Annotated in this window: 45 protein-coding genes (1 of these 45 running past the window's edge); 12 read left to right on the top strand and 33 right to left on the bottom strand. The window is 54.7% G+C overall.

What is annotated here, in order from left to right; genetic code table 11:
* The first annotated feature begins 43 nt into the window (after positions 1-43).
* Positions 44-427 (top strand): cupin domain-containing protein, encoded by a 384-nt coding sequence (locus B5D61_RS09595; protein ID WP_078813123.1) that lies wholly within the window; start codon positions 44-46, stop codon positions 425-427.
* 200 nt (positions 428-627) lie between these two features.
* On the opposite strand, the gene B5D61_RS09590 is transcribed toward B5D61_RS09595, so the two are convergent.
* The 5 genes from B5D61_RS09590 to rpmJ all read right to left on the bottom strand — a co-directional run bounded on the left by B5D61_RS09590 (position 628) and on the right by rpmJ (position 2,777).
* Entirely contained in the window at positions 628-933 is a 306-nt protein-coding gene (locus tag B5D61_RS09590; RefSeq protein WP_078813122.1) for a gamma-butyrobetaine hydroxylase-like domain-containing protein, read from the bottom strand.
* A gap of 85 nt (positions 934-1,018) precedes the next feature.
* Positions 1,019-1,630, bottom strand: a complete 612-nt coding sequence (gene rpsD / locus B5D61_RS09585) for a 30S ribosomal protein S4 (protein ID WP_078813121.1) — start codon at positions 1,628-1,630, stop codon at positions 1,019-1,021.
* A 24-nt stretch (positions 1,631-1,654) separates the two neighbouring features.
* Positions 1,655-2,200 carry a 30S ribosomal protein S11 gene (gene rpsK / locus B5D61_RS09580; RefSeq protein ID WP_078813120.1) on the bottom strand — a complete coding sequence of 182 codons (546 nt, stop codon included), beginning with the start codon at positions 2,198-2,200 and terminating at the stop codon, positions 1,655-1,657.
* Positions 2,201-2,234: 34 nt separating this feature from the next.
* Entirely contained in the window at positions 2,235-2,630 is a 396-nt protein-coding gene (rpsM, locus tag B5D61_RS09575; RefSeq protein WP_078813119.1) for a 30S ribosomal protein S13, read from the bottom strand.
* A gap of 33 nt (positions 2,631-2,663) precedes the next feature.
* Positions 2,664-2,777 (bottom strand): 50S ribosomal protein L36, encoded by a 114-nt coding sequence (rpmJ, locus tag B5D61_RS09570; RefSeq protein WP_078813118.1) that lies wholly within the window; start codon positions 2,775-2,777, stop codon positions 2,664-2,666.
* A gap of 184 nt (positions 2,778-2,961) precedes the next feature.
* Between rpmJ and B5D61_RS09565 the strand changes: the two genes are divergently transcribed.
* Entirely contained in the window at positions 2,962-3,282 is a 321-nt protein-coding gene (locus B5D61_RS09565) for a glycine zipper domain-containing protein (protein ID WP_078813117.1), read from the top strand.
* 123 nt (positions 3,283-3,405) lie between these two features.
* Complete coding sequence (locus tag B5D61_RS09560) at positions 3,406-3,909, top strand: GtrA family protein (protein ID WP_078813116.1); 504 nt, start codon at positions 3,406-3,408, stop codon at positions 3,907-3,909.
* 19 nt (positions 3,910-3,928) lie between these two features.
* On the opposite strand, the gene B5D61_RS09555 is transcribed toward B5D61_RS09560, so the two are convergent.
* From B5D61_RS09555 to B5D61_RS09530, 6 genes are all read right to left on the bottom strand, one after another.
* Positions 3,929-5,695 (bottom strand): SLC13 family permease, encoded by a 1,767-nt coding sequence (locus B5D61_RS09555; protein ID WP_078813115.1) that lies wholly within the window; start codon positions 5,693-5,695, stop codon positions 3,929-3,931.
* Positions 5,696-5,801: 106 nt separating this feature from the next.
* Positions 5,802-6,230: a DUF5069 domain-containing protein gene (locus B5D61_RS09550; protein ID WP_078813308.1), complete on the bottom strand. Its 429-nt coding sequence runs from the start codon at positions 6,228-6,230 to the stop codon at positions 5,802-5,804.
* Positions 6,231-6,287: 57 nt separating this feature from the next.
* Positions 6,288-7,811, bottom strand: a complete 1,524-nt coding sequence (locus tag B5D61_RS09545) for a sulfatase family protein (RefSeq protein ID WP_078813307.1) — start codon at positions 7,809-7,811, stop codon at positions 6,288-6,290.
* Positions 7,812-7,967: 156 nt separating this feature from the next.
* Positions 7,968-8,693 (bottom strand): ABC transporter ATP-binding protein, encoded by a 726-nt coding sequence (locus tag B5D61_RS09540; protein ID WP_078813114.1) that lies wholly within the window; start codon positions 8,691-8,693, stop codon positions 7,968-7,970.
* A gap of 2 nt (positions 8,694-8,695) precedes the next feature.
* Positions 8,696-10,543, bottom strand: a complete 1,848-nt coding sequence (locus B5D61_RS09535) for an efflux RND transporter periplasmic adaptor subunit (protein ID WP_078813113.1) — start codon at positions 10,541-10,543, stop codon at positions 8,696-8,698.
* The gene (locus B5D61_RS09530; protein ID WP_176159327.1) at positions 10,540-12,228 is read right to left on the bottom strand and encodes a TolC family protein; all 1,689 of its coding nucleotides are present in this window, start codon (positions 12,226-12,228) and stop codon (positions 10,540-10,542) included. Before B5D61_RS09530 ends, B5D61_RS09535 begins: the two co-directional genes overlap by 4 nt.
* Positions 12,229-12,489: 261 nt before the next feature.
* Here B5D61_RS09530 and B5D61_RS09525 point away from each other — a divergent pair, with 261 nt between their 5' ends.
* Positions 12,490-13,164, top strand: a complete 675-nt coding sequence (locus tag B5D61_RS09525; protein ID WP_078813111.1) for a sigma-70 family RNA polymerase sigma factor — start codon at positions 12,490-12,492, stop codon at positions 13,162-13,164.
* A gap of 77 nt (positions 13,165-13,241) precedes the next feature.
* Here B5D61_RS09525 and B5D61_RS09520 read toward each other — a convergent pair whose 3' ends face one another.
* From B5D61_RS09520 to B5D61_RS09490, 7 genes are all read right to left on the bottom strand, one after another.
* Positions 13,242-13,691, bottom strand: a complete 450-nt coding sequence (locus B5D61_RS09520; protein WP_078813110.1) for a DUF305 domain-containing protein — start codon at positions 13,689-13,691, stop codon at positions 13,242-13,244.
* A 225-nt stretch (positions 13,692-13,916) separates the two neighbouring features.
* Positions 13,917-14,570, bottom strand: a complete 654-nt coding sequence (gene nth, locus B5D61_RS09515) for an endonuclease III (protein WP_078813109.1) — start codon at positions 14,568-14,570, stop codon at positions 13,917-13,919.
* A 36-nt stretch (positions 14,571-14,606) separates the two neighbouring features.
* Positions 14,607-15,101, bottom strand: coding sequence for a 3D domain-containing protein (locus tag B5D61_RS09510; protein ID WP_078813108.1), 495 nt, complete (start codon positions 15,099-15,101; stop codon positions 14,607-14,609).
* A gap of 109 nt (positions 15,102-15,210) precedes the next feature.
* On the bottom strand, positions 15,211-16,560 hold the full coding sequence (locus tag B5D61_RS09505; RefSeq protein WP_078813107.1) for an SBBP repeat-containing protein: 1,350 nt from the start codon (positions 16,558-16,560) through the stop codon (positions 15,211-15,213).
* An 87-nt stretch (positions 16,561-16,647) separates the two neighbouring features.
* Positions 16,648-17,454: a fumarylacetoacetate hydrolase family protein gene (locus B5D61_RS09500; protein ID WP_078813106.1), complete on the bottom strand. Its 807-nt coding sequence runs from the start codon at positions 17,452-17,454 to the stop codon at positions 16,648-16,650.
* Between the two features lie 42 nt (positions 17,455-17,496).
* Positions 17,497-18,261, bottom strand: coding sequence for a phosphoribosylformimino-5-aminoimidazole carboxamide ribotide isomerase (gene hisA / locus B5D61_RS09495; protein WP_078813105.1), 765 nt, complete (start codon positions 18,259-18,261; stop codon positions 17,497-17,499).
* Positions 18,262-18,333: 72 nt separating this feature from the next.
* The gene (locus tag B5D61_RS09490) at positions 18,334-20,478 is read right to left on the bottom strand and encodes a choice-of-anchor D domain-containing protein (RefSeq protein WP_139373161.1); all 2,145 of its coding nucleotides are present in this window, start codon (positions 20,476-20,478) and stop codon (positions 18,334-18,336) included.
* A gap of 98 nt (positions 20,479-20,576) precedes the next feature.
* Between B5D61_RS09490 and rsfS the strand changes: the two genes are divergently transcribed.
* Complete coding sequence (gene rsfS, locus B5D61_RS09485; RefSeq protein WP_078813103.1) at positions 20,577-21,053, top strand: ribosome silencing factor; 477 nt, start codon at positions 20,577-20,579, stop codon at positions 21,051-21,053.
* Positions 21,054-21,165: 112 nt separating this feature from the next.
* On the opposite strand, the gene B5D61_RS09480 is transcribed toward rsfS, so the two are convergent.
* The 4 genes from B5D61_RS09480 to ruvB all read right to left on the bottom strand — a co-directional run bounded on the left by B5D61_RS09480 (position 21,166) and on the right by ruvB (position 25,745).
* Entirely contained in the window at positions 21,166-21,837 is a 672-nt protein-coding gene (locus B5D61_RS09480) for a hypothetical protein (RefSeq protein ID WP_078813102.1), read from the bottom strand.
* Positions 21,834-22,721 carry a ParA family protein gene (locus B5D61_RS09475; RefSeq protein ID WP_078813101.1) on the bottom strand — a complete coding sequence of 296 codons (888 nt, stop codon included), beginning with the start codon at positions 22,719-22,721 and terminating at the stop codon, positions 21,834-21,836. Before B5D61_RS09475 ends, B5D61_RS09480 begins: the two co-directional genes overlap by 4 nt.
* A gap of 97 nt (positions 22,722-22,818) precedes the next feature.
* Positions 22,819-24,639 (bottom strand): glutaminase A, encoded by a 1,821-nt coding sequence (gene glsA / locus B5D61_RS09470; RefSeq protein ID WP_078813100.1) that lies wholly within the window; start codon positions 24,637-24,639, stop codon positions 22,819-22,821.
* A 101-nt stretch (positions 24,640-24,740) separates the two neighbouring features.
* Complete coding sequence (gene ruvB / locus B5D61_RS09465) at positions 24,741-25,745, bottom strand: Holliday junction branch migration DNA helicase RuvB (protein ID WP_078813099.1); 1,005 nt, start codon at positions 25,743-25,745, stop codon at positions 24,741-24,743.
* A 256-nt stretch (positions 25,746-26,001) separates the two neighbouring features.
* On the opposite strand from ruvB, the gene B5D61_RS09460 reads away from it, so the two are divergent.
* Positions 26,002-26,874, top strand: a complete 873-nt coding sequence (locus B5D61_RS09460) for a hypothetical protein (RefSeq protein ID WP_078813098.1) — start codon at positions 26,002-26,004, stop codon at positions 26,872-26,874.
* A 96-nt stretch (positions 26,875-26,970) separates the two neighbouring features.
* Here the strand turns inward: B5D61_RS09460 and B5D61_RS09455 are convergent, their stop codons facing one another.
* The 4 genes from B5D61_RS09455 to B5D61_RS09440 all read right to left on the bottom strand — a co-directional run bounded on the left by B5D61_RS09455 (position 26,971) and on the right by B5D61_RS09440 (position 31,735).
* The gene (locus tag B5D61_RS09455) at positions 26,971-27,759 is read right to left on the bottom strand and encodes a hypothetical protein (RefSeq protein WP_078813097.1); all 789 of its coding nucleotides are present in this window, start codon (positions 27,757-27,759) and stop codon (positions 26,971-26,973) included.
* A 39-nt stretch (positions 27,760-27,798) separates the two neighbouring features.
* Positions 27,799-29,214 carry a DUF1501 domain-containing protein gene (locus B5D61_RS09450; RefSeq protein WP_078813096.1) on the bottom strand — a complete coding sequence of 472 codons (1,416 nt, stop codon included), beginning with the start codon at positions 29,212-29,214 and terminating at the stop codon, positions 27,799-27,801.
* A gap of 54 nt (positions 29,215-29,268) precedes the next feature.
* Positions 29,269-30,747: a lipopolysaccharide biosynthesis protein gene (locus B5D61_RS09445; RefSeq protein ID WP_176159326.1), complete on the bottom strand. Its 1,479-nt coding sequence runs from the start codon at positions 30,745-30,747 to the stop codon at positions 29,269-29,271.
* 79 nt (positions 30,748-30,826) lie between these two features.
* Complete coding sequence (locus B5D61_RS09440; RefSeq protein ID WP_078813094.1) at positions 30,827-31,735, bottom strand: class I SAM-dependent methyltransferase; 909 nt, start codon at positions 31,733-31,735, stop codon at positions 30,827-30,829.
* A gap of 192 nt (positions 31,736-31,927) precedes the next feature.
* Between B5D61_RS09440 and B5D61_RS09435 the strand changes: the two genes are divergently transcribed.
* Both B5D61_RS09435 and B5D61_RS09430 read left to right on the top strand, forming a co-directional pair.
* The gene (locus tag B5D61_RS09435; RefSeq protein ID WP_078813093.1) at positions 31,928-32,923 is read left to right on the top strand and encodes an FkbM family methyltransferase; all 996 of its coding nucleotides are present in this window, start codon (positions 31,928-31,930) and stop codon (positions 32,921-32,923) included.
* Position 32,924: 1 nt separating this feature from the next.
* Positions 32,925-34,157: a glycosyltransferase family 4 protein gene (locus tag B5D61_RS09430; protein WP_078813092.1), complete on the top strand. Its 1,233-nt coding sequence runs from the start codon at positions 32,925-32,927 to the stop codon at positions 34,155-34,157.
* Positions 34,158-34,168: 11 nt separating this feature from the next.
* Here B5D61_RS09430 and B5D61_RS09425 read toward each other — a convergent pair whose 3' ends face one another.
* Both B5D61_RS09425 and B5D61_RS09420 read right to left on the bottom strand, forming a co-directional pair.
* The gene (locus tag B5D61_RS09425) at positions 34,169-35,479 is read right to left on the bottom strand and encodes a DUF1501 domain-containing protein (RefSeq protein WP_078813091.1); all 1,311 of its coding nucleotides are present in this window, start codon (positions 35,477-35,479) and stop codon (positions 34,169-34,171) included.
* 62 nt (positions 35,480-35,541) lie between these two features.
* Positions 35,542-37,704 (bottom strand): DUF1549 domain-containing protein, encoded by a 2,163-nt coding sequence (locus tag B5D61_RS09420; protein ID WP_078813090.1) that lies wholly within the window; start codon positions 37,702-37,704, stop codon positions 35,542-35,544.
* Positions 37,705-38,008: 304 nt separating this feature from the next.
* Here B5D61_RS09420 and B5D61_RS09415 point away from each other — a divergent pair, with 304 nt between their 5' ends.
* From B5D61_RS09415 to B5D61_RS09395, 4 genes are all read left to right on the top strand, one after another.
* On the top strand, positions 38,009-39,304 hold the full coding sequence (locus B5D61_RS09415; protein ID WP_078813089.1) for a glycosyltransferase: 1,296 nt from the start codon (positions 38,009-38,011) through the stop codon (positions 39,302-39,304).
* 461 nt (positions 39,305-39,765) lie between these two features.
* On the top strand, positions 39,766-42,579 hold the full coding sequence (polA, locus tag B5D61_RS09405) for a DNA polymerase I (protein WP_078813087.1): 2,814 nt from the start codon (positions 39,766-39,768) through the stop codon (positions 42,577-42,579).
* Positions 42,580-42,638: 59 nt separating this feature from the next.
* A complete protein-coding gene (gene modA / locus B5D61_RS09400; RefSeq protein WP_139373159.1) occupies positions 42,639-43,427 on the top strand; it encodes a molybdate ABC transporter substrate-binding protein in 789 nt (262 codons plus the stop codon).
* Positions 43,428-43,484: 57 nt separating this feature from the next.
* Positions 43,485-43,916: a rhodanese-like domain-containing protein gene (locus tag B5D61_RS09395; protein ID WP_078813085.1), complete on the top strand. Its 432-nt coding sequence runs from the start codon at positions 43,485-43,487 to the stop codon at positions 43,914-43,916.
* 32 nt (positions 43,917-43,948) lie between these two features.
* Here B5D61_RS09395 and B5D61_RS09390 read toward each other — a convergent pair whose 3' ends face one another.
* From B5D61_RS09390 to B5D61_RS09370, 5 genes are all read right to left on the bottom strand, one after another.
* Positions 43,949-44,179, bottom strand: a complete 231-nt coding sequence (locus B5D61_RS09390) for a hypothetical protein (protein ID WP_139373158.1) — start codon at positions 44,177-44,179, stop codon at positions 43,949-43,951.
* 18 nt (positions 44,180-44,197) lie between these two features.
* Positions 44,198-44,500, bottom strand: coding sequence for a hypothetical protein (locus tag B5D61_RS09385; RefSeq protein ID WP_078813083.1), 303 nt, complete (start codon positions 44,498-44,500; stop codon positions 44,198-44,200).
* A gap of 195 nt (positions 44,501-44,695) precedes the next feature.
* Positions 44,696-45,040, bottom strand: a complete 345-nt coding sequence (locus tag B5D61_RS09380) for a DMT family protein (RefSeq protein ID WP_078813082.1) — start codon at positions 45,038-45,040, stop codon at positions 44,696-44,698.
* A gap of 9 nt (positions 45,041-45,049) precedes the next feature.
* Positions 45,050-45,754, bottom strand: a complete 705-nt coding sequence (locus B5D61_RS09375; RefSeq protein WP_078813081.1) for a zinc ribbon domain-containing protein — start codon at positions 45,752-45,754, stop codon at positions 45,050-45,052.
* A gap of 116 nt (positions 45,755-45,870) precedes the next feature.
* Positions 45,871-57,671, bottom strand: the 3' portion of a protein-coding gene (locus B5D61_RS09370; protein ID WP_078813080.1) for a beta strand repeat-containing protein. Its footprint extends 889 nt past the window's final position; 11,801 of the gene's 12,690 nt are visible here — the last part of the coding sequence; the start codon falls outside the window, past its right edge; it ends in the stop codon at positions 45,871-45,873.

The following is a 57,671-nucleotide window of genomic DNA, read 5'->3' as shown; positions in this document are numbered from 1 at the left end:
TTTTCTGCATTGCACTTCGGCTTACACGTCTTTGGTTAGGCCCATGCCCCCATCCCAGACTGACACGACGGCACCAGTGCTCATTCGTCACGAAGGTCACACGCCTCGTGAGCGGAGCACCTGCGGCTGGCGAGACCGGCTCATCAGCCATGAAGATGCTGCCCTGTCTCCCGCCGCCTGGGCTCATGCCGTGGATATTGATGGAGCCAAGCTCCACTACCATAAGCGTTCCACAGAGCTTTATTACGTGTTGGAAGGAGGTGGCACCGTCGTCCTAGACGGCCAAGAACACCCCGTCACGAAGGGTTCTCTGGTTCACATTCCGCCGGGCGTCGTCCATGGTGCACGTGGGCAGATGCGCGTGCTCGTCGTCGGCATCCCCGACATCGCTGAGGATGACTACTATGAGGTTTCAGAGGAAGCTTAACTCACGACTAGGATCCGTGGCTGATGCTCCACAGGAGAAGCATGGTCACCAGGATCAGAAGCAGTGAAGTGCTTACAGCAGTCGTGAGACGTGAGGGTGAAGGAAGAGTTGTCATGGCATTTTTGCCATTTTATATCACGAATCATTGTGAATGCATAGTAAATACGTATTCACTTTGTAAACACCCCAAAATCTCTACCTCAGACGCTCGCGCGGCAGATCGCTTTGAGGTAATCGAAGGTGTAAAGCCCGGTGTTATGCCCATCAGAAAAGTCGAACTGAACGGCATATCCCCCAATCAAATGCCAGCCTCGCACCAGCACCCCAGGATAACTCTTCTGCTCCGTGCCGCCATATTTGCGACCGAGTAGATCACGCTCCCCAGTCGTTTCTGCACTGGGAGAGAAAGCGCGGAGGCGCTCGCAAGCAATGTAATCTTCGGATTGATCGGACCAGCGGATGGCCACTTCAGAACCGATCAGTTCGATGTGTTCAGGGGTAATCATGGAGTGAATGGGAATGCGTCAGCTACGAAAAAGGGACGCCGTTGCGGGCGTCCCTCTCAAAATAGGCTGTCTGGGAAAACCCGGATTAACGGGAATAAAGTTCAACCACAAGCTGCTCGTTCGCGATCGGATTGATCTCGTCACGGATTGGCAGACGGTTGTAAACGCCGGACATTTTGTCGCGGTCGACGGTGACCCAATCTGGAGTTGGGTTACCCAAGGTCATTTCCAAGAAACGGCCAACGAGCTGCTGGGAGCGAGGGCTTTCTTTAGCGGCCACCACGTCACCAGGCTTCACCTGATAGCTGGCAATGTTCACAACCTTGCCATTGACGGTGATATGACGGTGGGAAACGAGCTGACGGGATGCAAAGCGGGTGTTTGCGAAGCCCAAACGGTAAACCACGTTGTCGAGACGGGACTCCAGCATCTGCAGGAGGTTTTCACCCGTCACGCCTTTACGACGCTGAGCTTCAGCGAAGGTCAGACGGAACTGCTTTTCAAGAACACCATACTGGAAACGCAGCTTCTGCTTTTCGATCAGAGCGACTGCGAAGTCAGAGTTCTTACGACGTGCGTTTTTGACACCGTGCTGCCCTGGTGGGAAGTTACGGGTTTCAAGAGCTTTGGAAGGACCGAAAAGAGCAACACCGAAGCGGCGAGCGATCTTTTCGCGAGGACCTGTGTAACGTGCCATACGATTAAATGCGGAGAACGAGGATTAGACGCGACGTGCTTTTGGCGGACGGCAGCCGTTGTGAGGGATTGGGGTGGCGTCTTTGATCACAGTGACTTCGACACCCATGGCCTGAATGGCACGGACAGCGGACTCACGACCAGAACCAGGACCGCGAAGGCGGACTTCAACTTCACGAAGACCGTGACCCATGGCCTGACGGCAAGCGTCTTGAGCCACCACCTGGGCGGCATATGCGGTGCCTTTACGGGAACCACGGAAGCCCATTTTACCGGAGGTGGACCAGCCAATCACGTTACCCACACGATCTGTGATGGAAACCATCGTGTTGTTGAAGGTCGAACGGACGTGAACGATACCAGCGGAAACGTTCTTGGAACCTTTGGCCTTGATGACCTTAGCACCTTCAGTGCCGTCACCACCGCCGATTTCGAGCCACACGCTCTGAGACACGGCACGATCGCCGCTGGAAGGCTGCTTATCAGCAGCTGGAGCCGGCGCAGGAGCTGGGGCCGGTGCTGGCGCGGCAGCTTCAGGAGCCGCAGCCGGTGTTGTTGTTTCTTCTGCCATAATGCGAAATGGATGTGAGCTACCGATCTATGGATTAGACTTTGCCCTTCTTGGCGCCCGGCTTGCTCTGAGCACCGACGGTCTTACGAGGACCTTTACGGGTGCGAGCATTGGTGTGAGTGCGCTGGCCACGAACTGGCAGACCACGACGATGACGTGTCGCACGGTAGCAGTTGATGCCCAGAAGGCGCTTCATATGCAGACCCTGCTCACGACGAAGGTCACCTTCGTAAACGATGCTCATGCCTTGAATCACCTGAGTGATCAGAGCGATTTGGTCGTCCGTCAGCTCACCAGCGCGGACATTGGGATCAATATTGGTAGCAGCAAGAATCTTGCGGCTCAGAGGAAGACCAATGCCATAGATGTAAGGCAGAGAATATTCGATCTTCTTTTCGTTCGGGATTTCAACTCCAAGTAGGCGTGCCATAATCAGAAGGTGCTTAAAAGAAAAATGCCTGGATTAGCCCTGACGCTGCTTGTGGCGTGGGTTTTTGCAGACGATGCGGACAACGCCCTTGCGGCGGATAACGCGGCAAAGTTCGCAGAGAGGTTTAACAGAGGATCGGACACGCATAAGAAGTCGGGCCCCGTTAGTGGGCGGGGGAGTCGGAAGTCCTAACACAGCTCTAACCCCGTGCAACTTCGTTTTTCGACTTATTCCGACTTTTTCACATTCGGTCCAATTGATTTTTTTCGTAAAGATTGACCTTTTCCCTGAACAAATCGTAGGCTGGTATCGACTAACGAGTCACCCTCTCATGAAAAAGCTCACACTCTCACTCCTGGCCATCCTCAGCCTCGCTTCCTGTGCGACAGGCCCTAATGCCCAAACCGGCACCGTCGTAGGGGCTCTCGGCGGTGCGGCCGTCGGCGGCATCATTGGCAACCAAAGTGGCCGCGGCCTGGAAGGTGCCGCCATTGGCGCCGGTTTAGGCGCGCTCGGCGGTAACGCCATCGGCAATGCCCAAGATCAGCGTAACGCCCAATACTACAACAATCAGTATCATAACCAGCCCCAACGCCGCCCCACAGGCTATTACCCCAATGGCCAGCCTTATTACGGTCCGCCCGCTTATTGATCGGCAACGCTCCTTCAGCTGAAGGCATTTTCAAAACGCGACTGGTTTACGCCAGTCGCGTTTTTGTTTCTTGAGATTGGTGGAAATGGAAACGTGACTATAGTTATTAGAGAAACACCCCTCATGATCTCTCATTTTAGCTCCGCCGCTCATTTTGTCCGAAACAACGATTGGCGCACTATCCTGGCGCATGTGAACTCCCGGGATGCCCATCCCTTACTCCAGTTCATCAAATACGGAATCTGCGGTGTCGGGGCCTTTGCCACTCATCAGATCATCTGGGTCATCCTTTCGGTCACGCTTTTTCCATCGATTGATCCCAGTCTCTCGAATGAAACCCGTGCACTTAATAGCACCATCAGCAATTCGATCGCCGTTTTCTTCAGCACGGCGGTAGCGTATATCACCAACGTGCTTTGGGTTTTCAAATCCGGCCGCCACAACCGTCTCATCGAGATCGCCAGCTTCTTTGGCATCGGTATCATCAGCTTCGGCGGAGGCCTCTTGGCGGGTCCTTGGCTGATCAAGGTCTTCGGTCTCAATACTTTGGTGGCCCAGTTGAGCATGGCCGTCACCTCCGTGCTGATCAATTTCGTCTGCCGGAAGTTTTTTATCTTTAAGCACTGATGGCGGGAGCCATCCCCGGTCACTTCATCGGCCAGAACACAGGCACCAGCAGCAAAATCAGGATCAGGCAGATTAAAGTAAGTCCGCTGCCGACCTTGATAAAATCTCCAAAGCGATATTTACCGGGTCCATAAACCAGGATGCAACTCGGCTCGAACGGTGTCAGCACCGAGATGCTGGCACTGAGCATGACGGCGATGCCAAAGCCTCGAGGATTCACGCCGAGGGTCTGTGCGGCTTGAATCGCGATCGGCAACACCACCAGAGCCGCCGCAGCGTTCGACATCGGCTGTGTCAGGAGAACGGTTAGCACACAAAAACCCGCCAAGACCGCGAGGGTTCCAAAGGGATTTAACAAGTGGGTCACGAGTCCGGCCAGCATTTCATCCGCACCGGATTTCTCCATGGCGGCACCAAAAGCGGTCATCCCGCCAATAAGAATAAGTAGGCGCCAGTCGATATTTTCGTATGCGGTGTCCAGGCTGATGCATCGGGTGGCCAACGCAATGAGGGCGGCGATAAGGAAGGCAATGGAAGCTGGTAGGAGACCGAAGCTGCTCGCCGTTACCGCCAGGGCAAATGCGATCAGGGTAGCAATGCCGCGCTTGCGGGCCCCTGCTGCATAACTATGGGCCGTGATGATGACCATCTCCGCCTCTTGCTCAAATTTCTGAAACCGGTCATAGGGCCCCTGAAGCAACAGCAAATCCCCTGCCTGCAAAACCACATCGGCCATGTGATCATTGAGGGTGCGATCCCCACGCAGCAAGGCTAAGACCGAGAGTCCAGTGCGCCGACGGAAGTTACTCCCACGGAGTGTCTGCCCGACCAAGGATGAGCGCGGAGTCAGCACCACTTCGGCAACGCTGGCATCGCTCATGTCCACCCCAGACCGACGTAGCTGCACATCCTCACGGATGTCGATGCCTTCGATCTTCTTCACCTTGATCAGGTTTTGCACCTTACCCGCCACCTGCACGACATCCCCTTCGGTAAACTGAGTGTAGGGACCTACAGGCAGATCCACCCCCCCACGACGGATCTTCACCACCTGGAACTCCAAAACCGAAAAATCTGAATTGAAAGCCTGCTGTCCGATCAGGGGGGAACCGGGTAAAATCACCACTTCAGAAAGATATTCACGGATGTGAGCCACATCGCCTTGGTCATCCGCGCGGTCCCTTTCAGGCACCCATTTCATGCCCACAGTGATGAGATAAATGATCCCTGCAACGAACAAAACTAGGCCGATGGGAGTGATCTCAAACATGCCGATTTCCTCATAACCTAAGTGCTTCATGGCCCCACTGACTGCCACATTCGTCGAGGTGCCGATCAGCGTACATGTGCCTCCCAGAATTGAGGCGAATGACAGCGGCATGAGCAGACGAGAAGGTGAGATGCCTAGCCTGCGCGCCATCCCGATCACCGGCCCGAGAAACATGGCTGTGACGGTGGTGTTATTCATGAAGGCCGAGATACCGCCTACGCTGGTCATCATACCCGCAGCCACACGGCGTGGACGCCCCCCGGTGGTGCGAGCCAATAGACTGCCCAGACTATCCAGCACACCGGTATCCCGCAGGGCCGCTCCGATGATGAAGATGGAGCCGAGCATCACGATGACCTCATTGCCAAAACCGGCAAATGCCTCCTTCACATCAATGATGCCAAAGGTCACGAGCAAGCAAAGCAGGCCCAAGGTGACCAAATCCACCGAAATCTTTTCTGTGGCGAACAGAACGACGGCGAGCACCAGGAGGCCAATGACGAAGTATGGTTCCATGAATGAGATAAGATGAACTGGAGCCAGCAAAAAACGACCGAATCCCTCAGGTGTTAAAGGTCACTCGCACCTTCCCTGCCCCCGTCGGTCTAGAGCATCGTAGATCTTAAGCCGCGCGGCCCTCTTCGGTATCCATCAGATCAAAAAAAGTCACGAGGTCTTCCCGGTGACCAAGACCCGCTTCCGCACGCTGCTGAATCAGACCGGAGGTCGCCACGTCCCGCCAACCTCGCTTCATCATGAACCCATTGAAGAGTTCAATGTGCTCAGGATCGGGTTTTCTTCCATTTTGGAAACACCATTCAAGGAGCTCTTCATCCGTGCCCCCATCAAGAACACGGGCGCTTAAAGCCTCGAAAGTCACCCCCAGCAAGGTGCAGACACGATCATCGAAGGTGCGTTTGCCAGCGATGATACCCAGATGATACCCTGGGGGTAGCCCCTCTGAGGCATTCAGGCGAATCTTGTCTAAAATGCGCCCAAAAACCATGATGCCGCCGACGGTGTCGCGAGGGGAACGAATAGGAAATGACATGGTCATCCCTTACGCAGGGAGGGCAGTGGGTTCAATCAGGAATCGGCTCCAGTTTGTTCACCTCATCTCGCTATCCTTCATCTTCTCCGCCTTACCTCGTGGACGCGCCTCCGAGGCTTGGGTCTGGGTCAATCCATCCCCTAGTTGCACTCGGAAAGGTTCAGCCAGTTTTTTGAGCCGCTCCACGATGTCTGGGTGCTTTGCGCTGACATCCGTAGTCTCACCCACATCGTCCTTCACGTTGTAAAGGGCTAATGCCTGTTGAGCCACTCGATACCCATGGCGGCTGGCAATGCCTTCGATCCCGCTCTGGGTGATCGCCACCGGCTTCATGTTCTCCCAATTCGCGGGCTTGCCATCTTTGCCTCGGGGTTCATGAGGCGTGATGTAGGGGTGATCAAAGTGGAGTTTCCACTCTCCACTGCGAATGGCTTGCAATTCACTCCCCGCGTAGATGGCAATCGCCTCGTGAGGACTCTTTGCGCCCTCCGCTCCATGTAGGATGCCTGAGACATCCCTCCCATCGATTTTAGCCGTCGGCTTTTCGGCACCGATCCAGCTAATGAAGGTCGGCAGGAGATCCATAGCGGTGAAGAGTTCATCATTCACCTTGCCCGTCGGCACCTTGCCCGGCCAGCGTGCGATGAATGGCACGCCCACACCTCCATCATAGCTGGTGAGTTTACCCTCACGGCGTGGCGCGGCGTTCCCCGCATGATTGCCATAGCTCAGGAACGGCCCGTTATCGGACATAAAGATGATCAGCGTGTTCTCCGAGAGGCCCGCCTGCTCCACCGCTGCGACGATCATGCCCGCACTCCAGTCCAGCTCCTCCACCACATCTGCATACAGACCATGAGGAGATTTACCCCGAAAACGATCGGCGGCGAAGATCGGCACGTGGGGCATGATGTGAGGCACATAGAGAAAGAAAGGCTGGGCCTTATGGCGGCGAATGAAGCTTACTGACTTCTCCGTGATACGTCGGGTGAAAAGACTTTGATCAGGGTCTGTCTCAATGACCTTTTCATTCTCATAAAGCGGCAGAGGCGGCATCTCCGAGGCCAGTGAGGGATGATACTTGCTGTTATCGTTGGAGTAAGGAATGCCCCAGAATTCATCGAAGCCGTTCTTCATCGGGTGAAACAGATCCGCTGTGCCTAGATGCCACTTACCATAAATGGCTGTGGCATAACCCTGCTTCTTCAAGATCTCCGGCATCAGCTGTTCATCCGGATTGATCCCCTCCAAGCTAGTATGATTGAGAGCTCCCTGCAAACCGACCCGATTCGGGTAGCACCCCGTCATCAAAGCTGCCCGTGAAGCGGTGCACACAGCTTGCGCCACAAGGAAAGAGGTGAACCGGGTGCCTTCCGCCGCCATCTTATCCAGATTCGGAGTGCGAATGGTGGTGGAGCCGTAACAGCCGAGGTCTGAATAGCCCAGGTCATCCGCTACGATCAGGATGATATTCGGCTTTGGCTCTGCGGGTGTCGAATCTGGAGGAGTCCCCACAGGGGACTCTTGACCGTGACTTAAACTGAGCAGAGCCAAGGAGAGAAAGCAGATGCGCAAGAACATGAAGAGTAAAATGAGAAAAGGTGGCTTCAGATGAAGCACGGTCAGTGTCGATTCAACGACCCATTGTGTCGCTGAATTGCGCTCCCTGTCCAGTTTATCAGCTGATGCTGACCCCAGCCTTCCATACCATGCCGGAAGGGCGAATCCGACAATACGTCATGCGACCGCCATTTGCGCCAGCTTTTGCTTGGCCTTAGCTCCCGGTTCGTCACGCTCCACCACGCCATCACGGAGGCGGATGATACGGGAGCAACGCTCCACCATACGCTCATCATGAGTGACGAAAACCAGCGTCTTCCCCTGCTCATTGAGCTCATCGAAGAGCGCCAAAATCTCCTGCCCTGATTTGGAGTCCAAGTTACCCGTGGCCTCATCCGCCAGGATCATCAACGGGCTGTTTGAAAGTGCGCGAGCGATAGCCACACGCTGCTGCTGTCCACCTGAAAGCTCGTTCGGTTTGTGATAAAGACGATGTCCTAACCCCACCTGCTGCGCGAGGCGAATGGCCACCTCACGCATGTGATGGTCATCGGCTCCGCCGTAATACATCGGCACTGAGATATTCTCCACCACAGTGAGCTGCTGAATGAGATTGTAGCTCTGAAAAATGAACCCCAAATTGCGATTCCGCGCAGCCGAAAGATCATCATCATTCAGAGTGGCCACATTTTCTCCACCGAGAAAGTAATCTCCACTGGTCGGCTGATCGAGACAGCCCAACACGTTGAGTAAGGTGGACTTTCCACAACCAGAAGGTCCCATGATGCAGACGTATTCGCCAGGGTAGATGTCAAAGGACACCCCTTGCAGCACTTGGCTGATGACATCCCCCATCTTGTAGGACTTACGGATGTCTCGCAGACTGATGATCGGCTCTGCCATGATTATTTAACGACAGCCGCCACGTCTTTTTCCTTGGGCTTAGGCTTGCCTTGTCCCTTGGGTTTGCCACCACCTGCAGGTGCAGGAACAGACTCCTCCGGCATACCGGGGAGGCCCCCTCCCTTATTCTCAGGCACTAGCTTCTTCGGCAGAGCTAAGGCGACCAGTTCACCGAGCTGCAAGCCCTGGCGCACCTCGATGAATTCATCATTAAACAAGCCGGTCTGCACAGAGCGGCGCTCAAGCCCGCCACCGGAAGTGACATAGCAGAAGTGATGATCGTTTTCGACCTCGATGCTCTGGACGGGCACAAACATAACGTCTGCCAGTTGATCCACCAAGATCTCCACCTTGGCATTCATTCCAGGCTTCAACCAAGGATGCGTGCCCAGGATGTGGACGGAGGCGGGATACACTTTCAGGTTAGGCGTGTAGCGGCTGCTTGAGGAGTCTGGCAGCACAGCCAACTCCGCAACACGGCCTTCCAAGACCACGCCTGGCTCAGCATCCACACGAATAAGGGCCGGCTGGCCCACATGCACCTTCTTCACCTGGGACTCATGAATGTTCACATGCACGCCCATCTGCGACATGTTTGGAATGGTCAGCACCGTCTGGCGGTAGCGCACATTGGTGCCTTCTTCGATGGATTCGTTGTAACGTGAGGAGGCGCTGGCGTTAAGATCGCCATAAGCTACCAAACCTGGCTGCACGGCCCGGATCATGCAGGCCTTAAGCTGACGATCCAGATCTTCTTTCTTGGCCAGTTCCATTTCATACCGGCGCTTGGCCGTTGCAAAGCGAGTTTCGGCCTGAGCCATCTTCGAGCGGTTTGCGCGGATTGTCCGCTGGAGCTTGGTCAGACTCTCACGATAGGCGGAAAGCAACTGAGCGCACTGTTTCGAGAAGGTGTATTTCTTGAACAAGTCGAGTTCAGTCTCCGCTGTCTTCACTGCCAGAGTCGCTTTCTCATAAGTCACTTGATCATTTTCAAGCTGAGTCTTGGAAATAAAGTCTCGAGCGGCCAAGCGCTGAGATGCCTCTACTTTTTGTTTGGACACCGCCAATTCAGATTTTTTCAGCAGTAATTCATCCTCGAGCTGACGCAGCTTTTGTTGGGCCTCGCCATCCCCATTGCTTAAATTGTCTAAAAAGGGAGCGAAATCTAGGCGGCCGTTGTTGGTGCTCGTTGCCGCTTTGGATTCCGTCGCTTCTTCCACCTCGTCTTTCTTTTTGTCAGTGGTCAGCAACGCCACATTATTGCCCGCCTCAAGCTGAGCATTGGCTTGAGATTCCAGTGTATCGGCAAACTGGTCAAACTCAGCCACGTCCTTGGGTAGGCCGCTGGAAGCCAGAATATTCACGGTCAGTTCCCGGCCCAGATACTTATCAAAGTCCATCAAGGCAAAGAGCACGGTTTCTTTCATGTCTCGAACGAGACTCTGATTCTCACTGCGCTGAATCTCACGACCTTCGTCCGCATCGATGTATTGAGCGACGGTTGTTTGAAACTGGATTTCATGGTCCTGAATCCGGGTTTTGAGATCCGAGTTATCCAGTTCGACCAAAACCTTTCCATCTTTGATATCTTCCTCGGTTACGAGGTAACCTTCAGGGATGATGCTGAGAATCTTGGTCGGTGTTTCAATTTCCGACTTCACCTCGAAGTTCTGTAGCGCGCGGATTTCGCCGCCTTGGAGCACGTTGATGTGAAGAGCACCCTTCTGCACACTGAACGTAGGCACGTCCTCGCCCTGCCCGGCGGATCCAGACATCAGGTAGCCGCTTGCGGCAATGATAGCCACGGCTGCACCGCCATAGATCAAGAATTTAGACTTCACCATTTTCATGACTCCCCTTTCGGTTTTTCCTTGTTCAATACGTCCACCCACGAGCCGTCTTTCTCGATATAGAGCACTCCCATGTCACTCCAGAGTTGGAGACGGGCGATGACGTGGTCAATCAACGTGGAAACGACAAGGTCGCGAGCCGTGATCAGACGGTCTTGGGATTCCACAATGTCACGGGCAGTGCCGCGACCTTCTTCCATCAAAGCCTCTTCGATTTCCAGACGCTTACTGGCAAGCTCCAACCCTCTTTGAGCAAGCTCATACTGCTGTCTTGCCACTTGAAGACCACGCCAGTCACTCCGAATCGTTGACCGGAGTTGTTCCTCTGCGAGTTCCAGCTCTCGTTCAGCTCGTTGTTCAGAGATTTGGGCACTACGCAGGCTGTTTCGCTCAGGCTTCGTATTGAGATTCAGATCCACATCCAGTCCTGCACTGAAACGACGCTGTTTGGGATTGAGTTCCAAGCCGGGATTGTTCGCAGGGGTGCCCATTTGATATCCCGCCAAAGCATTCACCGTGGGTAACGTATTTTGATGAGCGATCTTTACCCGGCGCACATTGTCCTGCACACGGTCACGTTCGTTGTAGAGATCCAGACGGGTAATCAAAGCTGTGTCCATGGCCTGATCCAGGCTGCCCTGCGGGTCCACGACATGAAGTTTACTCAATTCATCCTTGGCCAAAATGAGGCGCTGATCCACAGGCAGACCTAACACGATTTTCAGATCATCCAATTGCTCTTCATAGTTACGCACCGCATTGATCCAGTTACGCTCATAAGTGATCTGGCTCTGCTGAATCTGCTTCAGACTGGATTGAGTGCGAAGGTCCGCTTCTGCCAGGGCTGACTCACGTTCAATGGAAGCCAGGGACTGTTTGTAAGCCACAAACCGGTTACGCGCGGCCTCGCGTGCCTGCAGCACTCGGAAATACTGGGTGGCCACATTCACAGTGAAGTCTTTCCGATACTGAGTGAAATCCCGAATCACATACAGCACGTCGCGTTCGTCCTGCCGGAGCGGCTCAGATGCCGCCAAGACCCCAGCCCCACGCAGCAGCGGCTGGCTGATCGAAACTGCTGCACGGGAATCGCTCAAACCTCGCACACCACCTGTAAAAAAGCGTGTGAAGTCAGTGGTCAAATCCATTGCCACTCGAGCACCGGTCTTCATTAAATAATCGAAGGTTAGGGCTCCATCGGTGGCCAAGGTCGAAGTACGAACCAGATTGTTCACCCCAGTCTTCACCTGATTTTCCGTGTAAAAGACCCCGCCACCACCATCCACAATCGGCCCGAACTGCTGCCGAGTCAGAGTCAGATCCAGAGCGCTGAGATAAACTGTTTCCTTACGCGCCAAGTAGCCGCGGTTGCGATGCACCGCAAAATCCAAGGCATCCGCCAGACTGATGACCCGTGCGTTTTTCTCGATGAAGGCACGCTTACCCAGGAAATCTGCCGTTTCCGAGCTCTTGATCAGAACCTCCAGCTTCACCGGTTGCGGCGGAGTGATGTCGAGCAGCGTATCATCCTCAGCGCCAGCGACAGCCTGAGACTTCTTGCCAATAATGCCAAACACCTCACGATCCGCCCACTTTTTATAAAACCCCTGACTGCACCCTGATAACACGCACAAGCTCAGCGAGACGGCTGCATGCAGCGGACGTGGAGCAACGCGGAAAAACATGGAAAAAGGCATAATGAAAGGAACCTCCGCCCTGAGTGGTTGTTAGGGGGATGGACATTGATTGGGGGGAGATAGCGTTACGCTGGAAACGGCCATTTCTATCAACAATGCCTAATTATCGCGAAGAAAACTTACCCCCGACGCAAATCCTTTTGCCACCAATCCTCATCCTTTTATTCAGTCCCAGCCTCCTCACCTCTTCCTTATTCTAAATAGGCGTTGCCTCTGTCCACCAACGTCATAAACTCATCTCAGCAGCTCATGGAGGATCCGATTCCCAAAGAAATCACCGAAGAAATGCTCAAAGAGGCGTCCGGCTCTCCAGCCACACGCAAGACCCTCATTGAGCGACTGGACAATTGGAGTGATTGGTCCAGTTGGGACGAATTCTATCGCACCTACTCCGGCTTCGTTTTCCACGTCGCCCGGAAGTCGGGCTTAAGCGACGATGAAGCCAATGATGTCGTCCAGGAGACCTTCATCGGCGTGGCCAAAAACCTCCAGAAGAAGAAGTTCGACACCAGTCTCGGCTCCTTCAAATCCTTCCTGCTCAACCAAGCCCGCTGGCGCATTCTTGACCAATTTCGCCGCCGCAAGAAGCAGCAAAGCCGCGAGGCCAATCTCTATGGGGATGAAACGGACGAGCGCCGCACCGCACCCATCGACCGCTGTGCCGACCCCAATGGGATGACCCTCGAAAAGCTCTGGGATAAGGAGTGGCAGGACAAAATCATGGACATTGCCCTGCGCCGGGTGAAGGCCTTAGTCTCCCCCCGCCAATATCAGATCTTCTCCTGCTATGTGCTCAAAGGATGGGACCCCGAGCGCGTGAAGAAGGAACTCGGCGTCAATGCAGCTCAGGTCTATCTGGCCAAGCATCGAGTCGGCCGCATCCTCAAGCGCGAAGCCGCCAAGCTGGCAGAAGAGGAAGGTTGAGCTTAACAAAAAGTGCTCACCATCAAGCTCTGCAGCATCCATGCTTATTCCGATGATTGATTGATATCTGAATCCATTCAGTCCTTCTTCAATTCTTCAATCAGCGCCTTCATCTCAGCAATTTCTCGACGCTGAGTTTCAATGATTCCATCCGCGAGTTGACGAACACGGGGATCGACGATGTGAGCCCGCTCACTGGTGAGAATAGCAATCGAATGATGGGGGATCATCGCTCTCATGTAGGAGACGTCAGCAACTGAGGCTTGGCTTCGCACCAGCCAAAGCGCGACAACAAAGACGAGTCCACTACTGATAAATCTCCCTGCGTTTATCGTCCGACTCGGATACATCGGCAACATAAAAGCGAGCATAAGCATCGCCATCGAAGCCCCCATCACGAGAGCCATGTAGGCCCGTGTCTCACTGAAAAAGACATGCTCAACTGCAAAGGTATTGAGATACATCAACCCAAACATCACGATGGTTGAAGTGGTGATCATAACAGCGAACTTAGTGTAGTGATTCATGGCTAGATCATTGACCTTTTAGTTAGACTCTGATGCACAAATCAATCGCTGAGTCGTAATCAAAATACCATTGATTAACGGCTGAGGCGTTTTCACTAGCGTTCGCTCCCAACCGTAAGACCGGTTGTATAAATGAACCGGCTGGACGTGTTACGCCAGGACACCGCACATCAGAAACATCCCCTTCTCCAACGAGCGCCCCGGCTCTCCTCTACCGTGCACCCATTAAGCCTTTCGTGTCTTTAAAGCGCGTTTACGCTCGGGGAATAGGGTGGTGCAGATCTCACAGACAGTTCCATCACAGCCTCGGGCCGAGCAGTGCTCTCGGCCATAGTAGATGATTTGCAGGTGCAGCTTGTTCCAACTGGAAGTCGGAAACAGACGCTTCAAATCGCGCTCTGTCTGGGCGACGTTTTTTCCCTCCGTCAGCTTCCACCGCTGGGCGAGGCGATGGATGTGCGTATCCACCGGAAAGGACGGCACGCCAAAGGACTGGGCCATGACGACCTGGGCGGTTTTATGCCCCACCCCGGGAAGCTGCTCAAGGAGTTCGAGATCGGCTGGCACTTGGCCGCCAAATTTTTCCGCCAGGATCTCGGAGAGTTTCTGGATCGCTTTGGCTTTCTGAGGCCCCAGACCACAGGGTTTAACGATCTTCTCGATTTCGGGCACCGGCACCTGAGCCATCTGTTCCGGCGTCTTCGCCAGAGCCCAGAGCTTCGGCGTGACCAAGTTTACACGAGCATCCGTGCACTGCGCCGAAAGGAGGACAGCCACCAGTAGGCTGTAGGCATCCGTATGATCCAGCGGGATGGGCGGATGCGGATAAAGTTGCTCCAAGCGCTGGAGCACATAGGCGGCACGTTCAGCCTTGGTCACGTTCAGGAACTCTGGAAAAGATGCACGACCCCAGAACTAGCTGCGCTCAAGACGCTGCACCATCTTGCGGACGTGATCGTATTTCTGGCGCTCTTTCATGATAGCCAAGCTCTTGGAGCGCGATCCCCAGCGCAGGACGCGGATGTTCACGTTGCGCACGCCCCAGGCATTCATGTGGGCCTTGGTCGGCTGGTAGATATCAATCGTATTGGTTCCCACAAGCGCTGAACCATAGTCATCCACCTGATAGATGTAAGGAGTGCCTTCAATCTGGAAGATGGTGCCCACTGGATAGACGGACCAGTCAGCAGCGGCACTGCGCACGAGGCTGCCATATCGCAACTGCGTGCCTACGGCGGTGCGTGCGCCATACTGGATATGGTCTGACTCGCTATGAGTGTAGGCGGTCGTGCGCACGGACGTGATTCGAGTCCCCTTTTTGGAGAGCAGGTTCCGATTACTGCTACTGGATGAGCAGGAGCACAGGAGCGCTGCGGCGACAACGAGGAGGCAGGAAGTGGCTTTAATCATCTTTTAAGGACTCTTAACATTCAAGCAACCGCTGAATTGCCTGTTATGGTGAGGCATTTGCCACTTAAAATCAATCACGTATTTTCCTCACCCCGGCTGGGCAAGACCTTCAGGGTAGCGAAAGCTTGGCCCCATAAGCCTCGGCGGCGGCTGGCGAATCCATGATTTTTTTGCCAAATGGAGCTCCTGCTGCACAGGCACCGCCTAAATAGAGGGCTTGGGGAGTGGCAAATAAGGTGTAGGCATTGTCCCCCTTCGGCCCACCCAAGGTGGTCAGCCAAGCCGTCTTTCCCTGCGGGTCAAAGGCGGCAACATAGATGTCTGTCGCGCCCTGGCTAACGAGTTTTTTTCCCACGACACTGGCCTCGGCACTGAACTCTCCCGTCAGATACACCTGCCCTTCGGCACTCTGAGCCACGCCGAGGCAGTAATCCACTCCGGGACCTTGGAGGGCATGAACCCAATCGGGCTCCCCCTGCTCAGTGAAATGAACCACGAATCCGTCGTTGTCCTTGTCGCCCGTGGTTGTGAAGGTCTGCCCAAGCACGGTCACGCTTCCTTTGAACATACCCGCTCCGACGGCGTGCCCCTGGGCATCCACACTGATTTCGTGGAAACCGGCACTGGGTTGCCCTGGAATGAGCTTCGCCCACCGTGGCTCACCCTCGGGAGACACTTTTAGGACGAGCGCCGCCTGTCCTCCAGCCGCTGAGAGGCTGATGGCACCCGCTTGCCCGGTTCCACTTCCACTGCCTCCGATGTAGAGACAGTCTTGCGCATCGACGGCAATGCCGTGACCACTGCCGCTGAATTTGCCAGATGTCGTTTTGACCCAGCGGAGTTTTCCTTCGGGTGAGTATTTGGCCCAAAAGATGGCGCGCGCTGTCGAATCGGCATTGACGGCCGCATCGCCAAATTGACCCGCGCCTGCAATCGCCCCGGTCACCACCACATCCCCGTGGCTGTCCAGAGCAATGCCGTGACCGTAGTCATAGCCAGTGCCACCCGCTGTGTGAATCCACAGCAACTGACCGTCGGCATCATACTTGGCCACGAAGATGTCGTAGTCACCGGCATTCGCCAAGGTCTTGCCCAGAGCTTGGGCATCGGTGCTCTGGTAATGCCCCGTGACGTAGGCGCATCCTGTGGCATCAGCCACCACGCCATACCCACGATCGACGAGGGAACCACCCAAACTCCGCACCCACAGCACCCGACCCGCCGAGTCCACTTTCGTCAGGAAAAAGTCCGTGCTGCCGAGGTCTGGCCGTAACTGATCTCCGAAAGTCCCAGCCCCGGTGGTTTCTCCAGCTAGAAAAACATTCCCCTGAGGATCTGCGGCGATGGCACGCGTCTTGTCATTTTTGGCTCCACCTCCGAAGGCGAGCCAATCAAAAGCGGGCTCAGCGGCTTGAAGGGTGCAGATGATGAAAAGGGGAAACAGGCTGCGTAAAAACATGCGGCTTCATACGCAGCCAGGGGACGCGATTGTGTGACCAAGACACGTATGCATGTGACAACACATGAGACGCGTCGCTAGGACACTTTAGGCCACCTCTTCCTCAACAGGGTTGGTCAGGGTGCCGATCCCTTCGATCTCGACGGAGACGCTGTCACCGGCTTTCATCCAGAGAGGGGGCTTGCGGGCCATGCCCACTCCGTGCGGCGTGCCGGTGAGAATCACCGTCCCTGGAAGCAAGGTCGTGCTGGCGCTGAGGAAAGCGATGATGGTCGGTACATCAAAGATCATATCATTGGTGTTCCAATCTTGCACGGCCTCTCCATTCAGGATCGTCTTGATCCCCAGAGCATTCGGGTTGGCGATCTCATCGCGAGTCACCAGCACGGGTCCCAGCGGGCAAAAGGTGTCGAAGGTCTTGCCACGGCACCACTGGCCACCGCCCCCATTCTTCTGCCAATCCCGAGCGCTGACGTCATTGGCGCAGGTGTAACCCAGCACATAATCCAGCGCCTTTTCCTTGCTCACGTTTTTGGCGGTCTTGCCGATGACCACCGCCAGTTCGCATTCATAATCCACCTGATCACTCCGCAGCACGCGTGGCAGCAGAATCGCATCACCAGGATTCTGGACAGCGCCTGGACTCTTCATGAACAGTACCGGATTCTCAGGGATCGCTGCACCACTCTCTTCCGCGTGGAATTTGTAATTCAGGCCGATGCACAGGATGGCGGTCGGTTGCACCGGAGCTAAAATCTTTGCCACACCTGCCACCGCATCAGTGACTTCAAAACTGCCAAAGATATCTCCCTGGATGACCTTGGCCGAACCATCGGCTTGTTGAGCAGCATAACCGATCTGACCGGAGGAATCTGAATAACGAATGATTTTCATGAGGCAAAAGTGGAGAAGTCTATACGCGGTAGAAAAGAGAGTTTAACGACGATTAAAGGCGACACAGTCGGCATAACGTGCGCCCGAGCCGCCGAACATATCCAGGGCACTGCCGATGGTGCCATCCACACGTCCGTGACTCAGAACGTCCAAGCGGCGCAGATCATCCAGATGGCGGATGCCCCCGGCGTAGGTCATCGGGATGGAGCTGTGCTGGCCAAGAAACACGACGAGGGCTTCATCCATGCCTTCGCACTTACCCTCCACATCCACGGCGTGAATAAGAAACTCCGCACAGTGCTCTGCCAGATATTTCAGAGTCTCGGGGGTAACATGCAGGTCCGTCAGCGTCTGCCAGCGATTCATGGCCACCGTCCAGCCGCTGGCAGTCGCCTTGCAGCTCAGATCAATGACGAGGCGATCCTTACCCGCCGCCGCCACCATTTTTTGCAAACGCGTCTCGGAGAAGGTGCCATCGGTCTCAAAGAGGTAGCTGGTCACGATGACGTGACTGGCCCCCGCCTCCAGATATTCCGCCGCGTTGCAGGGTCGGATGCCCCCCCCCACTTGAAGCCCTTGCGGATAGGCGGAGAGAGCACTCTTAGCCGCCTCTTCGTTGCCAGGCCCTAACAAGATCACGTGCCCGCCTGTGAGCCCGTCTTCCTGATACTGGCGAGCATACCAGGCCGAATCTCGGTCACTGACGAAATTGGTTTTCAGCCCGCTACCGGAGTCACTCAGGCTTGAGCCCACGATTTGTTTCACACGGCCGTCGTGGAGATCAATGCAGGGGCGAAAACGGGTCATGAGCGGTTGGAGGAGGTCGAGGTAAAGACACTTCAGCAAGTCGTCAAGACCCGATCCTGGACAAGTGTGATGCTAATGTGCCTCTAACCTGAAGAATTGAGTCTTCTCTGGCGCATCCAACTGAAACTCCAGCTTACCCTCAGCGGTAAAAGTGGCCATTGGAGCTGTTAGAAACACATCTTCATAGGACACTAGATCCGTTGATTTTTTCAGGCCAATCGAAAATGAAAAACTCTGGGTCGCGGCATTTCGCTGAACCAAGCGCGCGCCGATGTTTAAAGTTTGCACCTGATCTGCGGTATAGAGCCCTGCTTTGCTAGCATGATCAAACAAAGTAGCGACCAACTCTCCCTGAGAGATCTGCCAATCGAAGCCGAGCGCTGCCATTTGCAGCTCAGAGGCGTCGTTAAGTCCATCACCATCGCTGTCGGTATCGAATGATAAGACTTGCCCGGTCAGATGGATATCAAAGGCATCTTGTGAAGCATTGCTCACTATACGAAGGGAACCGACTTGGTCTCCAACCTCTGAACCCGTCAAGATTACAGCCACTTGCATATTTTCACCTGCTTGCAGAGTCGTCGCCGGAGTTCCTTTGATAGAAAAACCTGAAGAAGGCAGGCCGACCAACGAGAAACTCAAGCCCTCCAAGGCCACTGCACCCGTATTTTTCAGCGTAAACTCTCTGGTGGCTGACGAGTCTGGAGCGACCGGACCGAAGTTCACGCTCGACGTGATGTTTTCGAGAGCCTGCCCGGCTGGCTGTTCGACCACCATGGTCCGATGATATCCTTTGAGAGATTCCACCCACCAAGAACTGCCGGAAAATCGCCCGCCCGTAACAATCCCACGTGCTCGAATATATCCGCCATCCGGCAAATTGAGATTCGTCATCTGCCATCCGCCACTGATGCGCTCTCCTTTACCCAGAAGCACCCACTGGGTGCCGCCATCCATCGATACCTCAAACTCAGTCCAGTTGACTTCAGGTGACGATCCTCCGCGGAGCCATTGAATCTCATTCCCACTAATGACCGCAAGCTGATCATCAGCCGCATCATTAGTTAGCCGGGCAATTGAGTTTCTAGGCTCACTTCCGACCATAGAGAAAACACCTCCGACCAATAGACGGCCATCTTTCTGCAACATCAAAGAATGGACATTGCTGTTCACATTCGGGTCGAACGATGAGTCTAGCGAACCGTCCGAATTTAATCGAGCCAACCGATTGCGAGGCGAGCCCTGAACACTTGTGAATTGTCCACCGATGATTATCTTTCCATTGGCCTGTAACACCATGGAATTGATGAGTCCATTCAGTGCTGGGTTCGGAAAAGAGGTGTCTAGACTGCCGTCTGTATTGAGTCGTGCCAGTTGCTGCCTTGTCACTCCCCCAACAGAGGTGAAGTTTCCTCCCAGAAGAATTTTGCCGTCGGGCTGCAAAAGCAAGGCGTAGGCCGAACCATTGGCTGTGCCCAGAAATGAGTCATCAAGCGAACCATCGGCATTCAATCGCGCGATGCGAGTTTTGCTCGTCCCGCCAATCGTTGTGAACGATCCTGCTATGATGATTTTCCCCTCGGGAGTCACTGCTACCGTGCGAACGACATCGTTGGCATCTGGGTTGAATACAGTGTCCAGTTCACCTCCTGCATTGACCCGTGCGATGTAGTTGCGTGTAGCTCCCATAAGCTGGGTAAAAAAGCCTCCAACGATGATTCCTCCGTCCGCCTGAGGCACCGCGACCTCAACACTTTGATTGCTTTGGAAATTAAACCCGCTTCCCAACACGCCGTCTTGGCTCAGCAGAGCTCCACTACCACGAGCTTGTCCGTTGACGGTATTAAAATAGCCTGACAAAAGGAGCTTACGATCAGCCTGTTGATTCAATCCATACACGACACTACTGACCGAGCCCGGAAAGCTTGGATCTAAAAGACCATTCGACAGCAAGCGCGTAAGTCTGGAAAGTGACTGTCCTCCCACCGAGGTAAAGTTGCCTCCGATCACGATTCTATCATCAGGCTGGATCGAGAAGGCATAGACGTTGTTATTAGCGTCGGGATTAAAGTTCGGATCTACCTCCCCAGCAGCCCAAACCGTGTTCGTTAGCCACAGCAATGAGCACCAAAAGCTCCAACGAACGAGCCAAGCTTTTTTGGACGGGGGGAATACCAGCATATCAGTGAAAAGACTTAGAATAAGGTTTTTGCGCAAGAAGAAACTCGTAATATCTCCAGAAACCAAAGCCTGTGCTTGAGTGCTTGCTTTCCAGCTAAAAGTGGCGTTCAGAGTAGGTTGCTAAGAATACAACCATGGAATCCATCGAGATCGCACGCCTGTGCGCCAAATATGCAGATGATAAGAAGGCGGAGAATATCATGCTCCTAGATCTGCGCGGCCTTTCGCCGGTAACGGACTTTTTCGTCATCGCCACCGCGTCATCAAACCCTCAATTGCGCGCCGTTCGCGATGAGATCGTCGAGCAACTGCGCGAAGAACATGGTGAAAAACCCCTCTTCAGCGATGGCACTTACGAAAGCCAGTGGCTGATCGTCAACTTCCCCAACGTGCTGGTGCACATTCTCTCTCCTGAGAAGCGTGAATACTACGCCCTCGAAGAGCTGTGGGGTGATGCGCCGAAACTGGACTGGAACGACACCGCTCCTATTGCAGATCCCACACCGCGTGCGCCGAAGAAAAAGCCCGCCAAGAAAACAGCCGCTAAAAAGACAGCCAAAAAGGCCCCAGCCAAGAAAGCGGCTAAAAAAGCCGCCAAGAAGAGCAAGTAAGTCTCTGGTTGCTCATCTCACTCCTCAAGACCCTCGACTTAAAACCGAGGGCCTTTTGATTGAGTGCCTTGGCGAGGAGGTGGCTCGTGAGTGGCCGACGCGACCCTTCCGCCTACACCCTGGTATTGCGATGAAACTGCAGTGCGGCACGATGCACTTTTTTGAGAGTGACGGAAGAAAGTTTGGCTGTCAGCTTGAAACCCAGAAGCCCAGCCGCACGCTGCAAAAGCGACAAGTCTGTCTTTTTAGCCAGAGCCAGGAACTCATCTTCGGGCAGCCCCCCCAACTGATGCAGAAGGTCACGTGCATCCGTATCCTGGATCAGGTTAGTTTGAGGTTTGGCTTCGACTGGACGTTGCGACGCAGCCATGGCCGCTTTGACACCGTCTTGTCCAGCTTTGCCCAAACATGAACCCAGCAGGCGAAGATGATGTTCGACACTGTCTTCGCCGGGCTCTGCGGCTAGGCTTTTGCTCTTCGCCCCCAGGGTGCTTTTGCAATAAGCTTCCATGGCACCAGGAGCCTTCGACCAAGCCTCCAGCCAGCTTTGACGGCACGCCAGATAATCGTCCAAGGGGGTTAGAAGGTCGTCGACTTCAAGCTTACTTAGGCGTTCAACTGTGCTTGTAAGCTTGCTCCATTCGGTCTTGATTGCCGCAGGATTCAGCACCGGTCCCAGACGCTCCAGTTGATCCGCTAAGGCGCGGAGTTGGCTAGGCAGTTTTTTCAAACCAGGAAGGGCGGCGGCAGACTTTGCGGCTTTCTTGGGGGGAGAAGTGCTCATGCGTCAGGCTTGGGAAAGCGTTGGAAAAAGGTGATCAAATTTTGGGTGAGGGCGACAAGATCTTTGGTCACTGGATCATAAGGCCGCTCGGTGACAAGGGCTTGCTGAACATTATTGGAATCCGTCACCGCAGAAGCCTCCCGGATCATCGGTTCGAAGACTTGGATATCGAGGTTCTGCAGCTGGCTGTAAACGTCCAAGACTTCACGCATTTCCAGCAAGGCTGCCTGCACAGGCTGGAAGTTTCGATATCGGTTCACAATCACGCCGCCGAGCTTGGCCACGCGATTCGGGGCCGAATCATGGGTGTATTTGCGTAAAAGTTGGTTAATCCATTTGATACCTTCCAGAGCGAGGTAATCAGGCGTGTAAGGCACCAGGATAAAATCCGCTGCACGAAGCGCATTGCGGGTAAAGAGAGACCAAGCTGGCGGGCAATCGATCAGAATATAATCATAGTCCTCTCGGAGAGGTCTGAGCGCCGCCGCTAAGACGCCATCAGCCTGCTTGATGTGGTGTCCCAGAGAGGGCCTTTCCTCCAATTCCAGCATCTGGAAAGACCCCGGAACAAGATCGAGGCGCCCCCCTGTCGTGAGGTTTTCTAAGACACCGGTTTGGATCAAGGATGAGAGGTCGGGTTTACCTCCTTTTTCAAAACTGGTGAAGAGCTTGTGGATCGTGAGGTCGTTTTCGAAAGCTTTTCGATAGCCCTCTCGATTGATCAGCCAAAGAGTGGTGTTGCTCTGTGGATCAAGGTCGATCACTAGCACCCGCCTTCCGGCGAGTTGTTTGTGCATCGCCATGATGGCAGCGATGTTAACCGTGTTGGTGGTTTTGCCGACGCCACCTTTGAAGTTGAGAAATGCGACGATGTGTGAGGGCACGCCTCCAGATTAGGTGGCGTTGTTATGTTGGCAAATTGAATAAGATGCTCGCAGTGCAAGTCGTTCCGGCATCTCAATAAAAAGCATGGGTAGTCGTTCACCCCCGCTGACGAGCACCGTTCTCGATGTTCGCCTGACGCAGACGCGCGGCGATTTCACGGGTCATCTCTTGCAGCAGAGTGATCTTCAGGACGGGATTCCTCTCCGTGAGATCCACAAACCACTGACGGGGCACCACCAAACAGCGCACCTGATCTTGAGCGATCACATCCGCCGAGCGTGGTGAGCCGTCAAGAAACGCCATCTCACCCACGGTCATGCCCGAGGTGAGCACATCCACACGCTTCCGGTTCTGCGCCTCATCGCGGATCTGGACTTCGGCATTACCCGATAAGATCACCATCATCTCGGTCGCAGGTTCACCCGCAGAAATCATGGTTTGGCCGGGCTCATAGACGCGCGGAGCGAGTTCCTGCCGGATCATCGCCAAGTCTTCAGCGTTACAATGCTGGAAGAGCACGCATTGATCCAGAGCCATTGGGCCCAAGGATCGCCAGGTGGCTCCCGTAACCTCCAGCAACAAAGCATCTTCACAGGCCTCAAGAGCCGCGTCCTCGGTGTCATAGATCGCACTGGCTGCGATACCAGCCTCGGTTAGGCTGGCTTTCCAGCGTCCGGTTTGACACAAGACCAAGCGCACCCCGGTCTGAATCAGTTTGGAACGCAGCTCTGAGAGGAGGCGAAGACTCACCGCATCCGCCATCACCACCGCATGCATATCCAGGATGAGGTGCAAACAGCCCGCATCCGCCAACTGAATGGCCTTCCGGATCACGGGTTCCAGCGTGGTGAAGATGAGACCTCCCTGAAGCGCCAGGACCTGGATGCGTGAACCATGACGGCGCAGCGTCTCCCGGGCGGACGGGGGCAGGCGGCGCTTCGCCGTGACTTCGCCACCATGATACGCCACGCGCACGGCTGTGCGCGGTGTGGCCGCAGGATTCAGCATGTGCAGAGCCAGCTCGTGAGACAGGTCCATGCAGACGCGGATGCCGCGCAGGCTGTTGCCTTGGCTATCCAAAGGTGGCGAGAAAACCCCAATGCCCAACTGCCCCGGCAGCACCGCCAGGATGCCGCCACCTACGCCACTCTTGGCAGGCAAACCCACCCGATAAACCCACTCACCCGACCAATCATACATGCCGCAGGTGGCCATAACGCCTAACACGTTATCCACATACTCAGCCGCGATGGCGCGTTTTTGCGTCAGCGGATTCACCCCTTGATTCGCCAAGGTTGCCCCCATGATGGCGAGATCTCGGCAGGTCACTCGGATGGAGCATTGCTGGAAATAGGTTTCCAAGGTTTCATGCGGATCTTCATCAATGATCTCGAAATTTCGCAGCAGCCAACCGATAGCTCGATTGCGGTGACCGGTGTCGCTTTCACTCTGATAAATCGCTTCATCAATGTCCAACTGCCTGCCCGCAAAGCCGCTCAGGTAGGCCAAAATACGCTCAATCCGAGACTGCTCATCCGTCGGTAAGACCTGACCGCAGGTGGCAATGGCTCCGGCATTGATCATCGGATTGAAAGGCGCCCCGGTGCCTTCCTTGAGACTGATCGCATTGAAGGCTTCCCCCGAGGGCTCCACCCCGATCCGAGCCAAGACGTGCTCTTCACCACGATCCTCAAGCGCCAATCCATAGGCCAGAGCTTTGGAGACCGATTGAATGGTGAAACTCTGTCGCGTATCTCCGACTTCATACACATGGCCGTCTCGTGTGGCGATGCAGATGCCAAAATGTCGAGGATCGGCTTTGGACAGTTCCGGGATATAATCGGCCACATGCCCGTCCATGACTGAGGCGTAGCGGGAATGCAGGGTCTTGAGATACTCTTGGATGGGAGAGAGCATAGGTGCGCCCGGTCAAAGCACGAGAAATGCCAGAGCTTAGGATAACTATGGATTTATCTCCATTCCCGACAGGCAGCCCTAAAGAACAGTGGAGTCCCAAGTTAAAACAGCTCAGCTTGACCACTGACAGGCGGCACGAGACCCAGCTTGCGATAGGCGGCAGCCATGGCCACACGGCCACGAGGCGTGCGCTTCACATACCCTTGCATGACAAGATAAGGCTCGTGTACATCCTCAAGCGTGGAGGCATCTTCTCCGACCGCCACGGCCACACTGTTGAGCCCCACTGGGCCACCCTCGAACTTATGAATGAGCGTCTCCAGGAAGCGCTTATCCATCTCGTCCAGGCCCGTTTCATCGATGTCCCGCATGGTGAGTGCATGACTGGCCACCTCCTCCGTGATGATTCCCTGAGACTTCACCTGGGCATAGTCCCGCACCCAGCGCAGCAGGTGATTGGCGATACGCGGAGTGCCTCGGGATCGGCGTGCCACTTCCAGAGCCCCCGCAGGCTCCATCTCCACCTTCATCAGCCGGGCACTGCGCAGGAGGATGTGCTGTAGCTCTTCGGTGTTGTAGTAATCCAGGCGATTCGGAATGCCAAAACGGCTGCGCATGGGAGCCGTCAACATGCCCGCGCGCGTGGTGGCTCCGACCAGTGTGAAAGGCGGCAAATCAATGCGTATGGTTCGGGCCTTGGGCCCTTGATCAATGATGATGTCCAGGCGGAAGTCCTCAATGGCTGGATAGAGATATTCCTCGATGCTGGGATGCAGGCGATGAATCTCATCAATGAAGAGGATATCGCGCTCTTGAAGATTGGTCAGGATACCCGCCAGATCTCCGGCACGCTCGATCTGGGGTCCGCTCGTTGTGTGCAGACGTGATCCCACCGCACTGGCGATCAGGTTGGCCAGCGTCGTTTTCCCCAAGCCCGGCGGGCCGCACAACAGCGTGTGATCCAGCGGCTCATTACGCATCTTTGCCGCCTCGACCATCACCAGGAGGTTTTCCTTCACCTTGGTCTGACCATGAAACTCCTCAAAATCCGCCGGCCGCAGGGCGAGATCAAAGGGAGAGTCGGCTTCGTTCAGAGTGGGGCTCACAGGTCAAAAAAGTGGGTAGGCTAATAATTACCGAGAGGTGAGTTAGCGCAATGAAGATGTGCCAATGAACAGTTCTTTTGGGAAGGAGAATGGCTCATCGATTTCCCCTCTCGTTTCCTCAGATGAGCACAGCTGCCACCACGCGTAAACAACTCCAATCACTGAAAAATCAAGAAAATTGAAAAAAATAGTGTGCAGCCAGGAATATTTTAGATTATTTAAGATATCTGAATAATCAAAGATTTCTCATAAACCCATGAAATCTGCTCTCGCTCCCTTTCTTCTGGCCCTCGTGTGCCTAGCCACGAATGCCCGCGCGCAGTATCCCGGTGCCCCTTCTTACCCAGGTGCCACAGGGAGTTATGGTGCCCCCCCTGCGGGCGCAGGGCTCTATGGAAGTCCTAGTTATGGAAACACGGGCGGTTACACCGCCATGTCTCCCTCTCTGCCAGCTCCTCAAATGGGCTCGCCTTACGCGGGGCCGACCATGATGGACCCCTCGGCACCTCCGCCACCAGGAACCTACAACTTCCAGCAGCCCTCCACCCAAAACTCTTGGGGTGGCATCCAGCAAAGCATGGCGGGCAGCAATATGCTGCACTATCGCTATTTGGAAGCAGGTTATCGTTATGTCGATCCTCAAGGGGGGGAACTGGATGGCAGTCATGGTTTAGGCGTCACTCTGTCCATCGATTTGCCGACTATTTTCTTCCTCAAGGGGACCATCAACTGGAGCAGCGGCACGGGTAAGAAAAATGTCCGTGGGGCGACTGAAGCTGACTACGATCTGGCAGTCATCACCGTCGGTGGTGGGGCTTACATGGCGGTCACTCCCAAGCTTCACTTCGTGGGTGAGATCGGTCTCGTCTATGCGAACCTGAGTTCTTCAGGCAGCAATATCAGCTACTCGGATGCGGGCATTTACGTCCGTCCGAGCCTGCGTTATCAACTGGTCGATTGGCTTGAGCTGCAAGCTGGTGTCACGGTCAGCAGTGCGGACGATTACGACAGCAAGGTCGTCGATTTCGGAGCCTACTTCCGCGTCTTCCCGCAAGTGGATATGAACCTGGGTATGGACCTGGGCGACGAAACCCGGACCATCCGTGCCGGAGCCCGTATGCGCTGGTAGCAGGCCCGCACTTCTTCTTTCTCCCACCTCAAGACCTCCCTCGAAAGCGCCCTGGCAACAGGGCGCTTTTTCTTTTGGAGAGAGCTGATGTTTTGCTCATTCCATGGTGCTCAGGCCTTTTTCCAATCCATGCATCATCGGCTCGATGAAACGATAGTCTTGGGGCAATTCGATCCGGGCCAGCTCCCCCACCTCCGTGAAATAGATTCGGATCTCCTCCGTCTGAAACACCTGCCAGGTGACGATGTAGCAACGCCGCTTTTTACCTGCCAACTCCATGATGCCCTCCCGAGCGTGCAACGGAGATGCCTCTGCCACGGCCGACTGGGCCGTCCCTAGTTCCGCCAGCCATTCGAATCCGCCCCCGAAAGCGCCCTTCATGGCCATCATCGTCTTCATCATTTCGGTATTCATCACCACTTGCCCGCCCTTTTTGACCTCCACCTGAGGCAACTCGTCTCCCACTTTCCACTGGATGACAGCAAACAAATCCGCAGAGCCGGATTTCAACTCCAAGTCCAGGCTATGCCAGCGCTCGGCGTCCTCCAGCTCGGCGGTCAACCGGAAGTTCAGGTCTTGGTCCTTGGCATTCGGCACGGGAAAAGTCACCATGCCTGAAGCCAGAAGCGCATAGAGCACTTGAACCTGATCTTCGCCCCCATCCTTGCGAATCGTGAACGTCGTGTGACCGATCCGCTCCTTCTCGTGATAAAGATGCAGCGTGTTATTAAAGGCTGCTGCTTCACTCAGAAATAAGTCGAAGACAAAACGCGGCGGAACCACGGCAAACCGGGAATAATCTGGGAAGTAGGTGTCCCGGATGATCAACCCGGTCATCATTGCCCAGAACAAAACGATGAGTGCCGATAGAATGCGCCACAGCATGATCGCTATAGTGCCGTAAAGCCCCCCTGGTTGTAAAGATCAGGCGATAACCTTCTTCACCAAGTTTCCGGCAATACCCGTCAGCCGGACATCCAACCCCTGGAACTTCACTGTGAGACGTTTGTGATCAATCCCAAGTAAATGCAGCATGGTGGCGTGCAGGTCATGGACATGCACCACGTCCTCCACCGCACGATAGCCAAGTTCATCCGTAGCCCCATAGCTGAAGCCTGGCTTCACACCACCACCTGCCATGAACACATTGAAAGCTAAGATGTGGTGATCTCTTCCGGTCCCCTGCCCCATCGGCGTGCGGCCAAACTCGCCCCCCCAAAGAATGAGGGTGTCATCGAGCATGCCTCGCTGCTTCAAGTCCTTGATCAATGCGGCGGACGCCTGATCCACATCTTGAGCCGCCGCTTTCATCCCATCCACAATCCCGCCATGATGATCCCAGGCTCGGTGATAAAGCTGGATCATCCGCACCCCACGCTCAGCCATCCGGCGAGCTAACAGGCAATTCGATGCGAAACTCCCATCCCCAGGCTCCTTCACCCCGTAGAGATCCAGAATATGCTGAGGCTCACTTTTCAGATCCGTCAGCTCAGGCACGCTGGCCTGCATCTTAAAAGCCATCTCATATTGAGCGATCCGGGTCTGGATTTCTGGGTCTAGCTTTTCCTCGGCCAGCATCCCATTCAGTCGCTGAATCTCCTCCACCACCTGCCTTTGGGTGCTCTGGCAGACACCGTCAGGACTCCCCAGATAGTGCACCGGTTGCCCCTTCGCCTGAAACTGGATGCCCTGATATTTACTCGGCAAAATGCCTGCGGACCATTGCCGCGCGGAGACAGGCTGCTGCCCCGTTTTACCCGCTGAGGTCAGCACCACAAAGCCGGGCAGGTCACTCGTGTCACAGCCCAGCCCATAAAGCAGCCAGGACCCCATGCTGGGACGCCCTTTGATGATGCTGCCCGTATTCATGAAGGCATGAGCGGTATCATGATTGATCTGCTCCGTCTGCATGGACCGAATGATGCACAGATCATCCGCGACTCCGCCTAGGTTAGGAAACAATTCCGAAATCTCCTGTCCCGATTGCCCCCAACGCTTGAACTCACAAAAAGCCCCTCGTGCCTTCAACTCGGCCCCCTGAAGCTGGGCCAGCTGCTGCCCCTTCGTAAAAGACTCAGGGAAGGCTTGGCCATCCAATGCCTTCAACTGGGGCTTCCAATCGAATGTTTCGAGATGCGAGGGGCCGCCTGCCATGCATAGAAAGATTACCCGACGTGCTTTCACTGGCAGATGCGGCTTCAGCATGGCCCCCGCCACTCCCGCTTGAGCCTGAGAAACCAATCCCGCCAAGGCCATGCCACCCAATCCGTAGGCGGATTGAGACAAGAACGCGCGCCGGTTTACACTCAGCGCATGGGCCGTGGGATCGAAGGGAAACATGCGTCCTGACAAATACGTTCGAAACGTCCCGCTTTTGCGCCGCTGCTTAAAGAACTATCTCCGTCCCAATCTCTTTTTGACGATGCCCCAGATGCCATGTCGCTCCTCACGATTTAAACCAACAACTCCAATCACCACCAAACAAACCACCCCCAACCCTACGCCCGCCTGAAAAAGCTTCCAATAATTTGGCACGAGTAATGGTGAGGCCAACTGACTGTAACCCCAAGCGCAAAAAGCCATCACAAGCCCAATTCTCACGGCGGGCAGCCAGTAGGTCAGCGGTGATATCTGGACAATACGACCGACATAGTAACTCAAGAGAACGCCAAAAATGAGGATGTGATGAATCGCGATCAGCCACATGACTCCTGCGATTCCCCACCAAAAGGGCAACACGAAACTGCCCGCCGCAACAACCGCTGCACCCACAAAGCACCACCGCGTGAAGGCACCTAACTCCGCTGAGCTGGCGATGAGAGCTCTAGCCGGCCACTGAGCTAAATAGATCACCGTCGGCACGGCTAAAATATGCAGCAGCTGATGGCTCTCGACGAAAGCAGGCCCAAGCCACAGCTCAAGAAACGGGCGGCCTAAAATCAACAACCCCACGATGGCAGCAGAAGCCAAGCTGGCAGCGTAACGCAAAAGCCGTTGAATCCACTTTCGACGCTCTAGTAAGGCGTTTTCGCCGCCTTCCATTCGACTGAAGGCCGACAACCATTGTCCGCCAAAAAGCGCGCCCAAACTATCTTCAACCACACCAACGAGGCGCATGGCGATTGAATAAATGGGGATTGTTCCGACCCCTAGCGCCCAAGCAATGCCAAGCGGCGGCACCTGCCCCCGCAAAGTCGTGGCGAGAGCTCCGCTCAAAGATTGCAATGCATAGCGGAAAATCTCTGCACTTTCGTCCTTGTGCTCGTCCGGCGTGAGCCCTCTTTGACTTGGATAATACCTCCGCGCAGAAAACCGCTGCAAAGCCAACTCCAAAAGATCTCCGGCCAAATACATGAGCGTCAGCGCTAGGAAACCCGCACCTGCGTGAAGAACCGACCAAGCACCAACGGCTTGAACCAAAGTGCGCGCAATCGAGGCCCAAACCAATGATGTGTAAGCTAAGTGCCCCCGCAGCAAAGCTGCGGGTAGTCGGCACCAGATTCTGACCGAGGTGCCGAGGCCCAAAGTCACCACGATGCTAATCAAATCCTCCTTCCAAGCTTCAGCCCTAAAAAACCAAAGGCAGCCTGCGGTCAATAACAGGACACCCAGCAGGCAGGCCAAACCGAGTTTCCGATAAATTTTGCGAAGAGCCGAAATCGTGCCCTGCAATCGATTTTCATTCCCGGCACCCAAATAACGGGCCAAATACCTTGATCCAGCCAAAGTGATGCCAAAATCAATCAAGGCCAGATAACCGACGAGACTCATCGCCAAAAGCCAGAGTCCGTATTGCTCTTTGCCGAGACCACCAGCCATCCAAGGCGTCACCAAAAAAATGGCCGCCATTTTGAAGAAATGATCCAGCAGCATGGCTGCTGAACTGGTCATCATCGTGCGTGCAAGCTTCATTGGATAAATGATGAAGACTCAGTCCCCATCGGCCACTCGCTTACACTAGAGAATTGGCGCGGTGTAAACCGCGCTGATGTTGCGCTATATTTCGCTTTGCTGCAATCCGATGCCATAAGCGACCCCGGATCGACCAAGGAAGAATCGATACAAGTTTACTCTTCAAACTCTTGGTCTGGACCGGTGCCGAAGTTTGAGCGAGAGCCGTTTTGATCTCCTGCTTTTCAGAACCTGCCTCCCAGCGAACGACATAGTCTGGCTGCTGTACAGAGAGTTTCTCTGGAATCTCTGAAGAGATGCGTTGTGCCGCAATGAGCAGACAGGCTGGATGCTTCGAGAATATACCCAGTCTGCCGGGGCGCTGCACCTGCTCGGCATCCCAAATCCAATACTCCTTTTTATAAGTGCTCAATGCAAAAGCCATCATCTTCAGTTTGAAGCCATTCACTTCGGACAAAATTGTTCTAAAAACCTCGGGACTAAACTGATAAAATCCATGACCGCACCACATATTGGATGGAGTGATCGCCAAAAACCAACCTCCAGGCTTAACCATGCTCAGCGCATTCTTCAAAGCCGTAGGATAGTCAAAGACATGCTCAAGAGTCCCACCGTCAAAAACTACATCGAAGGCTAATTTAAGATGATCAGGAACCGGCTGGTTTAGATTATGAATGATCGAAGCACCCTCATAGTCTGATATGTCCATCGAATCGACTTTCTCTGCGCCGATGGCTTTGAATAGCTGCTCGCCAGCGCTCGCATCCTCAGCCCGCTTCGTGAATGAAGACAGCGTGTTGGTGCTGCGTGAAGTCGCTTCCCAATTCGCAACATCCCAAGGCTGAAGAATCACAGACTGCCTGCCAAGTGTCAGAACATGCTCCCAATTCTGTAAATTTTGCTGTTTAGCCCAGCAGAGAAGTTCGAAAGCGTCACGAGTGATTGCCATTGAGGGGGAGGAATAAATGCGTAATGCAGCATCGCAAGTCCTGTTCCTCATGTGATACACATGTCACTGAAAAAAAACTTGGGCACAAGTTTTTACAGAAGCTGTTGACGAGTTGCCATCCCGTGAATCTCTTGCCGTGAATTAATGGTCGAGGTAATGCATCCTCGGAGATCGTTTAAATCTTAGCTTTTCATGCCAGCGAACATCAAACTTTTCGACTCCTCCTTTTTAGGAAAACTGGCTTTTGAAGTCGAACTCGAACTCATTGACATTGGTTCCCGTGGCGGGCTCCTGGAAGATTTTTTACCCGTCGCTCCGTTCACAAACGCAATCGGGTTTGAGCCCGACACCCCCGAATGTGATCGCTTAAACTTAGTGGCCAAAAGCAATCGCGACGGATGGAAAAGCGAACGTCACTTCCCCGTCGCACTAGGAGAGACCGAGGGCAGCATTGATTTGCATTTGGCCAGCCAGCCAGGATGCTCGTCAACATTGTCGCCCAACATGGAGTTGCTAACTGAGTTAGGGCGGGATCATGACTTCCGCATCGTCAATTCGTTCTCCATGCAGGTAGAACCACTGGATGCTTTTTGCCAAAAGCAACAACTCCAAGATGCAGACTTCCTCAAAGTGGACGTTCAAGGCGGCGAGCTCGCGATCTTAAGAGGGGCCTCAAAAATGGTCAGTGAATGGTTGCTGGGGATTCGGGCCGAAGTCGAATTCGCGCAGCTTTATCACAATCAGCCTCAGTTCAGTGAGATGGAACTGCATCTTCGCCAACACGGATTCATCACTGCCGATTGGATCTTCCAACGTTATTGGAGATCTGCTCAAACCGCAGAGCATGAAGCGTACACTTCCCAGCAGATTCCCTACTCACGAGGAAGAATCGTTCACTCGGATGTCTTGTTTCTGAGAGATCATCGCTGGATCGTTCAACATCTCGAGAACCCCGAGAAAAAGCTCGCACGCCTTGCCCTCATCGCACTACTTTATCATCAGGTGGACTATGCACTCTGTGTTTTGAAATGCATCAAAAAGGGACCCATTGGAGATCTAGTGAACTCGGTGGACCTCAATCGCGAGTTAGACATAGCTTCCAAAGCTCTCTACCGACTTCACTTCCGCAAGAAGCTGAAAACATTGGTCCGGGATTTGCGCGAAACCGCTATTGGTCTTTTCAGGTGACATGGATTCACCGTCTGAATCTTCTCCCACAAGGGTTCTTCTGGTGACTCGGAATTTCTTCCCTGAATTGGGTGGAGCCTCCGAACGATTCCGGCGTTACATCCCGGGTTTACAAGCACGCAATGTCCTCTTGAAAGTGGTATGCACCACGAGAAATCCTGATTTACCAAGAGGCAAATGCGTTGAAGAAGGCATTGAGATCTATCGGGAATTCATCTCCGATCCCAACCCTTTATTTGCGGACTCAACTCTCAATCGCAAGACTTTACAGTTGATTCTCAACGACAGCGAAAAATTCGATGTCGTCCAATTTTTCGGCCTCCACCCGAGTTCCATTCCTTTCCTGAGGCAGCTCAAACGCTCGCGGACTAAGATCTTGCAGGTCATTACCATCATCGGTCTCAGGCATCAAGAAAACCAGGGCTTTTGGCTCAAGCGCTTTGCCAGAAAAATCAAACGGCGACTCACGGAAAGCTTTTGCGAGAAGATTGTCGTCAGCAGTCAAACGATGGCTGAAGAACGACTTCAAGAAGGAGCTGTTCCAGCGCAAATCCAAATCATCAGCAATGGGGTTGACCTCCATCGTTTTTCCATCGCGAGTCTCGAACAAAAACAAGAACGCAGGAAGGAACTTGGCATACCTCAAGACGCCATCGCTGTTTTATACCTGGGGGTTTTAACTCCCCGCAAACGAGTCGATTTGATCATCGCGGCCTTCCTCAAAACAAAAGCCGAAAATCCAAAGGCGATTTTATTCCTCGTCGGTCCAGTTGATCGGCCTACCATGCAAAATCAAGAGGAAGCCGCCCTTCAAAGCACCTATTATAACAAACTTTTATCGCTGGCTGGGCAGGAACTTAATCGTAGCATCTTCTTTTCAGGGGAGACCAAGTCCCCAGAAGCGTGGTTTCAAGCGGTGGATGTTTTTACCTTCGCTTCTGTGAATGAAGGACTTGGAAACGTGCTGCTCGAAGCCATGGCGTGCGGAGTCCCCGTCGTCACGACAGATTTCATCGGCCGCGCCCAAGAGCTTGGACAGCCTACCAAAGACTATCTGCTAACGGAAGAAACGGCCGAAGCCTTATCCCGAAGCTTGAGTCGAGTGTGCAGCGAACCTCAACTTAGACAAAGCTTGGCGACGTCAGCACTCGCTCATGTAAGACAACATCACGATCTTCAAAAGACTCTCGACCAATACGCAGATCTTTATCATCGACTCGCAAATCGCGACTAAATTAAAATCACTCAACCAAACAACTGAGTCAGAGGCTGTCCTTTATCCGCCACTGTGAAGGGCCTTTTGGTCGGTGAGTAGATGACTTGATCCAAAGGCAGCCCCAAGGCATAACCAATGGTTGCGTTAAGATCTGGGGGCGAGACTTTATCGGCCACCACCTGGGCTCCATCTTTATCTGTGGCACCATATTTCTGTCCTCCCTGAATCCCGCCACCGATCAAGACGCTGCTGAAGACGGGGTAATGATCACGACCTTGGTTCTGATTGATCTTGGGGGTGCGGCCAAATTCAGAGCTGACGACGATCATCGTGCTCTCCAAAAGACCACGGGCTTGTAAATCGGCTACCAAAGCACTGAGCGCGATATCCAACACGTCACAGAGACGTGGCGTGTTGATGAAGTTGGCCGTATGGGTATCCCAGCTTCCTAGCGACACTTCGATGAAGCGCACACCATGCTCCACCAAGCGGCGGGCGAGCAGGCACCCTTGACCGAAAGTCTCCTTGCCATAGGCTTGACGCACCGCATCACTTTCCTGGGTCAGGTCAAAAGCTCGTAAATCATCGCTCTTCATCAGACGCACGGCATCATCATACATGTCAGCATAGGCTTTCACGCCGCGAGTCGCCCATTCGGCTTGGAACTCCACATCCATGGCCGAGGCCAGATCTCGCCGCATGGCAAAGCGGTCCTCGCTGACTCCTTTCGGCGGACGCACGTTTTGCAGACCCGCCTCGGGATTATTCACCATCAGCGGGCCATGCTTTTTCGGGAAAAAGCCAGCGCCAGGGTGACGGCTATCATTGCCGATGTAAACGTAGGGCGGCAGAGAGGGATTTCCCGCTCCCTGATAGAAACTCAGCCACGCTCCCATACCCGGGTGCTTGATCGTGCCGCGCAAACCAAAGCTGGTGTGCATGTAGTAGTTGGCCTGTTCATGAGCCCCCGTATTGGTGGCCACCGAGTTAATCACGCAAGCATGATGCATCTGCGTGGCCATGCGAGGCAGATACTCACCGATCAAGACGCCATCCGCACTGGTTTTGATAGTCTTCGTGGCCCCCATCACCTCCTTGTTCTCAGGCTTCGGATCCCAAGTATCCAGATGGCTCTGTCCGCCTGTCATGTAGAGATAGATCACGCTGCGTGCGGTCGGCACCTGACGCGCCGTCGCAGCGCCTTGCCCGGCAGCCAGTGCCTTGCCACTGAAAAAGTGCTCACCCGCGGGGAGCAAACCGACACCTAACAACGATTTAGCAGCGCCAGTCATGAAACGGCGGCGATCAAGCTCACAGCGCAAGGAAGAGGAGGCATTCATATTCATCGTTTTTGAAAAGATTGAGTGAGAGAAAATCGTCTCGGGTGACTTTGAAACGCCGACTATTTCACAAACAAAAATTGCTGAGTGCTCAAGGCTGCAAGGGCCACATCTTCCCATCGGGTTTGGCGGCCGGCGTAACTTTCCAGGCGCTGACTCATCACATCCCGCTCATGCTCCGTAGGCAGACGCGAGAAGATGGAGAGATAGAGCACCTCCAGCTTTTCCTCGTCAGTCTTGGCTTGTCGCAAGTTCATAGAGAGCACGGACCAGCCACCAGTGATCTGCGAGACGAGACTGCTGTTCATCATGGCAAGAGCCTGAGGCACCGAGGCCTCATCACTGGAGTTTTCGATGACATCTCGGTCCGACTGACCATACTCGCGCAGGAAATGTCCACGGGGTGCGGGTGAGGTCAGCTCGGCGGCGCGACTCCATGTTTGATGCAGATTCTTGCGGTAAGTCACATAGCTCTTCAGCGTCTTCTGATCCTGGATGCCTAACCGTTTCGCATCCGCTTGGACCTGCTGCAGATCCATCACTTCGCCAGGCATATCGCTGGCATCGACTCGCGCACTCTCCATGAGGCTCATCATGGCCATCTCCATCGGCCCATCTCCACCTACTTCGGCCAGCTTTGCCTGCACTTCCTTGTTGTTGGACTTCTGGGCAGCTTCATAAAAACAACGGGAGACCGTCTGCCTCAGGATACGTTGACTTTCCCCTAACCGGCGTTGGATCTCCTTGGCCTTGTCTTTGTCTTCTTGAGCACGCGCCACATCCAGTTCTTTGCGTAATTGATCAAACTCCTTGTTCTGCTCACGCATGGCCACAGCCACTCGTTCCGAGGCCTCGAAGAGTAAGGGGGCTTCCGTCAGATCCAGCAGACCTGCAAGTTGACGACGATTATCGAGCTCACGTTTCTCCCGCTCACGCGCGGTCCAGTTGATGGAATCAGGCTCTGGGTTCACGAGAGTCACTAGCGAATCCCAAGCCTGCTCGGCTGACATGCGGCGAAACACAGGCCCTTGAAAATAGCACGGCTCACCCATGCCCACTTCGGGGAGGCTCACTCGGGCGAAGGTCTGGGTCGTCAACAGCATCTTGAGGAAGGCCTTCATGTCATACTTCATGGACACCATTTGCCGCTCCAAGAACGCTTCCAGCTCAGGATTGGCAGCCACACTGCCATCCATCAACTCATCGAGCGGCTCGATCAGCCCCAGCCCAAACACCTTCTTCCACAGACGGTTCACAATCACGGTGGTGAAGCGTGGGTTGTCACGAGCGGTGAGCCAGGCGCTGAAGACCTTGGCCTGATTGGCATCCTTGGTTAGGCTCACCGGTTTACCAAACATCACCGAGGCCTGCACCACATCCTTGGGCTTAGCATCAGGATACTTGTAGTCATGAGGCAGACGCAGAGCTGCTTTGTTTTGTTTGACCCAAGTATCACGCAGGGGGCGTGTTACCTCCGTGATGGCCTGGCGCATGAGATCCTGAGTTTCTTTATCGAGGGACTTGTCCTGTCGGATCAGTTTTTGAACCTCCTCCGCTCCAGGCGAACGGTAGGCGGATGCCGTCATGTTATGGGTGAAAGCCGCCATCTCGTAGAACTGCTTCTGCGTCCATTTATCAAAGGGATGGTCATGGCACTGAGCACACTCCATGCGCGTGCCCAGAAAGATGCGGGTGGTGTTGGAGAGATTATCCAACGGCATGCCCCGGTCACGCATGTAGTAGCCAATAGCGCCGTTTTCAAAGCAAGCCCCTTCACTGCTCACCAGTTCACGTGCCAGTTGGTCATACGGTTTGTTATCCCGCAAAGCTTGCCGCAGGTAGTTGAGGTAGTTCTGAGCCGTGGTACTATCTGCCACGCCCTGACTCTGGGCCCGGAAGACATCCGCCCAGTAGTTGAAGAAGTGATGCACATAACCCTCGGAGGCGAGTAAGGAATCTATCAGCTTTTCGCGTTTCGTCGGCTCTTGCCAGGCTAGAAAGCTGCGCGCCTCATCCAGCGTCGGGATGCGGCCCACCACGGTCAGATAAGCCCGGCGTAGGAAGACCTCATCCCCTACCGGAGCGTGTGGCTGCAGATGATGTTTCTCCCAGCCTCGGGCCAACAATTCATCAATCCGTCTTGTCGCCGCCGTCATCTCTGCCGCAGGCAGAGAAGTCGTGAGGAGGGTCAAGCCTGGGAGCAAAGTAAGCAGGAAAGCTTTCATGAGGAAACCAACGCCCTCCCTCCAATCCTCATGTCAGCCCACCTCTGCTTTCCCAAACCGAGCCTAACTAATGACAATTTTGGTGCAAGATGGATCAAGAGCGAACTTCGACAGCCTATGCCAATCGAAACAAAGGCCCCCGAATAATACTTTTTCTTTTTAACTCACTCCCCGTGTTCAAATCTTAAGCATATGAATACACCATCAAAGAACTCACAAACAAACTCTATCTATTGATAAAGGTTACCTTCATTGATGAAAACGACTTCAGTGTCTATTCTCGGCTCTCCCCCCATTCCCCCGCTTGAGTCACCATTCTCCATCCCTATCGACCACTGGTCCTACGGATGGTCAGGCTTCAGAAGTAGCGCCGCAGAAGACATCATCCAAACTGGCTCTGATTATTCGTCAATTTTATCCGCACCTTACGGGAGTTGTAACGCAATATCGCCAACTTGGTCCCGAGCTGCAGAAACATGGCATACAAATGTGTGTCCATACGGCACAAACATCCCTTGCTCCAGAGCCTGAAACGCAACTGGACAGCATCACGATCCACCGCTCTGAAATCAAGCCCCGCCCCGCAGCACTCATGTCCCCGGGCGAACTCGATGAGAATATCACCCAAGCCGCCCTGTCCTTGTGGGAAAGCAAAGGCGATTATCCGCATACGGTCATTGTTTTTGGGTTCACCTGGAAATTAGCCCGCTACTACTGGCTTTTTAAAAAAAGAGGCATCCGACTTATTTTAGCCCTCACAATATTCCCAGAATTTGAGGAAAACCTGCCACGTTGGTTCGGTAAGCTAAAATGGCAGATGCGAACCATCTTACTCACTCAGCTCTTCGATGGACTCACGGTCTATTCCAGTGCCTTCGTGAGACTTTATCGAGGCTTGGGCATCTCTTCTCGTAAGCTCCACATCATTCCCTTCCCGGTTGATGACGGCCGCTTCAGACCTGCGGAAGACGATGAGAAGCGTCTCTTGCGCAAAACGCTAGGCTTCGGTGATCTTGACGGCCCAATCATCGTTTTTATGGGCAGTGTCATCTCTCGAAAAGGGGCCGATTTGCTATTGGCGGCATGGCTGCTCATTGAAAAAAACTACCCGACAGCCACCTTGATTTTTGTCGGACCTTATGGCCCACGGGAGACTCATCTGACGGCTTCCCTGCGGCGTGAGCAAGAGCACTTTCAGCGTGGTTTCCAAGGCCTCCTCGATCAATTGTCCACGCCCCAATCCGTTCGGATCACAGGAGCTGTCGATAATCCGGAAGACTACTTTCGCATGGCTGACATCTTCGCTTTCCCATCGCGCTTAGAGGGCTTGGGAGGCGTCATCCCCGAAGCCATGGCGTGCGGACTTCCATGTGTGCTCACTCGTTTCGAAGGCTTTCCTGAAACCGAATTTGGCAAGCCTGGAGAGCATTTTTTAGAAGCTGACTTTACCCCGAAATCCATCGCCAAAGCCATTCAAACGCTTTTGGATTCTTCCAGTGAACGTGCCCGCGTGGGTGAAAATGGACGTTCAAATGCTTTGCGAGTTTTCGGCCTCCCTCATGTCGCCCAAAAGCTCGCCTACCTTTGTAGGCCCACCTAAGTTTTAAACGCCGGGTCGAGATGCTTTCGAGCTTCTCATCCTCTCTGCGGCTCACCCGGGGCAGTCTTTTCCACCGAGGCGGACAAGCAAGAAGCTCCAGTCCCTGAGAATGCAGTTGCTTTTTTCAGAGCTAATTTCCCGGATGCGGAATGAAAGGTTCTCCGGCATTCTCAGCGCCCCCGCAATCACCTGTAGGACTTGATCTGCGTCATTCACGCAAGCGCCATTTTGAGCCAGCCATGAGCCACACTGAAATGCCTTTAAAACATTGGTTTCCAAATCCATACAACAAAAACCGCCCTGAACTCAGCCCCGAAATGCAAAAGCTAGACAAAAAGCATCAAAGGACGACAAAACGGAACATGGGCAGGGTGCGGTTTTCTTATCGCCAAGCCGCAGATCAATGCCTCTGAAGCATTTCCACTTCACCCCTCGCGCATTCTCGCTAGCCTCACTTTTGAATGTCCAAACGTCTTTTCCTCCTCGATGGCATGGCGCTGCTATATCGCGCGCACTTTGCTTTCATCAAAAACCCCATCCGCACCAGTGATGGGCTGAATACCTCGGCGCTCTACGGGTTCACCAATACCCTCCTGGACATCCTGAAAAACCAGCAGCCGACTCACCTGGCGGTGGTGCTGGATACCTCGGCCCCGACTCCGCGCCATGAGATCTTTCCCGAATACAAGGCCCAGCGTGAGGAGATGCCGGAGGACCTAGCCAACGCCATCCCGCAGATCCACCGACTCTGCGCGGCGATGAACATTCCACTGTTGACGCGCGATGGTTATGAGGCGGATGACATCATCGGCATCCTGGCCAAGCGGTCGGAGGAGGAAAAGGGTTATGAAACCTACATGGTGACGCCGGATAAGGACTTCGGTCAACTCGTATCCGAGACAGTGAAGATCTACAAACCCGGCCGCCAGGGCAGCGATGTGGAGATCCTCGGGGTCAAAGAGGTGTGCGAGCGCTGGGGCATCGATCGCCCGGAGCAGGTGGTGGATGTGCTGGCACTGATGGGCGACGCCGTGGATAACATCCCGGGCATCCCGGGCTTTGGCGAGAAGACGGCCACGAGCCTGATCAAGCAATTCGGCAGCCTGGAGAATCTGCTGGCCAATGTGGGCCAACTGAAGGGCAAGCAGAAGGAGAAGGTGGAACTGCATCAAGATAAGGCGCTGCTCTCCCGCGAGCTGGCCACGATCATGCACGTGGCCCCGCTCGAGGTGGAACTGGAGAGCCTCGTTGTGCGTGGTCACGATGATGAGGCCCTGAAGGGATTGTTCACCGAGTTCGAGTTCAATGCCCTGGGGCGTCGCCTGTTCGGGGATGAATTCAAGGCGGGGCGTGGCAGGCAGCTTGCCAAGGAGGCAACACCTGCACCGACGGGGGAGCTTTTCGCAACCGAAGAGGTGGCTTCACAGCCCCCTACCCTGCTGCGTAGCATCGCCGATACCGAGCACGTCTATCATCAGGTCCACACCGCCAGTGAACGAGCAGCATTGATCGCACAGCTTGCGAAGCAGCCCCGGTTCTGCTTTGACCTGGAAACGACGTCTCTCGACCCACGCGATACGGAGATCGTCGGCATTGCGTTTTCCTGGCAAGCTCATGAGGGTTGGTTTGTTTTCTTTCCTCGCGACCAAGGGGAATCCGCTAAAGTGCTGGAAGAGTTCCGCGGGGTGTTGACGAAGACTCAAACCGAAAAGATCGGGCATAACATCAAGTTTGACCTGAGCGTCCTCCTGGCCAAGGGGCTGGAGGTCAAAGGACCGTTCTTTGACACCATGCTGGCGCATTCCCTGATTGAACCCGATCAGCGCCACAGCATGGACTATCTCTCCGAGTCAGTGCTCGGTTACACGCCGGTCTCGATCACCACACTGATCGGCACCGAGAAGAATGATCTCTTCAGCCAAAGCACCATGGCCGATGTGGCGGAAGCAGATCCGACGAAGATCGCCGACTACGCGGCAGAGGATGCCGATGTCACTTGGCAGCTCGCCGAGAAGCTACGTCCTCTGCTGCCTAACCACGGCGCGGAACGTGTCTTCTATGAGATCGAGTGCCCGCTGCTGCCCGTGCTGGTGCGCATGGAGCATGAAGGGGTCAAAGTGGACGTGCAGGCGCTGCGGGAGTTTGGTCTGGAACTTGAGAAGCGAGCGGGTGAGATGAACCGTCGCATCCAGGAGTATGCGGGAGGCCCCTTTAACCTGAACAGCCCGAAACAACTCGGTGAGGTCCTGTTTGAAAAACTCAAGCTGTTGGAGAAACCCAAGAAGACGGCCACCGGCCAATACCAGACGAACGAACAGGTGCTGCAATCCCTCATGGGGCTGCATCCGATCATCGCGGACATCTTAGAATACCGCGAGGTAACCAAGCTGAAGAACACCTATGTGGATGCGCTGCCAAGCAGTGTGTCTAAGGCCGATGGCCGAGTGCACACCACCTTCCATCAGCTCATGGCGGCGACAGGACGCATGGCTTCCAGCAATCCGAACCTGCAGAACATCCCCATCCGCTCTGACTCCGGCAAAGAGATCCGTAAAGCTTTTGTGTCCGGTCGCGAGGGCTGGGTGCTGCTGAGTGCTGACTACAGCCAGATCGAGCTGCGCGTGATGGCGGCCCTCAGTGATGACAAGGCCATGATCGAAGCCTTCCAAAACGGCCAAGACATTCACCAAGCCACCGCAGCACGCGTCTATAGCGTACCTCTGGATGGCGTGCTGCCTGAGATGCGACGCACGGCTAAGATGGTGAACTTTGGCATCATTTATGGCATCAGCGCTTTTGGTTTGTCTCAACGGCTCGGCATCCCCAGAGGCGAGGCCGCCACGATCATTGACAATTACTTCAAGCAATTCCCCGGCATCCATGGCTACATGGGCCAGATCGTCCAGGATGCGAAACGCTATGGCTATGTGGAAACCATCACCGGACGCCGCCGCGTGATCCGTGACATCGCCAGCGGCAATGCCAGTGTGCGTGGTGGTGCGGAACGCATGGCCATGAACACCCCCATCCAAGGCACCGCGGCGGATATGATCAAGCTGGCGATGATCAACGTCGATAAAGCCCTCACCGAAGCCGGTCTCCAAACCCGCATGCTTTTGCAGGTGCATGACGAACTCCTCTTCGAAGTCCCTCAGGACGAGGTGGAAACGGCGAAGACGATCATCTTGAAAGAGATGAGTGAAGCCCTCTCGCTCGGTGATGTGCCGGTCGAAGTAGAGGCCGGCACCGGCATCAACTGGCTGGAAGCGCATTGATTTTCTCGACATCGCTTGGCTTTGCTCACGCTGGTTTGCCTCATCCTCGTCCCCTGATCATGACCCGAAAACTCATTCTTTTTTGCCTCGTCTTGGCCGCTGGCGCTCTGGTGTTTTTCGGTCTGAATTCGAAGCGTTTCAGCAGCAGTTCCGCGCACAAGACGCTGACGGTGTATTGCGCCGCCGGATTGAAACGCCCGGTGGAAGAATTAGCCGCTCAATATGAAAAGGAGTTCGGCGTGCAGGTCTCTCTGCAATTCGGAGGCACCGGCACTCTGCTGGCTCAGCTCAGAGTCGCCAGCCAAGGAGATCTCTTCCTGGCTGCCGACGAAGGAGCGATGGACGAGGCCCAAAAGCTCAAGGTCATCCGCGAAGTCATCCCCGTGGCACTGCAACATCCCGTGATTGTGGTGGCCAGAGGTAACCCGAAAAACATCCACACTATCACCGATCTGGAGCGACCAGATGTTCGCCTCGCTCTGACCAATCCCGAAGCCGCCAGCATCGGTAAGATCACTCAGCGATTGCTCGGGGCGCGCTGGACGGCCCTGGCTTCCAAAGCCATCGTCATGAAGCCGAGCGTGACCGAGGTGGCTGCCGATGCCAAGCTAGGCACCGTGGACGCCACCCTCATCTGGGATAGCCTGATGCCGCAGCACCCTGAACTGGAGATGATCCGCGTGCCCGAACTCTCTCACCACGAAGAAAAAGCCTGTGCGGCTGTCCTCACCAGCGCCAACTCACCTGATGAAGCCTTGAAATTCGCTCGTTACTTGGTCGCTTTGGATCGAGGAGCTGCAGTCTTTCAACGCCATGGTTTTTTACCCGCAGGAAGTCGAGCGAACTGAACCCGCTCATTTCCGACAGCCGTGCCTCTTGATTCCACACTTATCCCTCTGTCCGTCATGCGTTTCTTTTGGTCTCTCCTGATCTGCTTCACCTACGCGGCAATCGATGCCGCTCCTCTCCCGGATAATGTGGAACTCGGCCCTCCGAAGATTCAGCTCCCGGCCAGCGTGCAGCAGCTCTCCCCGTTAGAAGTGGCCGCTTGGCTCACGGCCCACCCCGAAGCAACGGTGATCGACCTGCGCATGCCCGAGGAAATCACCCGAGAAGGTCGCCTCACGGGCTCCCACCACTATGACTTCCTCCAGAGCAGCACCGCTGACAAGCTGGCTCAACTCGATCACGACAAGCCTTACCTGCTTTATTGTGCCTTGGGGGGACGCTCCGAGAAAGCCGCTGTGCAGCTTTCCCAGCAAGGATTCAAACAACTCGTTATCCTCAAAGGCGGACTGGACGCCTGGCTCAAAGCCGGCCAGCCCGTGAGTAAATGAGGGCGTAGCAGTCAGGCATCATTGCACGAGGCTCAATTCAGATGGAGCGTTGATCTGAGTTTGCAACTTTCGTTATACTTGCTGATCTTACCTTTGATCTGAACGGTCTTACCCGGCAATCCATCAAAGCACGACCCGAGCTGTTCAGCCTGACGACGATTGATGGCGATATTGAAATCGGTGCCTTCGAACTCCATCAGTTTGTGACCACTGCTCCCAAGCGTGGCCACGCGCTTTACCTTCCCAACCACGGTCGTAGCCAAGCCAAAGTTGGCTTCCAATCACCCCACATCCTTGGCATTCACCGCATTGGGGTCACGAGCCACCGCGACCATGGCCGCAGCCGGAGCGGGAGTCGAAGGCATGCCCGGGGTCGCCGCAGATGGCAGAGTCTCTGGGGCCGGAGCTACGGCAGCCATCGGAGCCACAGGGGTGACCGCCGTGGCACCGAGGCCTAACAACTCAATGAGTTGTTTTTTACTACGCTCCGAAAGTTTCGTGATTTCCAAAGGCTGATCAGCCCCCGTGTCCATGGTGAACAGGACTGTTCCCGGTGTCGCCTCCTTCACCTGAGCCTCAAACATACGCCCATCCGCCAGCACCCAGGCATCTAACGCCTACGCAGGCAGCGACAAAAGGACCAATGAGGCAAAGACAGGACGAAGACAAGGAATACTCACAAGTTGGTTAGGCCGGTGGGTTGGCTCCACGGTGCAAGCCACGTTTCCGCCACCTATCAGCAACCTTCTATGCCTGATTTCCCATCGTGTTTGAGCCAGCTACTTTCTAAAGATGAAGTAAACTGCTCCACACATGCACAGTGCCGCCCAGAGGTAGTCCCATTTCAGGGGCTGCTTCATGTAGAACAGGACAAAGGGGACAAAGACCGTCAGCGTGATCACTTCCTGCAAGATCTTAAGCTGAGGTAGGCTCAAAACGGTGCTGCCAATCCGATTGGCCGGCACCTGGAGCAGGTATTCGAATAATGCGATGCCCCAGCTCAAAAGCGCCGCAATGAGCCACGGCTTGGCCTTCATATCCTTGAGATGAGCATACCACGCGAAGGTCATGAAGACATTCGAGGCAAACAACAGCCCTACCGCTTTGGCAACCGGCCAGTCCATACTCAAAGGTTATTCCACCAAATATAAAATACGCCCACAGCTTTCACACTGGGTGATCGTCTCCCCAGCCTTCAGTTGCTGAATGGTACCCATCACCACTTTCATGTGACAGCCCCCGCAGATCCCATTCGTCAGTGCAACCACTGCCGAATCACCTTTTTTGGTAAAGAGTCGATTGTAGAGATCCAGGGCTGGTGCTTCGACGGGTGCCGCTGCCGTAGCACGTTCCGCTTCTTCCGAGGCCAACCGCGTTTTGACCCCTTCTGCTCGGATGGCCAGTGTTTTCAAATCTCCGTTCACTCGCTCCTGGGTGACCGCCAGCTTGGCCTGAGCTTCCTTGAGCACGGCTTTGGCCTCCTCCAGAGCCTCCATGTGCTCCAGCTCCGTATCTTCTAAAGCCCTGACATCTCCCTCATAACGCTTGATTTCGTGTCCTAAGGCTTGGAATTCGTCATTCTTACGTGTTTCAAACTGCTGATCCTGAAGGCGTTTGATGGAATTCTGGCGGGTGGCGATATCGAGCTCCACGCCCTTAATTTTGACCTCGATTTCTTTGACCTTTTGAGTGGCTGAGTCCGTGGCGGCTTGGTCCCCAGCCAATTGCATTTTGGCCATCGCTTCGTTTTTGGGGATATCCTTGAGTTCCTTTTGAAGGCTACGGATGCGCTGATCGCGCTCCTGGAGTTTGAGCAATTGGGTGATTTCCGGCAGCATTGTCCCCTATGATGGCGCAGACTTCACTGCTGACGCAAGGACCTTCCTCAGATAAAGAAAGACCTCCGCCCGATTGAAGGCGGAGGTCTTACCAAGGAAATCTACCGACTCCCAATTTATTTCGCGCGGCGGCGGCGGAAGCCCAGGGCCAGAAGAGCACCCATCAGCAGCAGCGCACGACTTGGCTCAGGCACGACAACCAGGACGCCGTAATTGGCAAACAGGCTGGTGTTCCAGCTCAACCCAGGAGAGAGGGTAGGCAGATACAAATCTGAACTTTCATAGCCACCACCAAGACGCTGAGCGGAACCCGCCGAGAAGCCTACATTGGAGATCGTCGTCCAATCCAACAGGTTGAAAACATCACCGACCTGAGGGGCATAGTTGCTAGAGTAGCTCACTCGAATCGTGCCATCTCCATTGAGGTTCAACTCTCCCCCAACATTCACGTAGTCGTGGCCGCTGAGATTACCAAAAGTGCCGTTCAGAGCGCCCTGTTGATCTGCAGTGCCAGTGCCCAAGCCCAAAATGAATGTGGAGTAGTCCTCGCCATTCCATCCCAGGTCTGTCAGAGTCGTCGTCGCACCGCCGAGTTGCAGTGTCAGGCGTTCCACAGGATCGGTCGCTGTGCCTGCGGCCAAAGTGAGGTTTTGACTGATGTAAAGATGACCGATCTGGTCCCCGGCATTGCTCAGTCCGCCCGTGCTGCTGAGACCTGGAGCGAGCGTGCCTTTGCGGCCGACAAGTCCGATAGCATCCGTTACGACCAGAGACCCGAGGATGCTGCCACGGTTGGTATTGTCAGCGCGCAGAGCACCGACACCACCTCCACTGATCACCCCGTCAAAGGAGTAGCTGCCTCCCGTGCGGGCACTGACATCAAAACCAGCACCTGCCCCCACCTGAATCCAGCGGCTTTCATTGATCGCTCCAGATCCCGTCAAGACCAATCGGCCCGCATTGATTTTGGTGTCACCCACATAGGCGTTATTGGCCGAACTCAGTGTCAATTCACCGGCATTGGATTTAACCAAGTTGGTGGAGCCATTGATTTGACCGCCATACACCGTGTTCGTCGACTGATTCACGGTCAGCGTATTGTAGTCAAAGCCGCCGTTGTGGATGGAACCACCTGTGCCTTTGAGGGCAGCCACTTCCTGGTTGTAGCCGTTCAGATCGAACATGCCGGAGAACCGAGTCGTCAGCTCAGTCGTGACTGGCAGTGTATTATTGCGGCCAATCTGGAGAACACCATTCTCAATGTTGGTATTACGGAAGCTGTTGGCAGCACCACTCAGGATGATCATGTCCTGGCCAACCTTCGTGAGATCGAAGTTACCGGTGATGTTGCCATCGATGTGCAGGTAGGAGCCGCGCAGACCTGGATCATTCGGATTCAGGTTCGTGGTGGTGTTCATCTTGCCCATGTCATACATGAAGTGGTTGCTACCGTTCGAGGTGCCGGCTGGGTAAAGCTGCCCCAGATAAGAGTCGGACAACAGATTGACGGTGATTCCACTGGTCAGAGTATGGTTCACGGCCACTTGCTCCCAGTCGAGAGGCAGATAGCCCATGATGGAACCTCCATCGAGGTCGATGGTGCGCGTGCCGGTCTGGCTGGCCATGATCTGGAGGTGAACACCGGTCGGCAGAGTGTAGTTACCACTGCCACGAGCCTGGTTCACAGCCCAACGCTCTGTCGAACCCCATGCTTGAGTCAAATTCGCGGTCGGAGTCCAATTAGGAACACCGATCTCGAGGGCTCCTGTCGGGTTGATGATCGCGCTGATGCTGGCATCACCAAAGGCACCATTGTGCATCACACGGACACCTCCCTCACCGATGGTGAAGGTGCGACCGTTAATAAAGCTAGAGCTGTTGTCACCCAGGATCAGCATACCGATACCGATCTTCCGAACATCGAACAATCCCTGGTTGTAAATGCCATTGACACCTGTGCCACTACCGAGCTGGACTCCTGTGGTTGCTCCAGGGCCACCACGATCTGTCTCAATGTTCAGCAAATAGTGATCATACAAGGTCACCGCGCCTGTGCGCATCACGCTGCGGAGACCGTCCATACGCAGAACGACGGCGCCTTCTTGGCCGGTGCCAGCCACTGCATTGGTCGTCTTCAGATCAATCGCAGGGATCTGAATGGTGCGGTCTGTCGCCGAGATCCCATAAATACGGTTGTAATCGGTCGCCGTGATCTTGCCACCCGTCCAGGTGAAGACATCAGGAGTGCCCGGATTGAAGTTATAACGAACCTCCGTCAGGTTAAACGTATTGTCGCGGTCGTTCATGCGGCTGCCATTCAAGAAGACCTGACCCGTGCTGGCTGCGCCTGGGGTCAAGAACTGAATGCCACCGCCGTTAACCACCCAATCCCCCGTGAACTGAGACTGCTCAGAGCGGATGTTCACGAACCCAGTGCCTGATTTGACCACCTTAGTGGCGTAAATCTTACCATTGAGCTGCAGGGTGTTATTGCTGGCAGACAAGAAGGCTTCCTTGGTTCCATTGACGCCGAAATACAGGTTGGCGTTAATCGTCGGCGAGTTACTGCTGACCTGCATCAAACCACCGCTGCGGATGGTAATGCTGTCGTAGCCAGCGGCGGCGTTGGTGTTGATATCACGCTGAACGCGCAGAGCATGGACATCCAAGTTTCCACCCAGAGTGAAGGTAGCACTTCCTTCCAGGCTGACAATTTCCGAACCATCGTTGGCTGGCACCACGGTTCCGGGAGTGAGTGTCGTTGTCGTGATCGCTTTGTAGTTCGACGGCGCGCCTCCTTGAGTGATCAATTGGAAGCCATTGGTCGAATCATACTTCAAGAATTGGCTATCCACGCGGCTGAATATCCAAGGCTCTACCATTCCTTGGGAATCCACCAAAGACGAGCCATTGGCAGCGATGAGACGAAGTGCAGAAGCTGTTCCTGAAGCACCGAGAATGTTAGCCGTGTTGGTGCTGTCCACCATCGTCGTAATCATGAGAGTGCCATCTCCCGAACGAATGATGTCACCCACCTTCAGTTCGGCCCAGTTGCTTCCACGCCGACGCAGGGCCACTTCGGAGCCACCACCGATTGTCAAGTTGCCAATCGTTTCCGAGTTAAACTCATTGTTGGTATCGTCACCATACATTTCCAGAACTGCAGTGTTCAAGGTCATGCCCGTGCTGTCCGCCCAACGCCCTTGGCTACCAGCATAAGCGAACACGGTGCCGTTATCGAACCGAATGCGAGACCCAGGATGGAAGATCAAATTGTTAAGATTCGCGCCAGCTGCCCCACGCAGAGTGCTACTGCCCCCCTCCATACGAATTTCCCCGAACACATCCACATCGCCAAAACCGAGCATGGAACGGTAGCTGGACGCCCCTACCTGGCCACCTTGTAGAATTAATGGAGCGCCTCGAAACGCGCCAGACAAGTCACGTGTGCGAGAAACCAAGGTTCCTCCTTCGAAGGAATTGCTAGCGTTGCTGCCGATGGCTACACCACCATAGCCCATCACGTTTTGACCACCGCCTACCACTAAGCGAGATGTGCCAGAAAGCTGGTCAGAACCCGCCAACGCAGGGTTCATGGTCACCGTGCCATTGTGACCACCACCGAGGCGATATTCATCGCCCATCGGTCCCCAAGGCATGAGGCTGTTGGCACTCACGGTGCCGCTACCTTCCTGAGATCCGAGCCACCAGTTGGCAAAAATGCCCCCGTTACGCCCATAAAAATCAGGATCGACGGCGAGAGTTTGGCCTCCTGAGACCGCCAAGATACCATTACCGTTCCCAACAATAGTGGCTGTCGTTGCAATTCGATTGATCACGGAATTGAAGGTGTCGGAGAAAGTTGCCGCACCATCATTTCCACGCAGTCCAATCACTGGGAATGCACTATTGCTCGTCACAATTTGGGTCACACCCGTGGCCCCTAGAGACGAGATACCGCGAACCGCCAAAGAAGCCCCGGCGAAAACCCGAACGGCACCTTGACCCAACGTCCCGTTAGCTTGACGAACTTGAAGTTCACCCGCCCAAACATCAGTGCCACCAGCATAGGTGTTAGGGGCATTATTATCAAAGGCCAGAAGATAAGTCCCAGCTTTGTTGAGCTTACCCTCACCAGACACGACCGAACCATTGCGGAACAGCGTGAACGCACTGTCTGTTCTAAACCAAGGCGCATCATTGATCACCACCGAGCTATTGATGTTGATCTGATCACCAAAGCTGGCCGCCTGGAAGATGATCCAAGGACTGTTGTTGGTGGTAAAGATATTCCCGTTGGTATTGTTCGTGGCACCGATGGAAATATGAGCATTGGTGGATCCCACACGTTGGTTCACGAACGTCGTCTGGCCATTCACTGTAACCGTCTGATTGGGTGCGCTGAAGCGAATCCCAGTTGTTCCAGAAGTATTCGCCATACGGATAACACCAAAATTGGAGATGATGTTACCTGTGCCGCCGACTGTGGCGGTATCCCCCACAGTGAACCACTCCCCACGATTGAGGATAAAGTCACCCGTCAGTGAATTGCTGGCACTGTTGAAGCGGAGCACACCATTACCCGTTTTTGTGATGGCTGCCGTGCTGGTTACAGCGCCGTTAAAGGTCGTCGTTGCAGTATTCACACGAATACCGATGCCGCTGCTACCTTGCAGTTTAGTTTCTCCGTTGACGGTGAGGTTGTAAAAAAGGTTGCTATTCGGAGTGTTACTCTCGATCTGAAGCAACGTGCCGCCTGCCCCATCGGTTCCTTTAACCGTCAATGTCGGAATGGTAATGGTCCGAGTGGAAGGCAAGGCAACCGAGCCAAAACGGTTCAGATCGATACGAGCGATCGGCACGTTCTGAGCAATGACAATCTCGTGATTGAATGTCTCGTCCGTGCTTGCCGTGCGAAGAGACAACACAGGCATCTGAGAGCCGTTGTTGTTGTTATGATAGTCAGCATGCAGGGTGATTGTCGAGGCCGTGCCGAGTGTTCCTGGGCCGTTCGCAATCAGAGTGCCACCGTTAACCTGAATGTTACCTGTAATGGCATTGGTGGTGTTGGCCAAAACCACAGTGCTTGGGCCGCCACGAGTCAGATTAGCAGCGGTCACCTTGCCATTAATGGTCAGCGTGTTATCAGCGGCATAGATGATCCCTTCCACAGGAGTCGTGCCGTTTCCAAAGTAGAGGTTGGAATCGATGGTCACCGCTCCGTTGGTGATCAAGCCACCGCTGTGGAGGTTGATCTGCTGCCCCGTCAGCGTCGTCGTGCCTGTGACACGCAAGGCATAGGAATTGACCGTTCCACTGAGAGTGGCGTTTCCAGCCGTGCTGTAGTGAGCTACGGATGTGTTGGTAAGACCGGCCAGGAAGCTAGCGCCCGTGCCTGTGACATACGGCATGTTCACCACGCCCGTATCGGTGTTGTAACTGAGATAGCCCAGGTTGGTGGCGCTGAAGAACCATGGATCGAACATGCCATTGTGCATGTTGGCAGCAACCCAAGCTGGATCATTGATGTAGAACTTCTGAGATTGTAGCGCACTGCTGCCCAATTCGGCCACAGTGGTATTACGCAGCGCGAGAACAGCCTGACCATCACGCACGATGCCTTCATTGGTGATAAGGATCGGCTGACCGTTGGTGCCGTTACGCTCCAGGAAGATGCCAGCACCGCCCTTGACGGTAACTTCACCGATCGTTTCGCTATTCACACGACCACTGCTGTTAATGATGCCGAATTGAGCACCATCCAAGATCATGGGTTCATTATCTCCCCACTTGTTCTCGTGGGTCGAAAAGCCGAGGTTACTGTTTTCGAGACGTGCGATCACGAATTGATCGTTCACGTCCATGTTGTAGTCGAGACGCAGGGCACCACCGGGACGCAAAATCACATCATTCACCTGAGCTCCAGCGTCATTGGTGAAGCGCCCGTCACCACGTGCTTCTAAGCGCCCATAGACCTCGAATTGAGGAGTCGCATAGTCACCGTGGAAAATCAGGATGTTGCCAATGGAACCATAATCCGCACCGCGGTGAATGGTGGTGTTGCCTGTGTAGTTTTGGTTTCCATACGTTCTGATCTGAGCGATCGAGTTCGTCGGCACGTTACCCACGCTCAAGGGGGAGCGCCCCAAGACCACGGAGTTATCACCCGTCAAAACATTTGCGCTAACAAGACCCAACACACCGCCGTTGGTGCCCAGGAAGCGGTAAGTATTGTCAAAACCGACACCGAGAGTCGATGGCATATAGAAGGTCGCGCCTTGGAAGGCCGAGATCCCCCAGCGGCCACTGCCCATAGCGGCCTGGTCCAGGGTGCTGGTGTAAAGGCCACCATCACCTAAGCCTAAGGAGATGCTGCCATTGCTGGTGGAGCGCAGGCCATAGCTCGAAAGCGGAGCGTCGGTGCCCAGATCAATACGAACAGTGCCGGATGTCTCCGAACCAAAGGTCTGCAAACGCTGACCTTGGGCGGTCAAAACGTTGCTCGGAGCCGCCATACGGATTGCCGTAGTGGTGGTGAAGCCTTGGTTCAAGATGATGTCGCCCGTGCCGGCATTCGCCTGAGCATTGAGGGTAAGCGTCACACCGGGGGCCCGGATCTCATCCGCACCGCGCGTGCCCAAATAAAGGGTGCCTTGGGTGATGACCAGACCACCGCTCCAGGTGGCGCTGTTGTCTTTATCAATCGTCAGGTCAGAGGCACCAATCTTGGTCAGAGTGTAATAATTGCCCCCGTCACTGATTCCGCCGGCTAAGACAAGTTGAGAATCGTTTTGAACACGGGCGTGATTCGTGAGCGTCGTGAGACCATCGAAACGTGGGATATAGGTGTTCGCCCCCGTGGAAAGGAACCTTTGAACATCCAAGGTGAGCGTTCCAAACGTCAGCAATTTATTGCCACCACCTCCCGTAGGACGGCTGGCATCGATGATTGAATCTCCACCTTGATGAATAACATTATTGCCGAGCTGGATGATCTGCTGGTTACCGGTGCTATCACCAATGGCATAGGCTTCCCACTCACCACCGCGCAGCAAGACTGTCGTCGTGCTCGGGATGGAAGAAGCAAAGGAGGTCGGTGTGGCCCAGGATTGGTCGTTGAGCCATGTTCTCACGATCCCCTGATTGATCTCAAGCACATCCAGGGAGTTCGGTGTGTTCCCACTAATGTTATCCAGCACCAAGCGTCCCGACCCCACTTTGATGATGCGGGAACCTGCTCCGCCGACGACCTGTCCCGAGAAGGTTTGAGTGGCGGTGGTGCCAGGAGACTCACGTCCAACCGTCAGTTTGGCAGCACCCAGATTCAGCACACCTCCGGCAAACTGGAACTCAGCCCCTGCCCGACCTCCTGAGAGGTTACCAAACTCTTGGTCGAAGTTATTCAGATCGACTGTTGCCCCAGGAGAAATGGTCACGATCGAACCACTCACCGCGTTGAGATTGGTAAAGGTTGGGAAAACATTCGCGGCCCCTGCACGCAACGTGCCTTCATTCACGGTGATACCGCCCTGGAATGTAGCAGCGGTGTTCAATTGCAGAACTCCACGACCAAACTTCACAAAGACCGGAGCATTATTGACAGCCGGATCCACATTGGTGGAGAAGGTGTTGGTGGAGTTGTCACGGACATTCGTCAAAGGCACCGAGATGGAGGAAACCGCAGCACTGTCCACATAGAGATTGAGCTGATTGTTACCAAAATCGAGCTGAGAACCGGTGCTACCCGTAATACTAGCGCCATTGTTGAGGATGATACCCGCCTGACCACTGCTCCCCACACTGAGCTTATAGGTCGCCAGATCCACAGCCGCATCCGAGCGGAAGGCATAGACGGAGCGATTGGCTGTCAGCAGGCTGGCGGTTGCTCCAGCGTTGAAGACTTGAGTGGCCCCAGAAGCCAAGTCCAGATTTCCGGTGCCGCCGTAGCTGGCGGTGGTGATCGAATACGGGCCAGAGCCAGTCGTTGTCACATAATCAGCAGCCGCGTTGCTGCCGCTTGCAGTGCGAACCGCCCAGGTGCCAACGATGCCATTCCCCAGAGTTGGATTCGTTGAGAAGGTGATCAACTCTTGAGTACCGAGATTGCCCAACTGAGGCACGAAGGTCACCGTGCCAGCGCCAGATCGAGCCAAGGTGGAGAAGCCGAAGGTGGTGGAGAAGGCATCCGAAGCTTGGTCATTCACCACCACGCGTGCACCGCCGCTGACGGTCAAACCTGCCGTGCTGATGGCAGAACTGGTGGCTCCGGTCCGGCCATCCAGCTGGATTGTGCCGTTGGCGACCGTGAAGGCACCTGTGCCGAATGGGTTACCACTGGTGGTCTGGGCTTTACCGATCAGGGTGCCGGCAGTCACCGTCGTGCCACCTGTGTAGGTGTTGCCAGTGCCAGAAGTTGGATTCAAAACCACCGTTCCGGTTCCGACTTTGTTCAGGGCACCGGCAGCACTGATGACACCTGTAAAGTTGACATCGCCACCCGTCATCGCGCTCACATTGAGACCGCGGGTCATGGTGATACTACCGCTGAAGGTTTTCGGATCGGTGCCGTCCAAGCCACCGAGAGTTTGGACACCCGCTGTCGCCGAGTTGGTAATGTTCCGAGAAATGGTGCGTGCGCCATTCAACAGGATCTGGGAGGTGCCAGTGGAACCAAATGTGACTGCGGAAGTGCCAGTGCCCAGAGCATTGTTGTGCCCGAGCACCAGATAACCGTTATTGATGGTGGTCGTGCCGTTGTAGGTGTTGTTGCCGTTCAGCCACAGGGTTCCCTGCTCAGCTTTGAGGACGTTGAAGGCACCGGTGATGGCTCCTTGGACCGTGGTCAGAGCACCGCGGGTGCGGAAGTTAATGTCGCGAGCCAAGGCCACATCTCCATTCACGGTAAAACGATAACCATGAGCACCGTCGGTGATGAGGTCAAAGTTGGTCACACTAGCGACGGCGGCCCAACTGATGGAGGGCACCTGGATCTCTTGGTTGACGTTGGTTGGGCTCACCGTTTCGGGAGCCACGGTCACGATGCGGTTACTGCCGTTGTTACCACCGGTGAAGCTAAGAGGGTAGTTATAGAGGAAGGGGCCTGAACCATCCTTCATGAAATTCAGACGGGCGGTGCGGTCATTGTTCACCGCCATGGTGATGGTCGTGCCGACACCACCGGCAGAGAGATGTGTCAAAACAAGATTTCCTTGCTGAACTTGCAAGCCTCCCTTGAAGGTGTTAGCTTCGCCAAGCACCAAAGTGCCGCCATTGCGCTTGATCAATGTGCGATCTCCCGTGCCAGTCTGCTCAACTACCCCCATCAAATAGATGAAGCCGGAGTTAAAGCCTTGGTTATCAAAACCGACGTCAATGTAGCTGTTACCAGCCGACGTGTTCGTCAAAGTCGTCTTACCCAAAAAGAGGAAACCATTCTGACGCGTGGTGCTGGAATAGGTCGTCAGCACACGATCGTTTCCATCCAGGCGCAGCGTGTTGAGTGTAATCAGGCTCTGCCCCGAGCCACCAAGAGATTCGGCTCTCAATGTCGCGTTACCGCCAGCCACATCAATATTCCGTGCGGCATATTGGCTGTCAGTCGCGAAATAAGTGCCTGTCTGGAGAGACAACCGGAGATCGCCCGAACGGAGATTGATCGTATTGTTAGTCGTGCTGAGAGCTCCATTTTGGCCGACGACCAGAGCACCACCGCTACCCACGGTGACCTGACCTGAGTAGTTTTGCGCCTGCGGAAGATAAATGACACCGCCGATGTTCGTGCGTGCGTTTTGGTCGGGGGCACCCACGATCAAAGGGAAAGCTCCCGTGAGCACATTGGCATTGGTGATGGTTAGGGTGCCGCCGCCAGAGCCAAGACGGAAAGCGCGAGAAGTATCCACTGCCGTATTACCCGTTGGCGTGATCGTCGCACCTGTAAAGATGGCATTGGCGGTCGTGGCACCAAACCACACTTCGGCAAACGGAGCCACATTGCGAATCAGCCCTGGGAAATCCACGGCAGTCTCCATGCCATAAATCTGCACGGCGACACGACGGGCTTGCCCCGACTGGCTGTTCGTCACAAAGATGTTGTTACCGCCCGATGAAAGCGGAGCGCTCCCCGTATTGAAGCTCTGGAAGGCGATGTTGCTTCCATCGCCATAACCAGGGCCGAAGCCGATGGCCGCCGCGTTACTGTTATCGCTGTTATGAATGACAATGCGCTGATTGCTCCCCACATTGGCTGGAGAATCGATGTGCAAGGCCCCCGCACCACCAATGCCGATGTCATTACCAATGACGTTAGTCCCCAGATTCCCGTTCCCGCGAACCCAGAGCAGACCTTCGGAAACCGTGGTTCCCATGGAGTAGGTCTTGGCATTGTCGATGACCAGTGTGCCACCGCCACGCTTCACGATCCCACCATTGTATAAATCACCCTCAAAACGACCGATGGCCGCACGTCCACCACCCGAAGAGCCACCGTCGAGACGGATGTAACGGACTTCTCCATTCAGATCCAGCGGGTTGACCATGGTCACCACGTGAGTGGCGTTACCACCGTTCAAGGTGAAGATGCTGGGGTTGAAGTAAGTGCTGCCCCAGGTCACTGGAGCGCCACTGCCACCGAAGTTGACCTTGATCGGGCTACCATAGGCACTGAAGCCCGAACCCGTGCCACCAGTGAATTGAATTTGATTTGAACCTGCCCCGAGCGCGCGCGTGAAGTCACGATCGTATTCTAAAACAGATTGGCCAACGATGCTGCCCACCACATTGATGTTGGTGGATGGAATCGCGCTGTAGCTAGGATCGAAAGACCGATAACCGATGAAGTCACGGAGCACCCCTTCATTCATGTAGGTGGAACCGGTGTAAGCTTGATTGGCCATCAAGGAGACCGTGTTCGGACCAGCTTTCACGACTGACACCGGATTAAGCCCGTTGTCGGTGATCACCGCCGACACAATCCCGTTAGCGTTCGCGGTATGGAGGAACAACTCATAGGTCCCGGTGGAACCTGCTCCTGCCGTGATGAAACCGTTGCTGATGGTATGAGTCGGACCGCCCGAAGAGTTGCGGCTAAACATAATGCCTCCATTTTCCACGGACAGGGTGAATCCACCCAGGTCCAGCGTGCGCGCTGTATCGGTGTAGATATTCATCGTGTTGATGCTGCGGTTACCTGTCAAGGTGGCACCGTTGGAGGTCAGCTTGACATTGAGAGTGCCGCCGGTCCAAGTTGTCTGAGCAGAATCCGTGGAGTAATCAGCGGCTACGAGAGCAGTGTAACCATTCGACCCGTATTTGACGAATTCGCCGGAGCCGTTGATCAGACGAGTCGTCGCCCAACCACCAATGGTGCCATTGTAATGATTCACGGTGGCTAAATTCAAGATACGGGACTGAGTGGAGGTGCCCAACTGCGCCGCCCCCGAAATCGTGCCGTTCACTTCCATGTAGAGAGTCGAACCCATCGCCTCACGAGTGAGTGAGGATAGAGTCAGCAACACCGAGGTGGAAGTCGTATTCCCACGCATGTCCATCATGCTGCCGCCGCCTTTCAGAGTCACGGCTCCCACGGTCTCGGCGAAATTGAAAGCGGGGTTCCCCGTGAAACCAGAGTTTTCCAGACGAATACGACCGCCATAGAGATCGATCGGAGTCGCATCATTCAGGCGGCCCTCTGTCGAGTTCGCTGTATTTAAAAACACCAATTGGAGGTTGCTGTTCCGCATGGTGAATCTCGACACATTCTGATAAGCATTCACAAACTCAGCCCGGACTTCACCCAGGATCGAGGTGATGCTGCCGGAATAAGTATTGGCGGAGGTGTTATTGGCGAAACGTAAGCCGCTAAGCCCATACTTGACGATGTCTGTGCTGCCAGTCACCACGCCATTCAACGAAATGAAAC

Origin of the sequence: Prosthecobacter debontii (assembly GCF_900167535.1) — a bacterium.
GTDB classification, from domain to species: domain Bacteria; phylum Verrucomicrobiota; class Verrucomicrobiia; order Verrucomicrobiales; family Verrucomicrobiaceae; genus Prosthecobacter; species Prosthecobacter debontii.
Note: the sequence above shows the minus strand (reverse complement) of the source record. Positions and strands in the feature narration are given on the sequence as shown.

What these genes read in the sequence shown, in the direction of transcription:
- glsA (WP_078813100.1), bottom strand. Translation starts at nt 24,639, where the DNA reads ATGCTCTCTCCCATCCAAGAGTATCTCAAGACCCTGCATTCCCGCTAC.
- B5D61_RS09535 (WP_078813113.1), bottom strand. Translation starts at nt 10,543, where the DNA reads ATGAAAATGGTGAAGTCTAAATTCTTGATCTATGGCGGTGCAGCCGTG.
- B5D61_RS09420 (WP_078813090.1), bottom strand. Translation starts at nt 37,704, where the DNA reads ATGAAAGCTTTCCTGCTTACTTTGCTCCCAGGCTTGACCCTCCTCACG.
- B5D61_RS09550 (WP_078813308.1), bottom strand. Translation starts at nt 6,230, where the DNA reads ATGTCATTTCCTATTCGTTCCCCTCGCGACACCGTCGGCGGCATCATG.
- B5D61_RS09455 (WP_078813097.1), bottom strand. Translation starts at nt 27,759, where the DNA reads ATGCTGTGGCGCATTCTATCGGCACTCATCGTTTTGTTCTGGGCAATG.
- B5D61_RS09590 (WP_078813122.1), bottom strand. Translation starts at nt 933, where the DNA reads ATGATTACCCCTGAACACATCGAACTGATCGGTTCTGAAGTGGCCATC.
- B5D61_RS09425 (WP_078813091.1), bottom strand. Translation starts at nt 35,479, where the DNA reads ATGAATGCCTCCTCTTCCTTGCGCTGTGAGCTTGATCGCCGCCGTTTC.
- B5D61_RS09510 (WP_078813108.1), bottom strand. Translation starts at nt 15,101, where the DNA reads ATGATTAAAGCCACTTCCTGCCTCCTCGTTGTCGCCGCAGCGCTCCTG.
- B5D61_RS09555 (WP_078813115.1), bottom strand. Translation starts at nt 5,695, where the DNA reads ATGGAACCATACTTCGTCATTGGCCTCCTGGTGCTCGCCGTCGTTCTG.
- B5D61_RS09395 (WP_078813085.1), top strand. Translation starts at nt 43,485, where the DNA reads ATGCGTTTCTTTTGGTCTCTCCTGATCTGCTTCACCTACGCGGCAATC.
- B5D61_RS09445 (WP_176159326.1), bottom strand. Translation starts at nt 30,747, where the DNA reads ATGCTGCTGGATCATTTCTTCAAAATGGCGGCCATTTTTTTGGTGACG.
- B5D61_RS09380 (WP_078813082.1), bottom strand. Translation starts at nt 45,040, where the DNA reads ATGGACTGGCCGGTTGCCAAAGCGGTAGGGCTGTTGTTTGCCTCGAAT.
- B5D61_RS09560 (WP_078813116.1), top strand. Translation starts at nt 3,406, where the DNA reads ATGATCTCTCATTTTAGCTCCGCCGCTCATTTTGTCCGAAACAACGAT.
- rpsM (WP_078813119.1), bottom strand. Translation starts at nt 2,630, where the DNA reads ATGGCACGCCTACTTGGAGTTGAAATCCCGAACGAAAAGAAGATCGAA.
- B5D61_RS09520 (WP_078813110.1), bottom strand. Translation starts at nt 13,691, where the DNA reads ATGAATCACTACACTAAGTTCGCTGTTATGATCACCACTTCAACCATC.
- B5D61_RS09525 (WP_078813111.1), top strand. Translation starts at nt 12,490, where the DNA reads ATGGAGGATCCGATTCCCAAAGAAATCACCGAAGAAATGCTCAAAGAG.
- B5D61_RS09375 (WP_078813081.1), bottom strand. Translation starts at nt 45,754, where the DNA reads ATGCTGCCGGAAATCACCCAATTGCTCAAACTCCAGGAGCGCGATCAG.
- B5D61_RS09565 (WP_078813117.1), top strand. Translation starts at nt 2,962, where the DNA reads ATGAAAAAGCTCACACTCTCACTCCTGGCCATCCTCAGCCTCGCTTCC.
- polA (WP_078813087.1), top strand. Translation starts at nt 39,766, where the DNA reads ATGTCCAAACGTCTTTTCCTCCTCGATGGCATGGCGCTGCTATATCGC.
- B5D61_RS09540 (WP_078813114.1), bottom strand. Translation starts at nt 8,693, where the DNA reads ATGGCAGAGCCGATCATCAGTCTGCGAGACATCCGTAAGTCCTACAAG.
- B5D61_RS09500 (WP_078813106.1), bottom strand. Translation starts at nt 17,454, where the DNA reads ATGAAAATCATTCGTTATTCAGATTCCTCCGGTCAGATCGGTTATGCT.
- hisA (WP_078813105.1), bottom strand. Translation starts at nt 18,261, where the DNA reads ATGACCCGTTTTCGCCCCTGCATTGATCTCCACGACGGCCGTGTGAAA.
- B5D61_RS09595 (WP_078813123.1), top strand. Translation starts at nt 44, where the DNA reads ATGCCCCCATCCCAGACTGACACGACGGCACCAGTGCTCATTCGTCAC.
- B5D61_RS09435 (WP_078813093.1), top strand. Translation starts at nt 31,928, where the DNA reads ATGCCAGCGAACATCAAACTTTTCGACTCCTCCTTTTTAGGAAAACTG.
- B5D61_RS09545 (WP_078813307.1), bottom strand. Translation starts at nt 7,811, where the DNA reads ATGTTCTTGCGCATCTGCTTTCTCTCCTTGGCTCTGCTCAGTTTAAGT.
- rpsD (WP_078813121.1), bottom strand. Translation starts at nt 1,630, where the DNA reads ATGGCACGTTACACAGGTCCTCGCGAAAAGATCGCTCGCCGCTTCGGT.
- B5D61_RS09530 (WP_176159327.1), bottom strand. Translation starts at nt 12,228, where the DNA reads ATGTTTTTCCGCGTTGCTCCACGTCCGCTGCATGCAGCCGTCTCGCTG.
- rpsK (WP_078813120.1), bottom strand. Translation starts at nt 2,200, where the DNA reads ATGGCAGAAGAAACAACAACACCGGCTGCGGCTCCTGAAGCTGCCGCG.
- B5D61_RS09450 (WP_078813096.1), bottom strand. Translation starts at nt 29,214, where the DNA reads ATGTTTCCCTTCGATCCCACGGCCCATGCGCTGAGTGTAAACCGGCGC.
- rpmJ (WP_078813118.1), bottom strand. Translation starts at nt 2,777, where the DNA reads ATGCGTGTCCGATCCTCTGTTAAACCTCTCTGCGAACTTTGCCGCGTT.
- B5D61_RS09480 (WP_078813102.1), bottom strand. Translation starts at nt 21,837, where the DNA reads ATGAGCACTTCTCCCCCCAAGAAAGCCGCAAAGTCTGCCGCCGCCCTT.
- B5D61_RS09505 (WP_078813107.1), bottom strand. Translation starts at nt 16,560, where the DNA reads ATGTTTTTACGCAGCCTGTTTCCCCTTTTCATCATCTGCACCCTTCAA.
- rsfS (WP_078813103.1), top strand. Translation starts at nt 20,577, where the DNA reads ATGGAATCCATCGAGATCGCACGCCTGTGCGCCAAATATGCAGATGAT.
- B5D61_RS09440 (WP_078813094.1), bottom strand. Translation starts at nt 31,735, where the DNA reads ATGGCAATCACTCGTGACGCTTTCGAACTTCTCTGCTGGGCTAAACAG.
- B5D61_RS09430 (WP_078813092.1), top strand. Translation starts at nt 32,925, where the DNA reads ATGGATTCACCGTCTGAATCTTCTCCCACAAGGGTTCTTCTGGTGACT.
- modA (WP_139373159.1), top strand. Translation starts at nt 42,639, where the DNA reads ATGACCCGAAAACTCATTCTTTTTTGCCTCGTCTTGGCCGCTGGCGCT.
- B5D61_RS09385 (WP_078813083.1), bottom strand. Translation starts at nt 44,500, where the DNA reads ATGTTTGAGGCTCAGGTGAAGGAGGCGACACCGGGAACAGTCCTGTTC.
- B5D61_RS09460 (WP_078813098.1), top strand. Translation starts at nt 26,002, where the DNA reads ATGAAATCTGCTCTCGCTCCCTTTCTTCTGGCCCTCGTGTGCCTAGCC.